The organism is Pelosinus sp. IPA-1 (assembly GCF_030269905.1).
In the GTDB taxonomy this organism is placed as follows: domain Bacteria; phylum Bacillota; class Negativicutes; order DSM-13327; family DSM-13327; genus Pelosinus.
In genome coordinates, this window is sequence record NZ_BSVC01000016.1 from 1 (window position 1) to 57,671 (window position 57,671).

General features: G+C 38.2%; 43 protein-coding genes and 1 pseudogene (1 of these 44 running past the window's edge). 37 read left to right on the forward strand and 7 right to left on the reverse strand.

Annotated elements, in window-relative coordinates; genetic code table 11:
• Positions 1 to 420 precede the first annotated feature (420 nt).
• The 9 genes from QSJ81_RS24640 (at position 421) to QSJ81_RS24680 (ending at position 12,827) form a co-directional block, all read left to right on the forward strand.
• Positions 421 to 1,461, forward strand: a complete 1,041-nt coding sequence (locus tag QSJ81_RS24640; RefSeq protein WP_285719972.1) for an ABC transporter substrate-binding protein — start codon at positions 421 to 423, stop codon at positions 1,459 to 1,461.
• Between the two features lie 90 nt (positions 1,462 to 1,551).
• Positions 1,552 to 2,667 carry an ABC transporter ATP-binding protein gene (locus QSJ81_RS24645; protein WP_285719973.1) on the forward strand — a complete coding sequence of 372 codons (1,116 nt, stop codon included), beginning with the start codon at positions 1,552 to 1,554 and terminating at the stop codon, positions 2,665 to 2,667.
• Positions 2,660 to 4,315, forward strand: coding sequence for an ABC transporter permease (locus QSJ81_RS24650; RefSeq protein WP_285719974.1), 1,656 nt, complete (start codon positions 2,660 to 2,662; stop codon positions 4,313 to 4,315). The genes QSJ81_RS24645 and QSJ81_RS24650 overlap by 8 nt, the downstream gene beginning before the upstream one ends.
• Positions 4,316 to 4,366: 51 nt before the next feature.
• Positions 4,367 to 6,067: a sensor histidine kinase gene (locus QSJ81_RS24655; RefSeq protein ID WP_285719975.1), complete on the forward strand. Its 1,701-nt coding sequence runs from the start codon at positions 4,367 to 4,369 to the stop codon at positions 6,065 to 6,067.
• Positions 6,068 to 6,082: 15 nt separating this feature from the next.
• The gene (locus QSJ81_RS24660) at positions 6,083 to 6,889 is read left to right on the forward strand and encodes a response regulator transcription factor (protein WP_285719976.1); all 807 of its coding nucleotides are present in this window, start codon (positions 6,083 to 6,085) and stop codon (positions 6,887 to 6,889) included.
• A gap of 17 nt (positions 6,890 to 6,906) precedes the next feature.
• The gene (locus QSJ81_RS24665; protein ID WP_285719977.1) at positions 6,907 to 7,725 is read left to right on the forward strand and encodes an HAD-IIB family hydrolase; all 819 of its coding nucleotides are present in this window, start codon (positions 6,907 to 6,909) and stop codon (positions 7,723 to 7,725) included.
• A gap of 222 nt (positions 7,726 to 7,947) precedes the next feature.
• Entirely contained in the window at positions 7,948 to 9,501 is a 1,554-nt protein-coding gene (locus QSJ81_RS24670; protein WP_352230935.1) for a sigma 54-interacting transcriptional regulator, read from the forward strand.
• Positions 9,502 to 9,747: 246 nt separating this feature from the next.
• Positions 9,748 to 11,127, forward strand: a complete 1,380-nt coding sequence (locus tag QSJ81_RS24675) for a tyrosine phenol-lyase (protein WP_285719979.1) — start codon at positions 9,748 to 9,750, stop codon at positions 11,125 to 11,127.
• Between the two features lie 449 nt (positions 11,128 to 11,576).
• Complete coding sequence (locus QSJ81_RS24680; RefSeq protein ID WP_285719980.1) at positions 11,577 to 12,827, forward strand: purple acid phosphatase family protein; 1,251 nt, start codon at positions 11,577 to 11,579, stop codon at positions 12,825 to 12,827.
• Positions 12,828 to 12,972: 145 nt separating this feature from the next.
• Here QSJ81_RS24680 and QSJ81_RS24685 read toward each other — a convergent pair whose 3' ends face one another.
• Together QSJ81_RS24685 and QSJ81_RS24690 are read right to left on the reverse strand one after the other, a co-directional pair.
• Positions 12,973 to 13,113, reverse strand: a complete 141-nt coding sequence (locus QSJ81_RS24685; protein ID WP_285719981.1) for a hypothetical protein — start codon at positions 13,111 to 13,113, stop codon at positions 12,973 to 12,975.
• 125 nt (positions 13,114 to 13,238) lie between these two features.
• On the reverse strand, positions 13,239 to 14,120 hold the full coding sequence (locus tag QSJ81_RS24690) for a LysR family transcriptional regulator (RefSeq protein ID WP_285719982.1): 882 nt from the start codon (positions 14,118 to 14,120) through the stop codon (positions 13,239 to 13,241).
• A gap of 185 nt (positions 14,121 to 14,305) precedes the next feature.
• Between QSJ81_RS24690 and QSJ81_RS24695 the strand changes: the two genes are divergently transcribed.
• From QSJ81_RS24695 to QSJ81_RS24710, 4 genes are all read left to right on the forward strand, one after another.
• Positions 14,306 to 15,643 carry an aspartate aminotransferase family protein gene (locus QSJ81_RS24695; RefSeq protein ID WP_285719983.1) on the forward strand — a complete coding sequence of 446 codons (1,338 nt, stop codon included), beginning with the start codon at positions 14,306 to 14,308 and terminating at the stop codon, positions 15,641 to 15,643.
• A gap of 12 nt (positions 15,644 to 15,655) precedes the next feature.
• Positions 15,656 to 16,468 (forward strand): beta-keto acid cleavage family enzyme, encoded by an 813-nt coding sequence (locus QSJ81_RS24700; protein WP_285719984.1) that lies wholly within the window; start codon positions 15,656 to 15,658, stop codon positions 16,466 to 16,468.
• 186 nt (positions 16,469 to 16,654) lie between these two features.
• Positions 16,655 to 18,043 carry a TldD/PmbA family protein gene (locus tag QSJ81_RS24705; RefSeq protein WP_285719985.1) on the forward strand — a complete coding sequence of 463 codons (1,389 nt, stop codon included), beginning with the start codon at positions 16,655 to 16,657 and terminating at the stop codon, positions 18,041 to 18,043.
• Between the two features lie 3 nt (positions 18,044 to 18,046).
• Positions 18,047 to 19,390, forward strand: a complete 1,344-nt coding sequence (locus tag QSJ81_RS24710; protein WP_285719986.1) for a TldD/PmbA family protein — start codon at positions 18,047 to 18,049, stop codon at positions 19,388 to 19,390.
• An 80-nt stretch (positions 19,391 to 19,470) separates the two neighbouring features.
• On the opposite strand, the gene QSJ81_RS24715 is transcribed toward QSJ81_RS24710, so the two are convergent.
• Complete coding sequence (locus tag QSJ81_RS24715) at positions 19,471 to 20,364, reverse strand: EamA family transporter (RefSeq protein ID WP_285719987.1); 894 nt, start codon at positions 20,362 to 20,364, stop codon at positions 19,471 to 19,473.
• Between the two features lie 261 nt (positions 20,365 to 20,625).
• On the opposite strand from QSJ81_RS24715, the gene QSJ81_RS24720 reads away from it, so the two are divergent.
• From QSJ81_RS24720 to QSJ81_RS24735, 4 genes are all read left to right on the forward strand, one after another.
• Positions 20,626 to 22,884 (forward strand): HelD family protein, encoded by a 2,259-nt coding sequence (locus QSJ81_RS24720; RefSeq protein WP_285719988.1) that lies wholly within the window; start codon positions 20,626 to 20,628, stop codon positions 22,882 to 22,884.
• A gap of 185 nt (positions 22,885 to 23,069) precedes the next feature.
• Positions 23,070 to 24,422, forward strand: coding sequence for a tetratricopeptide repeat protein (locus tag QSJ81_RS24725; RefSeq protein WP_285719989.1), 1,353 nt, complete (start codon positions 23,070 to 23,072; stop codon positions 24,420 to 24,422).
• The gene (locus QSJ81_RS24730; protein ID WP_285719990.1) at positions 24,412 to 25,245 is read left to right on the forward strand and encodes a Cof-type HAD-IIB family hydrolase; all 834 of its coding nucleotides are present in this window, start codon (positions 24,412 to 24,414) and stop codon (positions 25,243 to 25,245) included. The genes QSJ81_RS24725 and QSJ81_RS24730 overlap by 11 nt, the downstream gene beginning before the upstream one ends.
• Positions 25,246 to 25,401: 156 nt before the next feature.
• Positions 25,402 to 25,557: a hypothetical protein gene (locus QSJ81_RS24735; protein ID WP_285719991.1), complete on the forward strand. Its 156-nt coding sequence runs from the start codon at positions 25,402 to 25,404 to the stop codon at positions 25,555 to 25,557.
• Between the two features lie 300 nt (positions 25,558 to 25,857).
• Here QSJ81_RS24735 and QSJ81_RS24740 read toward each other — a convergent pair whose 3' ends face one another.
• Entirely contained in the window at positions 25,858 to 26,976 is a 1,119-nt protein-coding gene (locus QSJ81_RS24740; protein ID WP_285719992.1) for a DUF362 domain-containing protein, read from the reverse strand.
• Between the two features lie 266 nt (positions 26,977 to 27,242).
• Between QSJ81_RS24740 and gatC the strand changes: the two genes are divergently transcribed.
• From gatC to QSJ81_RS24800, 12 genes are all read left to right on the forward strand, one after another.
• A complete protein-coding gene (gene gatC / locus QSJ81_RS24745) occupies positions 27,243 to 27,533 on the forward strand; it encodes an Asp-tRNA(Asn)/Glu-tRNA(Gln) amidotransferase subunit GatC (RefSeq protein ID WP_038669693.1) in 291 nt (96 codons plus the stop codon).
• Positions 27,534 to 27,546: 13 nt separating this feature from the next.
• Entirely contained in the window at positions 27,547 to 29,013 is a 1,467-nt protein-coding gene (gene gatA / locus QSJ81_RS24750; RefSeq protein WP_285719993.1) for an Asp-tRNA(Asn)/Glu-tRNA(Gln) amidotransferase subunit GatA, read from the forward strand.
• Positions 29,014 to 30,450, forward strand: coding sequence for an Asp-tRNA(Asn)/Glu-tRNA(Gln) amidotransferase subunit GatB (gene gatB / locus QSJ81_RS24755; RefSeq protein ID WP_285719994.1), 1,437 nt, complete (start codon positions 29,014 to 29,016; stop codon positions 30,448 to 30,450). It abuts the gene before it with no gap.
• A 265-nt stretch (positions 30,451 to 30,715) separates the two neighbouring features.
• Entirely contained in the window at positions 30,716 to 31,396 is a 681-nt protein-coding gene (locus QSJ81_RS24760; protein WP_285719995.1) for a CPBP family intramembrane glutamic endopeptidase, read from the forward strand.
• A 16-nt stretch (positions 31,397 to 31,412) separates the two neighbouring features.
• The gene (locus QSJ81_RS24765; protein WP_038669700.1) at positions 31,413 to 31,664 is read left to right on the forward strand and encodes a hypothetical protein; all 252 of its coding nucleotides are present in this window, start codon (positions 31,413 to 31,415) and stop codon (positions 31,662 to 31,664) included.
• Between the two features lie 93 nt (positions 31,665 to 31,757).
• Positions 31,758 to 34,181, forward strand: coding sequence for a Lon protease family protein (locus QSJ81_RS24770; protein WP_285719996.1), 2,424 nt, complete (start codon positions 31,758 to 31,760; stop codon positions 34,179 to 34,181).
• A 98-nt stretch (positions 34,182 to 34,279) separates the two neighbouring features.
• The gene (rlmD, locus tag QSJ81_RS24775) at positions 34,280 to 35,653 is read left to right on the forward strand and encodes a 23S rRNA (uracil(1939)-C(5))-methyltransferase RlmD (RefSeq protein WP_285719997.1); all 1,374 of its coding nucleotides are present in this window, start codon (positions 34,280 to 34,282) and stop codon (positions 35,651 to 35,653) included.
• Between the two features lie 308 nt (positions 35,654 to 35,961).
• Positions 35,962 to 37,086, forward strand: a complete 1,125-nt coding sequence (locus QSJ81_RS24780; RefSeq protein WP_285719998.1) for a radical SAM protein — start codon at positions 35,962 to 35,964, stop codon at positions 37,084 to 37,086.
• Positions 37,087 to 37,223: 137 nt separating this feature from the next.
• Positions 37,224 to 37,493, forward strand: coding sequence for a thioredoxin domain-containing protein (locus tag QSJ81_RS24785; RefSeq protein ID WP_285719999.1), 270 nt, complete (start codon positions 37,224 to 37,226; stop codon positions 37,491 to 37,493).
• Between the two features lie 555 nt (positions 37,494 to 38,048).
• Positions 38,049 to 39,107, forward strand: a complete 1,059-nt coding sequence (locus QSJ81_RS24790) for a DNA/RNA non-specific endonuclease (RefSeq protein ID WP_285720000.1) — start codon at positions 38,049 to 38,051, stop codon at positions 39,105 to 39,107.
• 675 nt (positions 39,108 to 39,782) lie between these two features.
• Positions 39,783 to 41,705, forward strand: coding sequence for an OPT family oligopeptide transporter (locus QSJ81_RS24795; RefSeq protein ID WP_285720001.1), 1,923 nt, complete (start codon positions 39,783 to 39,785; stop codon positions 41,703 to 41,705).
• Complete coding sequence (locus tag QSJ81_RS24800; protein WP_285720002.1) at positions 41,692 to 42,042, forward strand: PqqD family protein; 351 nt, start codon at positions 41,692 to 41,694, stop codon at positions 42,040 to 42,042. Before QSJ81_RS24795 ends, QSJ81_RS24800 begins: the two co-directional genes overlap by 14 nt.
• Before the next feature lie 172 nt (positions 42,043 to 42,214).
• Here QSJ81_RS24800 and QSJ81_RS24805 read toward each other — a convergent pair whose 3' ends face one another.
• On the reverse strand, positions 42,215 to 43,063 hold the full coding sequence (locus QSJ81_RS24805) for a pyridoxamine kinase (RefSeq protein ID WP_285720003.1): 849 nt from the start codon (positions 43,061 to 43,063) through the stop codon (positions 42,215 to 42,217).
• Between the two features lie 297 nt (positions 43,064 to 43,360).
• Between QSJ81_RS24805 and QSJ81_RS24810 the strand changes: the two genes are divergently transcribed.
• From QSJ81_RS24810 to QSJ81_RS24835, 6 genes and pseudogenes are all read left to right on the forward strand, one after another.
• Positions 43,361 to 43,894, forward strand: a complete 534-nt coding sequence (locus QSJ81_RS24810; RefSeq protein ID WP_285720004.1) for an ECF transporter S component — start codon at positions 43,361 to 43,363, stop codon at positions 43,892 to 43,894.
• 201 nt (positions 43,895 to 44,095) lie between these two features.
• Positions 44,096 to 46,462 (forward strand): PepSY-associated transmembrane domain-containing protein, encoded by a 2,367-nt coding sequence (locus tag QSJ81_RS24815; RefSeq protein ID WP_285720005.1) that lies wholly within the window; start codon positions 44,096 to 44,098, stop codon positions 46,460 to 46,462.
• A gap of 12 nt (positions 46,463 to 46,474) precedes the next feature.
• A complete protein-coding gene (locus tag QSJ81_RS24820) occupies positions 46,475 to 47,254 on the forward strand; it encodes an amino acid ABC transporter ATP-binding protein (protein ID WP_285720006.1) in 780 nt (259 codons plus the stop codon).
• A gap of 245 nt (positions 47,255 to 47,499) precedes the next feature.
• Positions 47,500 to 49,220: pseudogene (locus QSJ81_RS24825) on the forward strand (ABC transporter ATP-binding protein).
• 428 nt (positions 49,221 to 49,648) lie between these two features.
• Positions 49,649 to 50,842: a pyridoxal phosphate-dependent aminotransferase gene (locus QSJ81_RS24830; protein ID WP_285720007.1), complete on the forward strand. Its 1,194-nt coding sequence runs from the start codon at positions 49,649 to 49,651 to the stop codon at positions 50,840 to 50,842.
• 308 nt (positions 50,843 to 51,150) lie between these two features.
• Complete coding sequence (locus QSJ81_RS24835) at positions 51,151 to 52,380, forward strand: purple acid phosphatase family protein (protein WP_285720008.1); 1,230 nt, start codon at positions 51,151 to 51,153, stop codon at positions 52,378 to 52,380.
• A 212-nt stretch (positions 52,381 to 52,592) separates the two neighbouring features.
• Here QSJ81_RS24835 and QSJ81_RS24840 read toward each other — a convergent pair whose 3' ends face one another.
• Positions 52,593 to 54,476, reverse strand: coding sequence for an LTA synthase family protein (locus QSJ81_RS24840; protein WP_285720009.1), 1,884 nt, complete (start codon positions 54,474 to 54,476; stop codon positions 52,593 to 52,595).
• 525 nt (positions 54,477 to 55,001) lie between these two features.
• A complete protein-coding gene (locus QSJ81_RS24845) occupies positions 55,002 to 55,190 on the reverse strand; it encodes a hypothetical protein (RefSeq protein ID WP_285720010.1) in 189 nt (62 codons plus the stop codon).
• A gap of 261 nt (positions 55,191 to 55,451) precedes the next feature.
• Between QSJ81_RS24845 and ggt the strand changes: the two genes are divergently transcribed.
• Together ggt and QSJ81_RS24855 are read left to right on the forward strand one after the other, a co-directional pair.
• Positions 55,452 to 57,158, forward strand: coding sequence for a gamma-glutamyltransferase (gene ggt, locus QSJ81_RS24850; RefSeq protein ID WP_285720011.1), 1,707 nt, complete (start codon positions 55,452 to 55,454; stop codon positions 57,156 to 57,158).
• 397 nt (positions 57,159 to 57,555) lie between these two features.
• On the forward strand, positions 57,556 to 57,671 hold the start of the coding sequence (locus QSJ81_RS24855) for an FAD-dependent oxidoreductase (protein WP_285720012.1). It continues 1,165 nt past the right edge of the window; the window shows 116 of its 1,281 coding nt (coding positions 1-116); the start codon lies at positions 57,556 to 57,558; its stop codon lies beyond the right edge, outside the window.

A 57,671-nucleotide genomic window follows, 5' to 3' on the forward strand; every position in this document is an offset into this window, starting at 1 on the left:
GCCGACCAATACCGAACCCTATTAAGATCCGGCACCAGTCTTGGCTCAACCATTACGAACCCTCTACAATAAATAGTATGGCTTAAAACAGAAAACGAATACCTGGAAATGATCACCTTAAAAAAAGACAATCAGGACTTCGCTGAAGTATTGACTGTCTTTTTTTAGCTCTAAGTTTAACTAGAATGGATTTTATTTGTTACAGGTTACATTATAATTATTTTCAGTAACCTATTCTTTTCCGCTGATTTAACTGTTCTTTCGTTCTTGCTGAAAAAATGATTTATGTTTAATCAGAAAATTGCGATAAATTAATCACAAAGTTCATTTTTCACGATAGTTATAGATGTTTTTGGGATTGTTCAATAGAAACGGTTTAGATATAATTTGAGTAAATAAAGCTTGAATGGAGGTAATCTAATGAGAAAACTGGTGTCTTTGGTATTTATTGTACTTCTTTCCTGTCTAATTCTTGTTGGTTGCGGTGGTGGCAATACGAAAGCAACTACGGAAAAATCTGCGGCAGAAAAAACAGATAAACTCGTTATTTATTGTCCTCATCCGTTAACGTTTATCAATCCATTAGTAAGTGAGTTTGAAAAACAAAGCGGCATAAAAGTAGAAGTTGTGGCGGCTGGTAGTGGTGAATTATTAAAACGGGTAGAATCGGAAAAAGCAAATCCGTTAGGTGATATTTTCTGGGGTGGATCTCTTGGTACAATGAAACCGAAAGCAAATTTATTTGAGACATATACTTCCGCTAATGAAGATAAGGTACAACAGGCATTTAAGAATACGGAAGGTACTTTAACTCGGTTTACGGATATTCCAAGTGTGATTATGGTAAATACAAATTTAATTGGCGATATAAAGGTTGAAGGTTATGAGGACTTACTAAATCCGAAATTGAAAGGGAAAATTGCATTTTGTGATCCAGCGAAATCATCCTCATCCTATGAACATTTAATCAATATGCTCTATGCGATGGGGAAAGGTGACCCTGAAAAAGGCTGGGATTATGTAAAAGCACTTTGTGCAAATCTAAATGGTAAATTACTTAGTGGTTCTTCGGCTGTTTATAAAGGAGTAGCTGATGGTGAATATGCTGTCGGTTGTACCTTTGAGGAAGGTGGTGCACAATATGTTGCCGATGGTGCTCCAGTAAAGCTGGTTTATATGAAAGAAGGCGTTATTTCTAAACCAGATGGTGTTTACATCATAAAAAATGCTAAAAATATGGAAAATGCAAAGAAATTTATTGATTTTATTACAAGTAAAGATGCGCAGACCATTATCGTACAACAGTTACATAGACGTTCGGTCCGTACTGATGTTGAACCTCCAAAAGGCTTAATTGAAAAAACTAAAATCAATATTATAAATGATGATGAAAAAGTTGTTGTAGCAAATCAAAGACAATGGCTGGATAAATTTAAAGACATATTTACCAGCGTTAACTGATCTTTTCATTATTTAATACAGCCCACACAATTAATTTGATGTGGGCTGTATTTATACAAAATTGTTAGAAGTTTGAACGGAGGTTTACATATGAGTGTCGCAATTCACATCGACCATGTAATCAAAAGATATGACCAAGTAACGATTATCCCCGATTTATCAGCACATATAAAAAATGGTGAGTTCTTCACTTTACTGGGGCCATCGGGTTGTGGTAAGACGACTTTACTGAGAATGATTGCAGGTTTTAATAGTATTGAAGGCGGAAAAATTAAGTTTGATGATTTGCTGATCAACGATATTCCAACACATAAGCGCAATATTGGAATGGTATTTCAAAGTTATGCAATATTTCCTCATTTAACTGTACGAGAAAATGTAGAATATGGTTTGAAGTTACGCGGATTAGAAAAGGAAAAAATGAAAAAGAAAGTTGATAATATTTTAAAGGTAGTAAAAATAGAAGAATATCAAGACCGCTTACCGGAACGACTTTCTGGGGGGCAACAACAGCGTGTTGCATTAGCAAGAGCAATCGTAATTCATCCAAGTGTACTCTTAATGGATGAACCCCTTTCCAATTTAGATGCAAAACTTCGAGTGGAAATGCGGAGTGCAATTCGCGATGTACAAAACCAAGTGGGAATTACCACTGTCTATGTAACTCATGATCAAGAAGAAGCATTAGCGATTTCAGATAGAATCGCAGTTATGCAAACCGGTGTAATCCAGCAAATTGGCAAACCCCAATCAATTTATACACGACCTTATAATGTATTTGTATCTACATTTATCGGACATTCTAATTTATTTATAGGCAAAATAAAAGTGGATGCAATAAAAACATTTGTTGTATTTGGAGATGGTTATCAAATACAAATGGATAACCTAGGCTCGGTAGAAGATGGGCAAGATGTTATTATTGCTGTTAGGCCAGAAGAATTTTCTGTACAGGAAGATGGCATACAATGTAATATTAGTTCTCGGGTATTTCTGGGGAAATACGTAAATTATACTCTTACGTTTCCTCCTGAAATGTTAATTCCCAATCAATCATCAATTGAATTTTCGCAAGATTTAGGGCATGCGGAAAGGATCTTTGAGGTTGGTGATAGCATTACTCTTCGCCCGAATAAAGCAAAAATTAATGTTTTTACAGCAGATCAAACGATGAATTTAATTGAGGATGTGAAGCAGTATGAATAAAAAACTGCTTAGATGGGATTTTTGGACATCGGTAACTATTTTATCTGTTGTTATATTTGCACTATTTTTAATTTATCCTTTATTCTCTTTGTTTATTAGTAGTTTTCAAGATCCAGTTACAGGGTCTTTTACAATGGAGAATTTCGCTAAATTTTTCAGAAAAAAATATTACTATCAGTCATTGATCAACAGTATGTGGGTTACTACTTGTGTTACCATACTTTCCATTATAATTGGAATGACCCTTGCCTATTTTATGACGGCGTTCAAGGTGAAAGGTAAGTGGCTCGTTGAAGTATTTGTGATTATTTCCATGTTGTCACCACCCTTTATAGGTGCTTATTCTTGGGTTTTATTAGGTGGGCGAAGCGGAATACTTACTCAGTTTTTCTCCGAATTATTTCAAATGGAATGGCCATCTATTTATGGGTTTAGTGGTATACTCTTGGTACTTACATTAAAACTTTACCCTTTTATTTATTTGTATGTTTCGGGTGCGCTAAAAAAGATTGATGCATCCCTAATTGAGGCGGCAGAAAGTCTAGGATGTAGTGGCATAAAAAAAATAGCAACCGTCATTATGCCGCTGTTGTTACCCACAATGCTTGCTGGTGCGTTGATGGTTTTCATGAATGCATTAGCCGATTTTGGTACACCAATGCTTATTGGTGAGGGATTTAATGTTATGCCTGTTATGATTTATTCTGAGTTTATTAATGAAGTAGGCGGACAGGCCAATTTTGCTGCAGCCATGGCAACATTAATGGTTATTCTTACTTCAATCATTTTCTTATTGCAAAAATACGTTGTCAATCGAAAATCGTTTACAATGAGCTCTCTTAGACCTATGCAGGCGAAACAATTGCCAGGATTAAAAAATATTGTTATGCATATAGGCATTTATTTATTAGTGTTTGTATCGATGATTCCACAATTTACTGTCATGTATACGTCATTTTTAAAAACAAACGGACAAATTTTTGTGCCAGGTTTTTCTTTAAATAGTTATGTTACCGTTTTTAAGAATTTGACTTTAGCAATTACCAATACTTATGTTTATTCCTTTATTGCAATTTTGATCATTGTCATACTTGGTATGCTTGTAGCTTATATTACGACACGGAGAAAAAGCTGGCTTACAGATATTATTGATACAATGACCATGTTTCCTTACATTATTCCTGGGTCAGTGCTTGGGATAACCTTACTTCTGGCATTTAATGAAGATCCGTTGATCTTATCTGGTACAGCAATGATTATTATTGTTTCTTTAGTAATTCGGCGTTTACCATATACCTTGCGTTCAAGCTCAGCAATTTTGTATCAAATCAGCCCCAGTGTTGAAGAGGCATCGATTAGCCTTGGTGCGTCACCACTGCGGACTTTCTTTAAAATAACGGCGGTAATGATGATACCGGGTGTATTATCGGGAGCCATCCTAAGTTGGATTACTTGTATTAATGAATTGAGTTCATCGGTAATTTTGTACACTGGTGGAACAAAAACAATGTCAGTTGCCATTTATACAGAAGTAATTCGTGCAAGCTATGGTACTGCGGCGGCACTTTCTACAATATTGACGCTGACAACAGTTTTTGCATTGCTTTTATTTTTTAAGGTTTCCGGCAGTAAGGATATTAGTTTATAATGGAGTAAGAGACACTGTCATTGCAGTAGTTAGCAAAATCGGGGTGAGAATATGAGTGTAAAAGTTAACCAATTAAAGGATGAGCTACGGAGAACTTTTACCCTATATGCACTTATCCCGACTTTTATTATTGCCATTTTTGTTTTTGTACTTGGCTTTGCTTATTGGAATATCAATGTACTTGAACGCAATCAAAGTAAGCTCAATGTTGCTTGCGAAATGATGAGTACAATTATTTCTGGTTATATGGAAAAAGCTAACGACATTGCAGCAACTTGTGATATTAATAAGTTGCATGATAATAAAAATGCAAGGGTAGAAATGTATGAAAAGTTTTATCAATCAACGAATAACATAGGTGTACATACCGACTTTTATCTTTATGATGAGGGGATGAATCGGTTAATCTCTAATCAAAAACAGGATCCGGAATTTGTTGAACTTGCAAGAAGTGCAAATTGGGGGATTATAGGGCAAATCCAAAGAAGGCCGTCAGTTCCAATTTTTACTTTCGTTCGTTCTATTGCTAGTTTCGGTCCGCAAATGGATCTCGTTATTGGCAAAGCAATACTCGAAAAAGGTAAAATCTCTGGTTATGTACTGTTTGTTGTGCCGGCAGCACAACTAGTAAGCGCCGTGGCAAACCCCTATGTCCATATTATTGTAAAAGACGGTTATGATTATATGCCAATTTGTACAGATGAGTTTTTTTATACTGCAATGAATAAAATGAAAATAGAGTTTAAAAATGCAGATGGTTATTTTTCATTGGCAGATAGGAAGTATTATATTAGCAGAAGAGAAATTCTAAATGGTGAGTTAACAGTATTTTCATTGACTTCTGTTGGTGGTATTATCAATCAATTGACGAATGCATTGATGATTCTTATTGGCGTATTATTCATATTATCCCTGTCCATCGTAATCAGTGTGAAAAAGCAAGCTGAGGAAAAGACAAAAATGATCGATCAACTTGTCGAGGCATTTTCAGCTGTGAAAGATGGTAATCTTGATATGCGTCTAACTATTAATACGAATAACGAGTTTCAAATTATCGGTGAAGCTTATAATATAATGCTTTCCAGCTTAAAAGAGCTCATGCAAACCAACCATGAAAAGGCCAGGGCAACGGTTATTTCAGAGATTAAACAGCTTGAGTCCCAATTTAATCCTCACTTTTTATTTAATACCTTAGAAAATGTAAAATTCATGATTAAATTAGATCCTGTTGCAGCCAATAAAATGATTGTATCCTTATCTAATTTACTGCGCTACAGCATCAATAACAATAGCAGTGAAGTTACAATCAAAGAGGATATGGAATACACGCAAAATTATCTCGATATTCAGAAATATCGATTTGGTCAGCGTCTAAATTATATTCTTGATATACCAGAAGAAATTAATAATTGTATTATTCCTAAGCTAATTATTCAACCCATTATTGAAAATGCTGTAAAATATGGTTTTCGTGCCTGTCATCATATGCTTGTAGAAATTAAAATTAGCATTACCCTGAATCAGCTTGCAATTATTATTGCTAATAATGGTACGGAAATTGATGAGCAATCTCTTTATGAAATTCGCGAAATGCTATCATCTACGTCAAATTGCTCACAACATACAGGACTTTATAATGTCAATCGACGGATTCAGTTGATGTATGGTGAGTCTTATGGATTGGAAATTATGAGTAAGCGTCATGAAGGGACTACTGTAAAAATTATTTTGCCAATTCATAAGAAACAGTAAAAGGAGTAAAACGATATGCTCAAAGTCTTGATTGTTGAAGATGAAGAAATTATACGCAGAGGACTCGTTTACACCATTGACTGGCTGAGTATGAATTGTACGGTGGTGGGGGCAGCAGAGAATGGCAAAGAAGGACTTGCGATGCTAAAGCGATATGAAACAGATCTAGTTATTGCAGATATTATTATGCCGGAAATGAATGGTATTGAGATGCTTGAAGCAGCACAAAGTCTAGAGATTAAGCCATTTAGAAGTATCATTTTAACGAGCTACTCTAATTTCGACTATGCACGTAAGGCATTGCATCTGCAGGTAGCAGATTATTTGCTTAAACCTGTAGATGAAGACGAACTTAAAAATACAATTAATAGAATAAGGGGAAGTCTGGAAGAAAATAAAGCATACTCGAATATTGTTGCCCTTACCAAAAAGAGAGACATTGGTAAGCTTGTAGATTGGGATGTATATTTGAACAAAGATACCCTGAAAAATAGCTATGTTGCGCAAACCTTATACAAAATTCGGGATCAGTATAATGAAAAAATTAGTATTGAATCGATTGCTGAGGAGTTTGATGTGAGCGCAAGCTATCTAAGTCGTAAGTTTAAAGAAGCAACGGGACAAACTTTTTTAGAATTATTGACACGTTACCGTATTCAGAAAGCTATTGGTTTATTGAAAAAGGGGACTTATCGGGTGTATGAGGTTTCTGATTTGATCGGTTTTAGTGATTATAAGCATTTTTGCGTAGTATTTAAGAAATATACAAAAACATCTCCTACGGAATTTGTTAAACATATCGGCTGTATTATACATAAATAATGAAAGGAGCTTGAGTTGTGAAACCATATCAGGACTTTATCCTTATTACAGATTTAGATGGGACACTTGCAAATAGTGAACATAAAGTTTCACTTAAAAATATGGAGGCAATTGCTCATTTTGTCGCACAAGGCGGATATTTTGCGGTAGCTACTGGACGTACACAAAAAAATGTTGTGCCTTATATAACTGGGCTTGAAATTAATGCACCGTGTATTCTTTATAATGGCGGCGCACTGTTTTCCTGGCAGGAGCAATGCTTTCTTCAAACAAAGCATATTGAAAGCATTGATTTAGCTGATTACCTGAGACAATTAATGGTATTATTTCCACAAATGTGTATTGAAGTTTTTACCGAAGAGCAACTATATGTAATTACTGATCCTAATAATATTGATGAGCATATGGAACGAGAAAAACAAGAGTTCGTTTATGCTAAAATTAGTGATATATTAGAAAAAACTTGGATTAAAGTTATTCTTTGTGACAGTCACGAAAATTTACTTGCTAGCCGAAATTTATTAGCAGTATTTCACCTAGAGAATAAAACAAATAACTTTTTTTCTGCAGTTACCTATTTAGAAATAGTAGGCAAGCATGTTTCTAAAGGAAATATGCTGGGTGAATTGCTGAATATGGAAGAGTTCCGCCTTAAGAAAGTGATTGCAGCAGGTGACTTTCAAAATGATATTGAAATGTTACGGCTTGCTCATTGTGGAGTTGCACCAGCTAATGCACAAGAAGATGTAAAAAGGGTTGCAGATGTTATTGCAGTAAGTAATGATGATGATTTAATGCATGATATCATATATCGTATCGTACCAACACTGTTGTAGAAATGAGACAAATACTGTACCCGAACTCCTGCAGGGCATCCAGCCTTGCAGGAGTTTGTATATAGATGGTAAATTAAGTATAATAACAGATTTTTTTTATCAAAAGGGAATGCGTACTAATTCAAACTTAGAAAAGGATTGTAAAAATGTTGTAGATATATACCTGAAAATATAGAGCTCTAATCAAATCGGTTTTTGATCTGCAAAGAAGGAGTGGTAAATTTGCGTTTACGTATGCCTTGTATTGATCGTGTGGGGTTAGTTCGCGACATTAGTATGATTCTAGAGCAACGTAATATTAATATTGTTACCATCGAAGTAGAGCAGGAAGCTATATTTCTAGAGTGTCAGGCTGTGTCACAAAATAAGGAAGGGGAATTAATTCAGGCATTATGTGGCGTAGCGGGCGTACATAGAGTGGAGAAAACTAGATTTATGCCCTCAAAGGAACGGGCCGAGCAGCTTGATGCGGTATTGACCTCAGTCAACGATGGAATTTTGGTTGTCAATTGTGACGGTGTTATTATCCAATGTAATACCGCAGCAGTCCGAATTTTGAACATGCCAATGGAGCAGATGCTAGGACAAACCTTAGGGGACAATCTCTCATGGAATTTGCTAGTGTCGGAGACATTAGCAACTGGGTGCTCTTATCGGGATCGGGAAATATTTGTTGAATGCATTGGCAGCTATTGCGTAATTAGTACCATTCCTCTGCAAGGGAATAGCAATGAGGTTATTGGGGTTGTAACAGTGCTGCGAGACATTAGAGATGTAAGGAATTTAGTGCAAAAGATGACTGCTTCTCTCCCTGTAGATTTTGGAGATATTGCGTGTATTAGTTCGGTAATGCAAGAATTGATAGCTCAATCTCGCAGGTACGCGTTAAGTGACTCTACCGTGTTAATTCGTGGAGAGACGGGGACAGGCAAGGAACTTTTCGCTAGGGCACTGCATAATGGATCCATGCGAGCTCATGGTACTTTCTTACCGATTAACTGCGCAGCGATTCCGGAGACGTTAATGGAAAGCGAACTCTTTGGGTATGAGGAAGGAGCTTTTACGGGAGCAGTCAAAGGAGGAAAGCCAGGGCTGTTCGAGCTGTCCAATGGTGGCACGCTTTTTCTTGATGAGATAGGAGAAATGTCGGTGCACTTACAGGTTAAACTTCTGCGAGTTCTCCAGGAGCGGCGCGTTAGACGGTTAGGTAGCTCACGAGAACTGGTGGTAGACGTACGGGTTATTACTGCTACCAACCGCAACTTAGAAGATATGGTGGCGCGAGGAACATTTCGGGAAGATTTATATTATCGTTTAAATGTCATTCCCCTTCTCTTGCCGCCACTGCGAGAACGACCAGAGGATATTACGATCCTTGCGGAGTATTTTTTAGGGCGATTTGCGGATAAAATGCGTCGTCCGGTTAATGCCTTTACTACTGGAGCCATGCAATGTTTACAAAGGTACGATTGGCCTGGTAACGTCCGTGAGCTAGAAAATGTTATCGAACGAGCTGTGAATTTGGTAGATGGTCCCCAAATTCGAGCTGAGCATATCTTTTTAGGACGGCGAACGCCAATGAGTGTAAAAAACTCTTCAACAGCACAGTGTGAAAACTATCAGACGATGAAAGAACGTTTGGCTGAGACGGAACGACTTATTTTGAAAGAAACGTTGGAGCGTTATCATTCTTCCAGGCGAGTAGGTACAGTTTTAGATTTATCTCATACGGCAGTATTGAAAAAAATGCGTAAATATGGATTGTTACCAGAATGAAAAATAAAACCATAATTTCTGGAAACTTTTAATGCTACTGGAATCTTTTTTGCAATAAAAAGTTACAGCTGTATACATAAGAGGGAAAAAAGGTGTGCTAATTCAAGCAAAATTACGATTTTGCGAATTGGCACATTTTTTGCATTTATACAAGGTAAGGGGCGAAAGGTAGCTGGCGCCTAAAAGGTGATCTAGATAGTAACAGGTCACTAAAACTATATAATAGTAAGAGGAGAGATCATTATTATGGAGCGTAAGTATATGGCCGAGCCTTTTAAGATTAAAATGGTGGAAACAATTAAAATGACAACACAGGAAGAAAGAGAAGTTGCGATTGAACGTGCAGGCTATAATACCTTTTTACTTAATTCTAAAGAGTGTTATATTGATTTGTTAACAGATAGTGGCACAAATGCGATGAGTGATAATCAATGGGCTGGTATGATGCTCGGTGATGAGGCTTATGCTGGAAGTGTTAACTTTTTTGAATTAGAAAAAACAGTTCAAGAGCTTTATGGATTCAAACATGTTGTTCCTACTCATCAGGGACGTGGTGCGGAAAATATTTTATCTCGAATTGCTATTAAGCCAGGAGATTATGTACCTGGCAATATGTACTTTACTACAACTCGGGCTCACCAAGAAATGAATGGCGCTACATTCGTAGATATTATTGTAGATGCTGCTCATGATTCGGAAAATGAAGAGCCTTTTAAAGGAAATGTTGATCTGAAAAAGCTGCAAGATTTAATTGATCGTGTTGGTGCTGATAAAATTCCGTATATCTGCATAGCAGTGACTGTAAACTTGGCTGGTGGTCAGCCTGTCAGTATGGAAAATGCTCGTGCAGTTAGTAAAATTGCAAGACAACATGGTATTAAAGTTATGTTTGACGCCACTCGCTGTATCGAAAATTCATATTTTATTAAAGAACGAGAAGAAGCCTATAAAGATAAATCGATTGCTGAAATTGTAAAGGAACTATTCAGCTATGGTGATGGCGCTACCATGAGTGGCAAGAAAGATTGTTTGGTAAATATTGGTGGTTTCTTAGCCTTGAATGATGAAGATTTATTTCAAAAGGCAAAACAAATGGTGGTATTATTTGAAGGAATGCCAAGTTATGGCGGATTAGCGGGTCGTGATATGGAAGCTATGGCCCGTGGTATGCGGGAATCTGTTGATTACTACTATATTAAGCATCGTATTGAACAAGTTCGCTATCTTGGCAGTAAGTTAGATGCCGCAGGTGTCCCTATTGTAAAACCAATCGGTGGTCATGCTGTTTTCTTAGATGCCAAACGCTTTTTACCTAATATTCCTCAAGATCAATTTCCTGCTCAAGCACTAGCAGCATCCCTTTATACGATTTCAGGTGTTCGCTCCATGGAGCGTGGTATCGTATCCGCAGGTCGAGATGGAAAAACAGGTAAACATCACTATCCAAAATTAGAATTAGTACGTTTGACGATTCCTCGTCGCGTGTATACTTACGCTCATATGGATGTGGTTGCTGAAGCAGTTATTGATCTATATGAAAATCGGGATAAAATTTGTGGTTTGGAAATGGTTTATGAACCACCAGTATTACGCTTTTTCACTGCACGCTTCAAACCACTTAAGTAAAGAAGGCAGGTCCGAAGACCAAATTTCTCGATAACCGTTTTTAAGCTAACTTAAAAAGTAGCTTAAACATCTTAAAGTAAAATATTAAAGAAGGAATTAGTTAACTGAAAAGATGATTTCTGTGTTAAACAGAAATCATCTTTTTACTTTCTTTGTCTCTTTTGAATACTATAATAAATTTTGCTCGGTTAGCCAAATTTGAAGATAATCAATAAATTTTTTGCCGCAGGCGAAATTGTTTTCAAAGAAGATGCTGCAATTCCAATCCTGCGGAAATGATTTTTTTCTAAATTTATGGCACGAATACTTTGTGAGATATTACATAATAATAGCAAAAAAGTATAGATATTATTACTAGAGCTATCGAGAAATAGTATAATAAGGTATGGGAACTATAAGAAAGGAATACGGACTCTTTTAGATCTGTTTTAAGAGAAAAGGGGTACAGGATGATACGAAAGGCACTAAAGTTATTTACTACACGAAAGGCTATAGTGGGAGCCGCTATTTTGGCTGTAATATTGGCCTTCTGGTTTTTGCCGCCTAGCTTGGTGGTTTTGCCACGAAATGTGGCCCTTACTTTTATGGAGGAACCATCCACAACACAGACGATTACTTGGCAGACAGGGCAATATAGCATTGGTAGTCAGGTAGAGTATGCAAAGGTAGCAGATAATTTACACTCAGTCAGGACGGGTACAACGCAGCAGGTGGCGACTGATCGCGGCTTGATTACGGTTCATTCGGTACAGTTGACTGAACTTGAACCAGCCACTCGTTATCAGTATCGAGTTGGTGATGGATTATTTTGGAGCCCATATCATACCTTTACCACAGCGCCAGCTAAGGTAGAATCCTTTCGTTTTTTGCTGCTTGGCGATTCCCAGGGAGATTCTTATGAGTTATGGAAACGTACTCTAAAGACTGCCTATGAAAGAAATTCGGATGTTGCCTTCATGATGAATGTCGGAGACTTAGTTGATATTGGCCTTTCTTATGATCAATGGAACGATTGGTTCCAAGCTGGTCAAGGTGTGATCGATACCATTCCAATTATGCCAGTGATGGGCAATCATGAAACCTATACAACAGAGTGGAAAATTGACAAACCCCTTCTTTATACAGGACTATTTCGACTTCCTAGTAATGGGCCAAATAATTTAAAAGGTAAAGTATATTCTTTTGATTACGGCGATGTTCACTTCAGTATCCTCGATAGTCAATTGCAGGAAGAGGCGGAGTGGATACCAGACATGTTGGCTTCTCAACAAGAGTGGTTAAAAAAAGATTTAGCTGCAACAAAAAAACGCTGGAAGCTAGTTTTTATTCATCGCCCAGTACACCATAATCGCCCTTCCGATGGGGATGAAGATCTACGTGATGCCTTCACACCGCTGTTTGAACGCTATCATGTAGATGTAGTATTCTCTGGACATGACCACGTATATGCTCGTTCTTATCCCATGGCAGGTGATAAATGGACGGATGAAAAGGGGGATGGCCCAGTGTATATTACGACTGGGCGAAGCGGTAAAAAAACCTTTGGCCGCGCCCTGCGAAAGAATTGGAATGCGGTATATTATAATCCTATGGAACAACCAAACTATTTGACAGTAGCGGTAAGTAACCACAGTCTGAAGATAGAAGCCTTCGAGCTCAATGGAGAACTTATTGATACATGGGAGAAAACGGCTGATTAAATAAGTAGGAGTAAATGAGAAGAAGTACTGGCTAAAGTAGTGGGTATGAAGATCTTGAGAAAGATAAAGAAAAGTAGGAGGGCACCCTTAGGTGCCCTCCTACTTTTCTTTATTGTAATTTACAAAGGGTAATCAGTATGTGAATTTATTTATTTTTATAATTGGTTTGAATCAAATCTTTAGTCCAGAACGCCGACTTGGTTTCCGTAGTTCCGCGCCATGAAAACACTCTTAGAATTACATATGCAATTAGAAGAGTGAGTGAAAACAATAATTCTATGCCCATTACTTAGACCACCTTTCCATAAATCTGTTGTTGGTTTAAGTATAGCACGTGGAAAATATACATAAAAATGATTGGTTTATATAAGATTAATCATTTTTAGTGATTAGTCTTAGTGAACTTTTTTATCATTTTGTCATAGAGCTACAAAGCTCCCGAAAAGCCTTCAAGGCAGGTGTTAGCCATTTTTCATGATGATAGATTAATTGAGTTTTTACATCGAACTTGGGTCCTGTCCAATCCAGTTCGATTAGTTTTCCTCTTTCCAATTCATCTTTAACAGAGATTTTCGGTAAAATAGCAACTCCCAATCCACAAATCGTACATTCTTTTATTGCTCCTACACTGGTGAGTTCCATCATCGATTCTGGTTTTACCTCATGCTTTTTAAAGACAGAGAGAATGAGAGGCCGATATCCGCAACCTGGGGATGTAAGGATTAGGCATTCATCAGAAAAATCACTGGGATTGATGCTTTTCTTTTTCGTTAGTCTATGAAGGGGGCTTGCTACAAGTGTCATGCATTCATCATGGAGTGTTTGTACTGCCATATCATGGGGTTTAATCCTATCAGTGAGTACCATGGCGATATCAATATGATTACCTTTGATTAATTCATAAAGATTTTCGCAACTTTCTGTTTTGACGCGGATTTCAACAAGGGGGTATCGTTTACGGTATTCAGTCAATATTTGAGGAAGACGATATACACAAAGTGTCTCAGCAGCTCCAATATTGATTGTTCCGCGGAAAACTTGCGGTGATAATTCTTCTTTCGCTTTTTCACATAATGCTAATATGTTTGTTGCATTTTGTAAGAAGATTTTCCCTTCGTTCGTTAGTTGAATCCCTCGCCCCAAACGTTCGAATAACTTTACTTGCAATTCTTCCTCTAACTGGCGAATTTGCCCTGTTATATTGGATTGAGCATAGCCTAATTTTAAACCGGCTTTTGTAAAGTTTAATGTTTGGGCGGCAGCACAAAAAATCTGCAGTTGGCGTAATTCCACGGAGATACCTCCTTAATCATCATTATAAATGATTAATGTCATATAAAATAATCATTTCTAGTAAGAATAATAAAATGATACACTAAGCCTAAATGAAAGTCTATATAGTTTTTTTTAGTGCAGTGATGTTAATTTCTTCTAAATTATTAGGGAAAATTTACGTAGTGAAAGGGTGAAGTAGTAAGATGAGTCATGTATTTTATCGTAATGTAAATAAAACGTATCTTGAGGTGGACCGCGGAGAAGGGATTTATCTGTATGACAAAGAGGGCAAGAAGTATATTGATGCTTGCTCAGGTGCGGCTGTATCCAACTTAGGTCACGCTCATCCACGGATTATCGATGCCATGGTAAAACAGGCTCAGAAAGTGGCTTTTAGTCATTTATCCCGCTGGACATCTACGCCGATACAGGAATTGGCGAACTTGATCGCAGATTTAGCACCTGGTTCCTTGAGTAAGTTATATTTGGTATCTGGTGGTTCAGAAGCGACAGAATCAGCACTAAAGATGGCACGACAGTATTATATGGAGCGAGATGGCAAAACAGGGAAATATCGCATTATTTCTCGTTGGAAGAGTTTTCATGGCAATACCATTGGATCCTTGTCTATGACGGGTGATAAAAGGCGTGGAAAATATACACCACTACTCTTGAATTTTCCTCATATTGCGCCGGCATACTGTTATCGTTGCCCTTTTGGTAAATGCCAAGAGACTTGCAATGTGGATTGTGCTCTTGATTTGGAACGGACGCTTAAAATGGAAGGAGCGGATCATGTTGCTGCCTTTATTGCAGAATCTGTAGGTGGCGCAGCCTGTGGTGCTATTGTTCCCCATAAGGATTATTTTAAAATCATTCGAGAAATTTGTGATCATTATGATATTTTGTTTATTGCTGATGAAGTAATGGCTGGTTTTGGACGGACAGGCTCTATGTTTAGTATTGAAGATTGGGGAGTTGTACCGGATCTGATTTGTGCCGCAAAGGGTATGAGTGCTGGATATTCTCCCTTAGGTGCTGTCATTGCAAAAGTAGAAATTTACAATGCTTTTAAGCAAGGTTCAGGTGTATTTGTTCATGGACATACCTATGGTGGAAATCCTTTATCAGCAGCGGTTGCGTTAGCAGTAGTTCAAACTTTGGTAGAAAATAAATTGGTAGAAAACTCCCGTATTGTTGGAGAATATTTACTGTCACAATTAAAGGAAAAATTATTGCCCTTCTCTTATGTGGGAGATGTGCGGGGTAAGGGATTGATGCTTGGTGTGGAAATTGTAAGGGATAAAGCAAGAAAAGAACCTTTCCCCGTTAAAATGGGTATGGCAGAAAAACTAACAAATACATTACTGAAGCATGGGGTAATTGTATATCCTGGTAATGGTAATGCCGATGGAGTAAATGGGGATCAGTTCCTTCTTGCGCCACCGCTGATTATCACGAAAGACCAAGCAGACGAATTAATCGAAGGCATGGTGGCTGGATTTATAGAATTTGATAAAAATATCGAAACAGTGAAATAAGAGGTGAGTAGAATGGAAAAACTTATTATCACAATCGCACCGACGGGCAATGTACCAACGAAGGAAATGACTCCTCATGTTCCTCTGACGCCAGAAGAAATTGTTAAGGATATAATTGCTTGTTATGAAAAGGGGGCTGCTGTAGCCCATATTCATGGGAGGGATGAAGAGGGAATCCCAACTTGTGATGTAAAATATTTTGAGAAAACTGTTCGGTTGCTTGATGAGGCTGGATGTCCCATTGTAAAACAAATTTCTACTGGCGCAAGGGCTGGGAAATCAGGGGAAGCGAGAGCAGAAGCCCTAGGATTAAATCCACTTTCTGCTAGTCTGTCATCTGGGTCATCTAATTTTCCTACAAGCATTAATGCGAATGAGCCAAAGCTTGTAGAGTATCTGGCAAAAACTATGCTTGAAAAAAATATTAAACCAGAAATAGAAGTATTCGATGTAGCTATGATTCACAATGCTGTTCGTTTGCAAACGGAAGGCTTGATCAAAGGACCTTTACTATTTAATTTCGTATTAGGAGTAAAAGGCTCTTTACCAGCGACCCCCAAGAATTTATTTTTTCTTTTTGAAAGTTTACCGCCCAATGCAGTTTGGAGTGTTTCCATCATTGGCCCTCAGCATGTAAATCTATCCGTTATGGCTATGGCATTAGGAGGCCATGTGCGTGTAGGCATTGAAGATAACGTATATTATAGTAAGGGTATTAAAGCAACAAACGTGGCGTTGGTAGGGAGAATTGCTGGCATTGCACAAAGTATGGGAAGAGAACTAGCTACTCCTCAAGATGTTAAAAAGATATGGGGGATAGAGTAAAATATAATATTCATAAAAAGGGTCTGAACTTCAAAATGTGAAGATTCAGGCCTTTTTTATAGGTATTATACAAAGGAAAGTTGTACTGCAATGTCCAATCATTTAATTAAGGGGAAGTAATAGAAATAACTTCTATAGAATATGCAGAATATAAGGTTATAAGATACAGGTAAGAGGAGTGATATATTGTTATCTCAAGGAGTAATTGAAAAAGTGCTGAATGCTGCTGGCGAAACGGGCGGGGATTTTGCTGAAATCTTTGTAGAGGACAAAACCAGTAGTTCGTTAACCATGATTGGTGGTATCTTGGAAAAAGCAGTATCAGGGCGTGATTTTGGCGTAGGTATTCGTATCTTTAAAGGTTGTTTTTCAGTTTATGCCTATACAAATGATGCAAGTGAAGCTAACTTAATCAAGGTTGCTCAGAGTGCGGCGCAAGCAATGAATGGGCAACGACAAAATAGCATAATCGATTTACGTAAAAATATTATCAAAAATGTCCATGAAATAAAAATAATGCCCAATAGTATTAGCAAAAAACAAAAAATTACTTGGATGCGTAGGGCTCATGAAGGAGCAATGGGCTATGATCCAGTGATTACCCAGACGAACATTTCTTTTTCCGATTATGTACAAAATGTATTAATCGCCAATACGGAGGGCACTTATGTGGAAGATATTCGCAGCCGCAATCGTTTGGGAATTAGTGCGATGGCAACAGCTGCCTCGGAAAAGGAAACGGGGTTTGTAGGACCTGGCTATTTTGGTGGTTTAGAATATATGGAACAGCTAGATATAGAGGCATATGCCCGCGAAGCTGCCCGCAGCGCTAAGACTATAATTAACGCTGGCTTTGCTCCATCTGGAAAGTTTCCTGTTATTATTAATAATGGTTTTGGTGGTGTTCTCTTCCATGAAGCATGTGGTCATGGTTTGGAAGCAACGAGTGTTGCTTATAAGACTTCTGTCTTTGCCGAAAAATTAGGACAACTGGTTGCATCTCCCCTTGTCACGGCTTATGACGACGGGACGATACCAAATGTCTGGGGTTCTTTAAATATAGATGATGAGGGCATGCCTACAAAGAGAAACCTATTGATTGAAAATGGAGTTTTAAAGGGTTATCTTATTGATAAGCTAGGTAGCCGTAAAATGTCAATGGCGCCAACAGGGTCTGGACGTCGAGAATCGTACCGTTATGCCCCCACATCTAGAATGAATAATACCTACATTGCAGCAGGGGAATCCACTCCAGAAGAGATTATTCAAAGTACCGAGTTTGGGATCTTTGCAAAATATATGGGGGGCGGTTCCGTCAATACTGCCACTGGTGATTATAATTTTAACGTACGGGAAGGATATATGATTCGGCAAGGGAAAATTGCCGAGGCGATAAAAGGAGCTACATTAATTGGTAATGGAATGAGTACCTTACAAAAAATCGATCGAGTAGGTAATAACCTAAAACATGAAATTGGCATGTGCGGGGCAAGTAGTGGTACCGTTCCTGTCACAGTAGGGCAACCAATGGTAAGGATATCAGAGCTAACTGTAGGTGGAAGAAAGGAGGAATAAGTGTTGGATATACATAACTTTCAAAAAACATTATTTGAAAAAGGACAGAAAAGTGGCTTTAATGATATGGAGATTTTTTACTCTGCTAAGAAATCCACTACTGTAAAGGTCTTAGAGCAAGAGATTAAAGATTATGTGATAACAGAACAAGGAGGGATTTCTTTTCGCGGGATCTATCAAAACAAGATGGGATATTCCTACACAGAGAAGCTGGATGAAAAATCCGTTGCTTTTTTAATTGATGAAGCAATGAATAATGCAGGGATTATGGAAAGTGATGATCAAGAAGAATTATTTGCAGGTGCTGATTTTTATGAGAAGCTCAATCGATATTCAAAATCGGTAGCCAACGTTACGCCCCAAGAACTTATTGGGATCGCTTTTGATATGGAAAAGGCAGCATTAGCAGCAGATTCATTAGTAAAAAAGGTAATACAATGTGCTACAGCAAAAACAGAGGGCGAAACTCTGATTGCCAATACCAAAGGGCTGCATTGTCAATCAAAATATACCAATCTTTCTGCAGGCATTTATCTTATGGCAAGTGATGGGCAGCAAACAGCAACAGGTGGGGAATATGACTTCACATGGAATGATGTTACCAAAATAAATGGTAAAGAAATTGCAGAGAAGGCTGCTCAAGAAGCCGTCGCTAAATTAGGAGCAGATTCTATTATGACAGGAAATTATCCAATTATTTTTCGTTATGATACGGCCACCCAATTGCTTGACTCTTTTATTGGGAATTTTTCTGGTGAAGCAGTAGAAAAGGGATTTTCACGATTGCAAGGTAAGTTAGGGGAAAAAGTCGCTGGTGATAATATCACAATCATTGATGATCCTTTAGAAGAAGATGCACCTGGTGCAGCAAGCTTTGATGCTGAGGGGTATCCAACAAAAAGACTTGAATTGATTAAAGCAGGTACACTACGAAGTTTTTTACATAATCGGAAAACAGGAAAAAAAGCGGGAGCCGAGTCTACAGGACATGCAGCAAAAGATGGGTATAGTGGCGTGGTATCGGTAGGACCTCATAATGTATATTTGCAGCCAGGAGGGGCATCCTTTGGTGATCTCATAGAAAAAATAGACAATGGTATTCTCATAGTAGAACTGCAAGGCACGAATGCAGGCATTAATGCCATATCGGGTGATTTTTCCCTCTCCGCAATTGGCTTTATTATTGAAAACGGCAGATTAGGCCGTCCGATTAATCAGATAACCGTGTCAGGTAATTTTTATGAACTGTTAAACAATATAGAAGACATTGCAGATGATTTACAGATTAAAAGTACCGTATCATCTCCATCTATTAAAGTGAAGTCATTAACAGTAGCAGGAAAGTAAAAAAATAAGAATCACTATTTCTCGTAAGAGCGATAGTGATTCTTTCTTTTAGTTAATCTAAGAAGATCCTTTTTCAGTTACTATTTCAGAACGGGTTTCTTACAGTTCCAACGCTGTCCAAGCACATGAACTGCCAGGCCAAGCATAACGAGTAGTGCACCTACACTTTGCATAATCGATAGGGATTCACCTAAAAACAGTGCAGAACTACTCATCCCTACTAATGGCACTAAGAGGGCTAGGGGGGAGACAAGAGCTGCTGGATAACGTGATAATAACTTACCCCAGAAACCATAGCCGACTAACGTTGCAAGAAAAGATAGGTATACCAGTGAACCAATTGTAGTTAGGGTAGGAGATCGGAAGGCGATTAACCAAGCGTCATAGCCTTCTAAGAACCACGAAAGCAGCGCTAAGGGTATAATAGCCACTGCACCAGCCCAGACAACTAAGGACAACATAGAAAAAGGTGGAACACCTTGGGTAGCACGGCGCATTATGACATTACCAGTCCCCCAACAGGCTGCCGCCGCCAAGGTCAAAGCAAAGCCAGCAAGAGTCATAGTGCCTCCTTGCTGCAGGCCAATAACAGCCATACCACAAGCGGAAAGTATAAGGCCGACTAAGTGATTCCATTGCCACCTTTCACCAATCCAGGTAACCGCTACAAATAAAGTGAAGAAGGCTTGGGATTGTAATACTAAGGATGCTAAGCCAGCTGGCATACCAACCTTCATACCTAAAAAGAGAAAAGCAAACTGTCCTACATTAATCGATAGACCTAAGGCGATGAGCCAAGACCAAGACACGGGTGGTTTTGGCAGGAAAAAAATAGCAGGAATGCAGGCTAAAAGGAACCGTAAAGCACCCAGTAAAAAAGGCGGTGTATCCTGCAAACCTAATTTGATAGCAATGAAGTTAAGCCCCCAAACAGTAATGACAATCAAGCCAATCATTAAATCTCGTCTCTGCATGAAATGCTCCTTTGTGAATAAATTTCATTGATGAATGTTTTCCGACTGATATTTATAATAATATAACATGCCGTTATAAAAAGTGATAGTACAAGGTTATCAGCATGATTTGGTGTGTGCTCAATGGCTTTGTTAAAAAAACGTATTGTGAGCACAATAGCCAGAGGAAATGTATTATGATACAATCCTTATTATGATCTTTACAGGAATATAGGAAAAATGGAATCTGTATTGTATTAATTTTCTATCATGGAGGCCAAGATGAACGACCAAGAAAGGCAAGAAGAAATTCTAAGATTAGAGGAAACCCTTGAAGAAATAAAAAAACAACTTGCGTTAAGCGAGGACAATTGTATAGTGAAACAGTCTGAGCTAAAGGAGACGCTAGAAAACTATTGGGAGAAATGCGGCAGTGATGAAGCCCAGTTGGTTGAAACAGCAAATCGTCAAAGGGCAATCTCTTCCTTGACTCACAGTACTCCTCGTACATTAAGAAAGATGCTTTACTCTCCTTATTTTGGACGTATTGATTTTATTGAAGAAGATGGAAGTGCTACGCCCCAGGAAGAGCAAGTATATGTTGGTATCTCTACTCTAATGAATGAGGAAACTGGTGAATTTCTTATTTATGATTGGCGTGCACCCGTATCCAGTATGTTTTATGATTTCGGATTAGGTAAGGCGTCCTATGAATGTTCCGAGGGGACGATAGAAGGGAAAATAACCTTAAAACGTCAATATAAAATAACCAACGGTTCTATGCAGTATATGTTTAATTCTGATTTAAAAATAGATGATGAAGTTTTACAGGAAATACTGGGTAAAAGTGTTGATGATAAGATGCATACCATTATCAATAGCATTCAGCGTGAACAAAATCAAATCATCCGCGATGCAAACCATCGAGCACTTTTCGTGGAAGGTCCGGCAGGTAGCGGAAAAACTTCTGTAGCCTTACATCGTATTGCTTTCTTGCTCTATCGTGATCGGAATATTCTCAATGAAAAAAATGTTTTAATCCTTTCTCCTAACCACTTATTTAGTGATTATATTTCAAATGTGTTACCAGAAATGGGAGAAGAAAATGTACTGCGCAAGACCTTTTATGACTGTGCCTTAGAATCCATAGCTCAGCTGCCTATAAAACTTGAAACTCGCACTTTTCATTTAGAAACCGTATTATCAAATGGGAGCGGTCCAGAACAAGCGCTGCGTGCAGACAACATCCGTTTTAAGTCGTCACGTAATTTTGAGCGGATCATTGAGGAGTATATAGAATGGATGCAGTCCAACCTAGTGAATGATTATCCAGCCATTGAGTTCGGCGGGCAAACCATCTTTGCCAAGGAAGAGTGGAAACACTATTACTTGGGAAATCTTGCGAGTATGCCAGTAATTGTTCGCCTAGAAAAGATAAAACAAGTCATCGAAGATAGAATGCGCCCATTTTTCAAGAAAGTCCGTAAGGAAAAAGAAGCACAGATCGTAGCTAAGGCAGAAGAAGTTGACGAAAATACAATCAAAGCCCTTGCAAGGATAGCTGCTAGGGAAGAATTTAATTCCTTTTATGAGAAACTTAATAGATTGACTAAAATAATCCCTTTATCCGAGTATCGTCGTCTATTTAAAGGTAGCTGGCTTTTTGCTCGGTCCGAATCCAAGGCTGATTTTCCTAGAGAATGGCAAGCCATTCAAAAACAAACCCTTACTTATATCAACAACGGTACTCTTCCTTACGAAGACATTCCTGGGTTTATATACTTTCAAGGCGCATTGCAAGGTTTCCCTGTAAATCGAGATATAAAGCACTTGATCATCGATGAGGCACAAGATTATACTAGGCTCCAATTCAAAATATTGGTGACTCTCTTTCCTAACTCTACATGGACAGTGGTTGGAGATCCTGCTCAATCTGTGCATCCATTCTTAAATACGGCAAGTTTTAAAGATATGAGCGAAATCATTGGTACGGACAAATCCATTGCCTTTCGGCTGACTCGCAGTTATCGTTCGACGAAAGAAATTCAAGCTTTTTGTCAGGCCATCCTCTCTGATCCAGTAACCGTAGAAGCCATCAATCGTTCAGGAAAATTACCCTCTATCACTCAGATTGAGAAACTTCAAGAATTGGTTCCGAATCTAGTGCATGCGATAGATAATATCCAACAGGAAGGTTTGCGTTCAATCGCGATTATTTGTAAAAATACCTATCAATCTAAAAAAATCTTTTCTGATCTTAAGGAACATGTAGATCTTACTCTTGTCATTGATGAAGATGACGCTTTCCATCAAGGAATCGTTGTCATTCCTTCTTATTTAGCCAAAGGGTTAGAATTTGATGCGGTATTGGTTACTAATGTTGATGCTATTAACTACAGTCATAAGGAAGAACGTAATATTCTATATACAATTTGTACACGAACACTGCATCATCTAAGCCTTTTTTACTTAGGTAATCCTTCTCCATTCCTTAGAGAAATGGATGAGAATCTATATGAAATTTTACCAAGTCATAAATAAAAAAGACTTAGCTTGTGCCAAGTCCTCGGATGCAGGCGGAAGCCTTAGTCGTTCTTACTTGGAATCAAGAAAGTGTTATACTTTCTGATTCCGTAAAAAAAGGGGAATCAAATCCCCTTTTTCAGAAGTATTGCGAAATTTTCAATTTATGCGATAATTATAGAATAACAAAAGGAGGGCTGATTTTGGGTATCTTTTCAAGTCTGTTTTCAAAGAATACAGAAAGCAGTTCAAATGTTCGTAAATGGGTAGCAAGAGAAATAGAGACGGTTGATAGAGTGAATCCCGATGTTTATGCATTATTTGTAGGACTTATACATAACAGTATTCAGTGTGGTAAACATAATACTCAAGAAGAGGACAAGCAATTACACCAAGTGGCAATGCAGTATTTAGGAGATGCGACCATCTTTGAAATTGCCTGTTATACTTACTATCGGGTAGAGGATTGGTTAGCCCAAAACCAACCAAACTATAAGCCTGAGGAAGTGGCTCTACCCATCAAAAACTGGATAGTAGAAAAATTTTATACGACGTTTTATTTAGAGGAAGATTGGGTTCGTCACTTGTTAGAGGAACAGTTAAAACGATATAAGGATATCGCAGGTACTGAAAAAAACATTGAAAGATTGCATCTTGAGTTGGAGAAACGTATTCTAGCGACAAGAGGAGATAAATTTAATAAAGATAATTCTCCTAAAGACCCAGCAAGGGCAGCTGTTGACTCTCAGTATATTAAAAGCAGCTTGGCGAATTATGAAGAAAATTACATACCAGTAACAATAGAGAGTATAGCGGACTATTGTAAGAAAAACACTAACGAACAATTGATTCAACAACAGAATCAAGCAAAAAAACTTAGAGAAGGCCAAGGAGACAAAGATTACTTATATGGCATGGCATTATTGGCGCAGAAAGATTGGGTAAGAGCATGTAATGCCTTTACGAAAGTATTACTTACGAATCCTGATCACTATGATGCCTTAGTGCAGCGAGGTTTATTATACATTATTCAGTACCAACATGTAGATGCACTGCGTGATTTCACACGAGCAGTTGAGGTAAACCCAAATGAACCTGCCGCCTATCTTCATCGAGGTAAATGCTATCATCGAAATCTTCGGCTAAAAGATAAGTCATTGGCTGACTACTCACAAGCAATTGCCTTGGCACCCAAAGATGCAAAAGGGTATTTGGGACGTGGTGAACTATATGATGACGTAGCAATGCAGGATGAAAGACAAGCTGCAGCTGATAATGATCAAGAAAAACTTGCTTTTATTTCCAAAGAATTTTTAGCAGCGATTCATGATTATAGTCAAGTCATTACTTTAGAACCTGAACATGATGATGCATATGCCAAAAGAGCATTACTTTATGCTAGAAAGGCTCGTGTGAGTAAAAACATTGAGTTTATTGAAAATGCGATCAACGATTTTGAAAGGGCCATAAGTTTGAATTGGGAGCATGGATATTTATATAAGCAGCAAGATGAAATGAAAGAATTATTAGAAGAGCATGCCAGTTATGGCGTATAAGCTTGTCTGTATTGATGTGGATGGGACACTTCTAAATAGCAAGCATAAAATTACAGAAAGAACAAAAGAAGTTATACTAAAAGCGCATAAATTAGGTGTCCATATCGTGATAAGTACGGGGCGAATGTATACTGACGCTGAATATTATTCTAATTTAATTGGTGTAAAATCTCCGGTTATTGCATCAAATGGAGCCTTTATAAAAGAAAAAGATAATGATGCAGTGATTTACAAAGATATTCTCGGTGAGAGTTTATCACTAGACTTACTGGAAATGTTTCGTAGGCATGACATTACGCCTTATTATTGTACGCCACATAAGTTTTACTATGGAAACTTTATGTTTAAGCTTTTTTATTTAGCAAGTAAAATATTAGGCACACGCAGCAACAAGTTAGATGTGCAGTATGTTTACTCTTGGGAGCAGTGGAAAAGGGTATTACATAATGAAAAAGAGAACATTGTAAAAAGTGAGATTATATACAGAGATCCAACTTCAATTTATGAACTACGGGATGAATTAAAGAAAATGGACGAGCTGGAAATTGTGGATTCTTCCAAATATAACATTGAGATTACCCGTAAAGGCGTCTCCAAAGGAAAAGCAGTTGAAAGACTAGCTTTACTGTATGATGTAAAGCGTGAAGAGATAATGGCAATAGGCGACAGTGAAAATGATGTATCAATGATCGAATATGCAGGCATTGGCATTGCGATGGGGAATGCCGAGGATGCAGTAAAGCAAAAAGCCAATTACATAACGGATTCAAATGACAATGAAGGAGTAGCCAATGCAATAAATAAGTTTGTTTTGGGTAATTGATTTTAAACAAAAATTAAATTGAAAAAATTACGGGAAGGTTATGGTCTCATATTCTTAATCATGATAGTAGAATCAAATGAGGTAATTCGAGGCACCTTTTTGATTCAAAGACATATAATGGAATTATCATGAGAATAAATTTGAGGAGGGGTGATCATGACTGACCGTGAATTATTGGAAGTCATTTTGGAAAAGATTACTTCTAGTGAAGCCAGAATCATCACAGTTGAATCAAAACTCGATGGATTTATAACAGACTATAAAAACATAGTATATGGATTTGGCCGAGATGAAAAGGATGAATCTAAATAGGTTTATAGGGTTATGAACTAAATTGTTAATGTCAGCAGTTCCATGTTGGCTGAAACGAACTCTTGCATGATTTCAATGATAAATCTTGCAAGAGTTTATTTATTGAAAGAATAAGAAAAGACTTGGCTTGTGCCAAGTCCTCGGACGCAGGCAGAAGCCTTAGTCGTTCTTACTTGGAATCAAGAAAGTGTTATACTTTCTGATTCCGTAAAAAAGAAGTGCTAGAATTAGCACTTCTTTTTTACAATTGAAAAGGGGTTAATGCATATCATTGCAGTAAAAAATGTTTTTTAAAAAGGCTTAGACCTCAATAAGTTCATAATTTTTTGTACCAATCCCAATTTTCTCAGCATGATCAACGCAGCTCATCCAATTTGTCTCAGGATGAGTTGCCACGAAGTGATCCTGCGCGTCTTTGGAGGCTTGTTTTTTAACCTGTTCTGCTAGATAGCTTCCAGAAATAATGGGAGCTTGGTTAGCCATATCAGCACAAGCTACATCAAGTGCGACGGGGTCAAAAGAGGCAAACATACCAATGTCAGGAATAATTGGCAGATCATTTTCTGCATGACAATCACAGAAGGGGGCTACATCGATGACTAGGCTAATATGGAAATGGGGTCTATCTTTTAATACAGCCAAAGAATATTCGGCAATTTTCTTGTTGAGGACATCGTTTGATTCATCCCAGGCAGCGCCAATTGCATTAAAATGACAAGTGCCGATACATCTTCCACAGCCAACACATTTAGCATAGTCAATCTTAGCCTTTTTATCGGTTATGGTTATGGCGCTGTGAGCACAAATTTTGGCACAGGCACCACAGGCAACGCAGGCTTTATTTATTCGTGGTTTACCATCGCTGTGCATTTCCATTTTTCCTGCTCTTGATCCACAGCCCATTCCAATGTTTTTGAGTGCACCGCCGAAGCCAGTGAGTTCGTGACCTTTGAAGTGTGTCAGGCTGATTATAATATCCGCGTCCATAATGGCCTGCCCAATTTTGGCTTCTTTCACATATTCGCCACCTGGCACGGGAACATAAGCCTCATCCGTTCCTTTTAAACCATCGCCAATAATAATTTGACAGCCTGTAGTGAAAGGATTATAGCCGTTTTCATAGGCTGCATCCATATGCTCAAGAGCATCTTTGCGTCTACCTACATAGAGAGTATTGCAGTCGGTAAGGAATACCTTTCCGCCCAAGCTTTTTACCACATCGGCAATCACTTTCGAATAATTAGGTCTAAGGTAAGCAAGATTGCCTGGTTCACCAAAATGTATTTTAATTGCAGTATATTTACCCGTAAAATCAATTTGTTCGATTCCAGCTTTTCTAACCAGTTTTTCTAATTTTTGGAGTAAATTCATATTGGCTGTTGCCCGTAGATTGGTAAAATAAACTTTTGATTTCTCCATAATAGCCTCCTCTTATTTTAGCGGCACAATAAGTGCATAATTATCTTCCTATTTCTAAATTTTAACTATTAATTGCATTCTTTACAATCAAATTTTTTATAGGCACATACATTATACACCTTAGGGTAAATAGTTCGTCAAGATTATGGGAAGTTTGTACCTATTTTACCAAAATAGAACTTTTATTTTTGAATTTTGAGCAAACATGATATAATATACTTTATTATGAAATTTCCTGATCAATATTAAGTTTGGATGGTGAAATTGTGAAGATTACATGTAAAGATGTAGCAAATGTCGCGTTATTGTCGCGATTGGAATTTTCCGAAAGTGAACTTGAAACATTTACTGGACAAATGGACGCTATTTTGGAATATGCTGACGTTTTAAATAAGTTGAATGTTGATAATGTACAACCTACAGCTCACGTATTGCCTTTAAAAAATGTGATGCGGGCAGATGAAGCAAAACCCTCATTGCCTAGGGAATTAGCCTTATCAAATGCTCCTGAGCAGGAAGATGGTTATTTTAAAGTACCTAAGGTTATGGAAGGATAAGAGGAGGATAAGCATGGAGTTATTTAAACATACGGCTGGTGAATTACATACAAAATTAGTAACAAAAGAAATCTCAGCTGTAGAATTGACAAAAGCTGTACTAGGCCGGATTGATGCTGTTGAAAAAGATGTTCAGGCCTTTATTACCCAGACTCGTGAGAACGCCTTAGCCCAGGCTCAGGCAGTTGATGATAAAATTGGTCGTGGTGAGAAAATTTCTGTGTTGGCTGGTATTCCCGGCGCATTGAAAGATAATATTTGCACAAAAGGTACAAAAACCACTTGCGCCTCTAAAATTTTAGCAACCTTTGTACCTCCCTATAATGCAACAGTTACCGAAAAGCTAGCAGCAGAGGATGCTGTGGTTGTCGGCAAAGCCAATATGGATGAATTTGCCATGGGCGGGTCAACAGAAAATTCAGGTTTTTTCCCTACTCACAATCCTTGGGATTTAAGTACTGTACCAGGCGGATCAAGTGGTGGATCAGCAGCAGCTGTTGCTGCAGGACAAGCCATTTGGGCTTTAGGTTCTGATACAGGCGGATCCATTCGTCAGCCAGCAGCATATTGTGGTGTCGTAGGTCTAAAACCTACTTATGGTCGCGTCTCCCGTTATGGATTGGTAGCCTATGCTTCCTCCCTTGACCAAATTGGACCGATAACTCGTAATGTTACGGATAGCGCTCATGTGATGAACGTGATTGCTGGCTATGATGAGAAAGATTCTACTTCCATTAACACTGGAGTGCCTGACTATACGAAATCCTTAGTGAACAATATTAAGGGTTTGAAAATCGGCCTACCAAAAGAATATTTTGTTTCAGGAATGGATGCAGAAGTAGAAAGAGCAATTAATAAAGCCATTGAGCAATTGGTAGCATTAGGAGCTGAATACAAAGAAATTTCAATGCCTCATACTGAATATGCCTTATCAGCCTACTATATGATTGCACCAGCAGAAGCTAGTTCTAACTTAGCTCGTTATGACGGTGTAAGTTTTGGACATCGAGTAGAAGGTAATGATATTGTTGAAATGTATAAGAACACTCGTAGTGAGGCTTTTGGTGCAGAAGTAAAACGACGTATCATGCTCGGTACCTACGCCTTAAGTTCCGGCTATTATGATGCCTATTATTTAAAAGCATTGAAAGTTCGTACCTTAGTAAAACAGGACTTTGATAAGGCCTTTGAACAGGTCGATGTTTTAATTACGCCAACAGCACCAACAACGGCCTTTAAATTAGGCGAAAAGGCAAATGACCCTCTAGCTATGTATTTGCAGGATGTTTGCACCATTCCTGTTAACTTGTCTGGAGTACCGGCGATTTCAATCCCTTGTGGCTTTGCTGGCGGCATGCCTATTGGTATGCAGATCATTGGTAAACCACTTGGTGAAGAAACATTGCTCCGTACGGCTTATACTTTTGAACAAAATAACGACTACCACAAGGGCTTTGCAACCCTAGGGGAGGTTAAATAGATGGATTATGAAGTAGTAATCGGTTTAGAAATTCATACAGAGTTAAAGACAAATTCAAAAATTTTCTGCGGATGTAGTACAAAATTTGGTTCTGACCAAAATACCAATGTTTGTCCAGTCTGTTTAGGATTACCTGGCGTACTGCCAGTTATTAACGAAAAAGTCGTAGAATTTGCCATTCGGGCAGGGTTGGCTTTGAACTGTGAAATTTTACCTTTCAGTAAGTTTGATCGTAAAAACTATTATTATCCTGACTTGCCGAAGAACTTCCAGACTTCTCAATATGATCTGCCCATTGCAGTAAATGGTCATTTGGATATTGAGGTCAATGGGGAAACCAAACGTATTGGCATTACCCGTATTCATATGGAAGAAGATGCTGGAAAGTTAGTACATTCTGGTGCTACGATTAATACTTCTGACTATGCTTTAGTAGATTATAATCGTACAGGTGTACCTCTACTTGAGATTGTTTCGGAACCAGACCTTCGTTCTGCGGAAGAGGCCAAAGCCTATTTAGAAAAAGTAAAGGCTATATTAGAATACTTAGATGTGTCTGATTGCAAAATGGAAGAAGGCAGTTTGCGTTGTGATGCTAATATATCACTTCGTCCAAGAGGACAAACCACTCTTGGTACCAAGGCAGAAATCAAGAACTTAAATTCCTTCCGATCTGTGCAACGGGGCCTAGAATATGAAATTGCTCGTCAAGAAGATCTTCTTGATGATGGTGGAAAAGTAATTCAAGAGACACGTACTTGGGATGAGAACAAGGGAATGACAGCTTCTATGAGAAGTAAAGAACAGGCTCATGATTATCGTTACTTGCCAGAGCCAGATCTAGTACCTATCGTTGTAGATCCTGTAAGAGTGGAAGAAATTCGCACAAATCTGCCTGAATTGCCAGATGCGCGTAAACAACGTCTCATGGATGCCTATGGTTTATCAGAGTATGATGCCAATGTGATTACTGCGAGTAAGTCCATGGCTGATTATTTTGATCAAAGTGTACAGGCTAATGGCGATGCAAAAACAGTAGCCAATTGGTTGATGGGTGAAGTATCAAAGCATTTAAATAATGAAGGCATTAGCATTTTAGAATGTCCTGTTTCGCCAGAACAATTGACAGAATTACTGGCTTTAATCGAGAAAGGTACTATTTCTAATAAAATAGCAAAAGCTGTATTTGAAGAAATGTGGGTCAGTCGTAAAGCTCCAGAAGTTATTGTCAAGGAAAAAGGTTTGGTACAGATTTCAGATACTAGCGAAATTGTTGCTATCGTTGATAGTGTAATTGCTGCAAATCCTCAGTCTGTAGCTGACTTTAAAGCAGGTAAGGATAAAGCAATCGGGTTCTTAGTCGGACAAATTATGAAACAAACTAAAGGCCGGGCTAATCCAGACATGGTAAATAATTTATTACGAGAAAGATTATAAAGAAGACTTGATTCAGATGGAGTTTTAACTCCATCTGAATCTTAGCCCTTCTTATCCAGGGACTTAGCCGCTCTTAACTCCCACTTATATAAGATGGGAGTCTTAGAGCGGTTTAGTCATCGGATAAAATGAGAGAGAAAGTAGCTTTCGTGTCAAAACCAAGACACGGAAGCTACTTTTTTGTGTTTAAAAATTTCCAAGGATGAAAGATAAGTTGGACGTGCATAATGGTATTAATATGTCTTGTCTATAAAGAGGTAAAAATATGATATATGATAAAGTTCCTTGGAATCTTAAGGCAGTTTTGTCAATTCATATATTACGATTGTTGGTTGGCTTGCTATTAGTAAGAGTACTTTACCCTCTAATTTTTGTCGTTACACCTTTTGTAGTGGAAGTAACAGACCGAATAGTAGTATTAATACTAGTTTATTTGACGGTACGCAGTTGTAATGGAAATTTCCGTAGTTTAGGTTTTTCATTGGAACATCTTACAGCAAATGTAGTACAAGGTTTATTGGTTGGTTTTTTATTGTTAGGAGTCAGCATATTTAGTGAGAAACTATATACAACTGTTCTTTTTGTAACACCTAGTCCACATCCATTACTGGTACAAGTAGAAAACGCTGCTTCCTGGCGAGATTTAGCGATACCGTTATTCTTAGCGGGTGTTTTGGCGCCTTTAACGGAAGAAATACTGTATCGATTATTTACCTTTTTACCGATGAAAGAACGTTGGGGTTTCTGGGGTGGAGCCATAGTTAGTTCCTTAATATTTGCACTCATGCACTTTAATCTCTATTGGCTGGGTGAAATGATTGTTGTGGGAGTCGGTTTATCATTTGTTTATTACTGGACAGGATCATTGATTAGCGCAATCATTGCTCATTCTGTAATTAATACATCAAAAATTTTACTGTTGTTTTGGGGTATATCATTTATATGAAAGGGAGATGAAAGGTATGCCGAAGTGTCAATTTTGTGGTAATATGAAAAGTTTTGGTGCAAGTAAGATCCCGCCGTCAGCTACCTGTGCCAATGGCCCTATTTCAGGAATCATAGGGGAATTTAATCAAGAAAAGGAACTGATCTTTATGCATAGTTCAGGTGCTACAAAAGCCATTATCAATGCAGTAAGTCAGAATCCGCAAGAATTTTTTGATGTGTGTGTTCGCTGCGGAGAAACTTCTATAGCTTGGGATGATTATGCATAATCGCCGATAGAAGAACTTGGTAAAGGTAAAAGGGGTTTTGACCAAACAAGTCGAAGTGATTACTATTAAAATGTGAAAAAGGGGAGCGGTACGATGACCAAATATCCTGAACTGCCAGTAGATAAGCTCCGTTTTACCTGTGATGAAACTTTATTTAATTTTGAAACTACAGCCAGTATATCTCCTCTTGATGTAATGATTGGCCAAAAACGTGCAGTGAAGGCTGTTGAATTTGGTTTGTTTGCCAAAAACCAAGGATACAATATATTTATCTCTGGATTGGTGGGTACTGGGAAAATCACTTATGCCAAGTCGGCTGTTGCTAAAGTTGCTCAAGAACAACAGACACCAGGTGATTGGTGTTATGTAAATAATTTTAAGAACAGTAGCCAACCCATTGCCTTACTATTGCCGCCAGGTTTGGGACATGTCTTTTGCAAAGATATAGAAGATTTGATTGAGGACATTAAAACAGAAGTAGGGAAAGTTTTTAGTAGTGATGACTATGAAAGCGCAAAAAATGAAACAATCAAATCATTTCAAGAACGACGCACTGTTATCATCGATTCCTTTAATCAAAAGGCTAGCGAATACGGTATATTGCCTCAGTGGTCAACGACAGGCTTCGTTGGCATGCCAATGAAAGATGGTAAAACTCTTTCCCCTGAAGAATTTCAGTCATTAGACAAAGAAGAAAGAGAAGCTACTGAAAAAAAATTGCTCTCTGTTCATGAAAAAGCTATGGAAGTAATTCGGCGTATGCAAGATCTAGAACGGGAAATGCGCGAGGAAATCCGCAAACTGGATGGAAAAGTAGGTTTGTATGCCGCAGGTAACATGATTGATGAAGTCAGGCAAAAATACCAAGAACATAGTACAGTTGTAGAATATTTAGAAGCTATCAAAGCAGATGTTGTAAAAAACATTAGTGATTTTAAAGCCAATAGTGGCGAGGATGACCAAAGCAATCCTTTTGCTTTTCTCAAAAAGAATACCCAGGATTCTATCCGGGATAAATATAAAGTCAATTTGTTAGTGGATAATCGAGAGCTTAAAGGTGCTCCTGTCATTGTAGAATCAAATCCAACCTATTATAACTTAGTAGGCAGAGTTGAGTACGAAACTCGTATGGGGATGGTAAGTACTGATTATACGATGATCAAAGCAGGGGCACTGCATAAAGCTAATGGTGGTTATCTTATTTTAAATGCCCGAGATGTGTTAACCAACATGGGGGCATGGGAAGCTTTAAAGCGGATTATAAAAACACAAAAATTATATGTAGAAAATCTTAGTGAACAATATGGTATGGTTGCTATGGCTACTCTTAAACCACAAGCTGTACCAATCAATGTCAAAGTAATTTTGATTGGTAACCCCTATTTATATTATTTAATGTATAATCATGATGAAGATTTTGGCAAACTATTTAAAATCCATGCTGATTTTGATACGCAAATGGACAGAAACGAAGATAATGTTAAAAAAATGGCAGGTTTCATTAGCTCAGCTATTGAAACGAAAGAGTTAAAGCATTTTGACCGTTCTGCTGTGGCTAGAATGGTAGAGTATTCTTGCCGTTTGGCCGGAAGTCAAAAAAAATTAACAACTCGGTTCAGCGAAGTCGTCAAAATTTTATGTGAAGCTGATATTTGGGCTACTATGGACAAGAGTGATATTGTAACAGGGAAACATGTGAAACAAGCCATCGAAGAAAAAAGATATCGATCAAATAAATACGAAGAGCACTTGCAGGAAATGATAGCTGATGGTAAACTCATGATTGACACAGAAGACCGAAAGGTTGGTCAAGTGAATGGTTTGGCTGTCATGGCAGTTGGAGAGTACATGTTTGGTAAACCTTCTCGAATCACCGCCAATACTTATATGGGAAAAGGCGGTATTGTAAATATTGAACGGGAAACCAAAATGAGCGGTACAAGCCATAGCAAAGGTGTGCTAATTTTAAGTGGTTATATCGGGCAAAAATATGCTCAGGAGTATCCTTTAGCTCTTACAGCAAGCTTAACATTTGAACAATTGTATGGCGGAGTAGATGGGGATAGTGCTTCTAGTACTGAATTATATGCGCTGCTATCAAGTTTATCAGGTGTTCCTATAAAACAATCGATTGCCATTACTGGATCTGTAAATCAAAAAGGGGAAGTGCAGCCTATTGGCGGCGTTACAGAAAAAATCGAAGGATTCTTTAGTGTATGTAAGATTAAAGGCTTAACTGGTGAACAAGGTGTTATGATTCCTCATCAGAATGTGGATGAATTGGCTTTAAATGATGAAGTAATTGAAGCAGTAAGTCAAGGGAAGTTTCATATCTGGGCGGTCAAGACAATTGATCAAGGGATAGAAATTTTGACAGACGTACCAGCAGGCGAAATGCAAGAGGATGGCACCTATCCTTCTGGTAGTATACATTACTTAGTCAATCAGCAATTGAAAGAATATACAGATCGCCTTATTAAATTAAGTAAAGCGGCAGAAGAAAGCAAAGCTCAATAATCCCTGCTATAAATAGAAGGGTGCCTTAGTTGGCACCCTTTGTTTCTATGATGAAGGGCATCTATTTTGTAAAGTTATAAGTAGAAAGGTGATAATAAGTGGAAAAACAAATACAACCTGTAACAAGAAATAATACATATACATTTGATATTGTCAGTTTAGGTCATAGTGGTGAAGGTGTAGGAAAATATGAAGGTTTTACTGTCTTTGTGCCCTATGGTTTACCAGGAGAAACAGTAGAAGTTGTAATTACAGAAGTGAAAAAGAGCTATGCCAAAGGTAAATTAAAAAGGGTAGTAAAAGCGGCAGACATGCGATGTCAACCTAAATGCCCTATTTATTATCAGTGTGGCGGTTGCCAATTACAACATGTTGATTATAAAGAACAGCTTGCTTTAAAACGACAAACTGTAGTAGATGCTGTTACTCGTATTGGGAAACTGGCAGAGGTGGTAATTCATCCTACCATCGGTGCAGAAGATTCTTGGTATTATCGTAATAAGATGCAATTTCCTATTGGTACGGTTCAGGGGAAAATTGCCGTAGGCTGTTTTGCTCAAGGAACTCATAATATTATTAATACAGAGCATTGCTTTATTCAGCATGAGGCTAATAATCTTGTTGCTCAGACTGTGCAGCAAATCATAACTGAACTAGGAATTAGTACGTACGATGAGCGTACAGGGCGCGGAACTATGCGTCATGTATTAGGGCGGGTGGGAACGGCTACTGATGAAGTAATGGTAGTGTTGGTAACGGCAACCTATGAATTGCCGCACCAAGAGAAGATTATCGCAGCCTTACGCCAAAGAATCCCTAATCTAGTAAGCATTGTACAAAATATAAACACCAATCGCACCAATGTGATTCTAGGGAATCGTACAAAAACCTTATGGGGAGAAAATTCGATAACGGATAGACTCGGCGAATTCATTTTTCACATTTCACCTCGATCCTTCTTCCAGGTCAATACGAAACAAGCAGAAGTGCTGTATAATAAAGCCGTAGAATATGCCGGATTATCAGGACATGAAACGGTTATTGATGCATATTGCGGCACTGGTACCATCACTCTGTTTTTAGCGAAACATGCGAAAAAAGTATATGGTATTGAAATCGTGGAACCAGCGACTCGTGATGCACGTCATAATGCAGAGATCAATCAGGTAGATAATGTAGAATTTATTACAGGGGATATGGTTAATGTAATGCCACAAATGTCTAAGGACGGGATTCGTCCTCATACCATTGTTGTCGATCCACCAAGGGCGGGTTGTGACAAGAATGTATTAGAAGCCTTTGCATCGATGAACCCTGAACGTATTGTCTATGTCTCTTGTAATCCTTCTTCCTTATCAAGAGATCTGGCTATCTTAGAGGAATACGGGTACAAAACAAAAGAGATTCAGCCAGTTGATATGTTTTCACATACGTATCATGTGGAGTGCGTGGCGTTGATAGAGCGGAAGTAGGTAGTAATGCGGACTGTCACAGTTTTAGTTAATTTTACAAGTGTGTAATTATGTTCGCTCAGACTCCGGTTTGAGCGATTTTTTGTTTAGGGGTGTTGCCCAGTAGAGGGGATTCGTGTAAAGGTATTGAATATTATAGTGAAATGATACTCATGCAGTTTTTCCTGCTATTGAAGTAAGAGATATGATCGCATATAAGGGTATTCAGTTGCTGAATGTATTATTTATAATATAGTATTAGCCCAAATAAGACCATGCAACGGTTTCAAAAATTTAACACTAACGGATTAATTAGAGGAGGATACATTATGAAAATTTCAAAGAAAGATGCGTTGATATGGTTTGATTTTTTTTCGCAATTGCCTGAGGAAGAGGAACTTATGATAAAACAACAAGAAATCATTTACGCTACCTTTGCACAAATTGAGGCAGCGATCGAACATAGAAATGATATGTTAATGTCGGAAATTAAAAGTTTAAAAACGTTGGAGAATAGAACTTTTTTTGTGGGAAATGAAAGTAAATTCGCAAAAGGCTGTCGTTCTTGCTTGTTAGGCACTGGACTCAGTGCTATTAGAAAAACGAACAAATGTAACATAGAGTGTAAGTTCTGTTATAATTATGGAGAACTAGACGATATTCCTCCAGTTGGCGAAGGTATGTGGGAAATTGGAGGCACAAAATTTTATGAGAAGGATATTGATTTACTTCTTTCCATCCACCAGAAACCCACTGGCATTTCCTACGTTTATTTAGAACCATTCATAGAAATTGAAAAATACTATCCTGTAATAAAGAAATTTAGAGATGCTCAAATTCATCAACATCTATATACAAATGGCATCTTAGCTACGGAAGAGACGCTGAAGGCATTGGGTGAAGCTGGTCTTAACGAGATACGTTTTAACCTGGGTGCTTCTAAGTGTTCAGATAAAGTTATTGAGAATATTGGAATAGCAAAAAAATATATTAAAAATGTAGGTATTGAAACGCCAATGACTCCTGAGTTTTTCGAGGCTTTTTTAAAGAAAAAGCAAGCAATCTTTGAAACAAAACTCGATTTTATCAATTGTGCAGAATTACATTTAAATGAGAATAACATAGACAATTATTATGGGGAAAATATGTATATTTCCAGACATGGCTATATATCTCCAATTTGGAGTAGGGAATTAACTCTGAAATTCATGAAAATAGCCGATGAAGATAAGTGGGATTTAGTAGTACATGATTGCTCAAATAATACAAAATTTGCTAGAGATTTAAATTTGAGCAGCAAAGAGGGTAAATGGTTCGGAGCCAGTAATTATGCCGGTGAGTTTTCCAGGATTCCATATGAAGTATTTTTACCAATACTGCGTGATGACAAATTCGAATTTTTAAGTGAAGAAGAATTGCCTGACGGCTATAAACCAGGAGAGATGATTTTTTAGAAAGTCTTGTCAATTGATACTGGGGTGGTTGTGGGAGACCTTTCGAGAAACACCATGAATAACTATTAAAGGAATTTATCACTCTAATATAATGACAACAGTATTAATAATGCAATTATAAGAAAGGTGGTAGACTTATGAAAGATATTACTGTACTTATAACGGATTGGTGCCCTCATTGTAAAAGGGCAATTAATTGGATTGATGAAGTAAAGCAAGAGAAACCGGAATATAAAGACATTAAAGTAGAAATCATTGATGAAGAGAAGACTCCTGCAATTGCAAAGCAATACGATTATTATTATGTTCCAACTTATTATGTAGAAAAGCGTAAAATTTTTGAAGGTGGCACTACTAAAGATATTGTACGTAAAGTGTTTGAAGAAGCCATTAAAACAGATATTTAACTTTATGATATTCATTACTATGGCATTCTGGATCGGACTAGGGGAACCCATGGGGATGTTGCTTTTTTGACTTCTAATACCGCTCTCACTGACTCTTAAAAATAGAGGTGTCGTGGGGGTGTCAAACCTCCTAATTTATCGTATATTAGTATCAAGCTCCTATTACAACACATGTTGAGTGTGTGGCGTTGATAGAGAGGGAGTGGCTGAATTTAAAAGGTTTGCTGGTTTTAGAGTAATTTTATATGTGTGTTATGTTCGCCTATACTTTGGTTTAGGCGAATTTTTTTATTAAAACGACACCACTAGAAATTTAGCAGAGTCAGTTTAATAAACGAAACGTCAAGCAAAAGCTTGGTTTTGATAGTTTGGAAACTACTGAGAAAATAACTTGTGAAATCGGCAAATTATTTGAAATGCTGTATATGCGTTTTCGGTTTTATTTATTTAGGGAAAAGCATAGTGTAGTACGAGAATAGAGGTGAGGTCGATTATATATACTGTTATGTTAATTGCCACCTGTTCCCGTGGCATTTGAGGAGGTTAACATTAACTATGTCAATCATACTATGTGACAATTTACCAAAATCCAATATGGATCTTGTAAATATGCAACAGGAAAATGCATTAAAGCGGACCAGTGAAAGCGAGGACATTGCCCATACACTAGAAAGCAAGAACCCCCTTGAAGTAGAAACCGATGATCTAGTTACCGGAATTTCAAAAGAATCAGAATTAGCCGGCTATAGGCCTGAGGAAATGTTGGTGGCAGAGCTACGTAATGAATGGTATGAAGACTTAGCTGGCTATGATCCAACTTTTCTTGATAACAGTGTTACAGTGCCTCTGCCGAAGTTGCGATCTGATCTTGAACAAGACATCGCTCTCCTGAAGAACGGTCATACAGTGCTAAATTATACGCATTTTTCCATCCTCATGAGCAAATCACGCCGTTTAGCGTATTATACGGCGGTTAATATTCATGGAGATCTACTCGTTAAGGTCAAGCGCACCAAAGACGAGTGGTACTTCGATCCGCGTATCGAACGAGAATATCAATGTGGACCGGAATTATATAAAAAAAGCGATTTTACCCGGGGACATCTTGTACGCAGGCGTGACCCGGCATGGGGCGAATCGGCAAAAAAGGCCAACAAAGATACTTTTCATTTCACAAACTGCTCTCCGCAACATCAAAACTTGAACCAAAAAACATGGCTAGACTTAGAGGATTATATACTAAATAATGCTGATACATTCAATCTTAAGGTCACAGTATTTACCGGCCCAGTATTCCGCATAGATGATATGTTTTACCGTGGTTTTCAAATTCCAGCCGAGTTTTGGAAAGTAGTTGTAATGGTTAAGACTGATGGCACCCTGTCTGCAACAGCCTATTTACAGACACAAAAAAATCTTCTCCGGGACTATGAATTTGCTTATGGAAGTTATAAGACCTACCAAGTGCCAATCTCCAATATTGAAAATTTGACGGGGCTGAATTTTGGCGATTTACGAAGCTATGATCTGCTTGGTCGTATTAAAGCAACTACGGATCATCTTGAACCCACAATTGTTCACGTTATAGAGAATCCCGAAGATATTAAGCTCTGATGTGATTCAATATTTAGTAGTGAATTTGAGTTCTTTAATAAAAGTTAGAAATATTACGGGGTATTAAGTACTGCGTGTGTTCAACCCATGAAGAAATAAATTATAATCCTATTAGAAACATTGGTTGTTGTGGAGTATAATTCCATTAACGACTAATGTTTTTTTGTAAAAAAAGCCTTAAATATAAAAACATTTAATTAGGCTATAAAAGGGGTCTAAATAGGTGCTTATTAGATCCTATTTAACCTATTATTGTGCATTTAATAACTAAATTATCCTAATTTCCCTTATTTTAATAGTATCCAAATATTAGATTGGGGAGTTGTTATTAAAAAAAAAGACCTAGAACTAAGAAAGAATAAGGAGTTAAGCTAAATGAAATAAAAAATATTCTGAAATCTTTTGATTATAAGAAATATGGCATAATAATTGCAAATAATAAAATATGTCATATTTATGGAATATTTAAAAATATTTCATAAAAGATAAAAGTAGACTCATTGATCTAAAAAAAGGGGGCTATTAATCTAGGAAATATAATAGTTATTTGTTAATCCAAAGTTGATGAATAAATTTCTTTATTTGTAAAATCGGAAAAATTTACTAAAAAAAATAATTGTGTTATAATCTAATGCGGTGTGACTAAATATATCAAATAAGAAGGTGGTAAATTTTATGGATCATAAATTATCGAAAGAGGCATATGGTGGCGTAGCTGGTAAAGACTACGTTCCTTACGTTTCAAGTGGTTCTAACTCTGGTGGAAATGTTGCTGTATTAATAATTGGTATTATTTTAGCTGTTTTATTCGCAGCATCTACTGCCTATTCAGGCATGAAATCAGGTCTTACAGTTGCAGCCGGTATACCTGGATCTATAATAGGTTCAGGATTTATAGCTGCATTTGCTAAGCAAAAAGGTATTCTTGGAAAAAACTTACTTCAAGGTATGTCAAGCGGTGGAGAATCTGTTGCCAGTGGTGTTATATTCGTTTTACCAGCAATCCTTTTAATAGGTTCTCAAGTTAGTTTCTTAGAAGGTTTTGTTGTTGGTGTAGGTGGCGTTTTATTTGGTGTAGGAGCTGCTTCACTGGTTTATAATTATTTAATTGTTGAAGAACATGGTAAATTAATGTACCCAGAGTCAATGGCCATATCTGAAACACTTGTTGCTTCAGAAGGTGCTGGAGAATCTATGAAGTACATGGGAATCGGTTTCGGAATTGGCGGTCTCCTAACAGTTGTAACGGAGTCATTTTTGAATGTCGCAAACAACGTGATCAGCTTTGTAAATGAGAGCTTCTACAAATGGAAATTTCAAGTTGAAGTAAGCCCAATGCTATTAGGTATTGGATTTATAGTTGGTTTGGAAGTCTCTTTAACTATGTTTGCGGGCTCAATATTATCAAATTTTTGTATTATGCCTTTAATCGGTTATTTTGCTGAACTTGGTAGAGAAGGTGCAACTGTATGGAATAACCCTAGTGTTGGGATAAGCTCTATGCAGGTTAAGCACATTGCTGGCAGTTATGTAAAATATATCGGTGCAGGCATTATGCTTTCTGGTGGTTTGATAGGTGCTATAAAACTTATACCTACTATCGTATCATCGATAAAGGAAACTCTAAATGCTAAAGCTGGAAATGGTGCTGATAGTTCATCTGTTGGAAACATGATATTGTTTGGTGGTATAATTCTAGCTTTCATAGGAGGCTTTGTAGTATCCGGTGGTAATATCTCGATGGCAATAACAGCTGCTATTTTATCATTATTTTTATCATTATTATTTGTTATCGTTGCAGGCCGTTTAACAGGTACTATAGGAACTTCAAATCTTCCTGTATCTGGTATGACTATCGCTTCTATCGTTCTTGTAACTTTATTATTCGTTATAATGAGATGGGTAAATCTTGAAAGCAACAAATCGTTACTGCTATTTGGTACATTTATAGTTACTGCTATATCAATGGCTGGTGGTTACTCACAATCACAAAAAGTTACATATATAATCGGTGGTAACAAAAACGAAATGCAGAAATACTTTACGATTGCTAGTATTTTTGGTGTTGCAGTAGTAGTTGGTACTATATTATTACTTTCCAACCAGCTTTCAATGACTGGTGATAATGTTCCATTTGCACTGCCTCAGGCTAATTTAATGTCAACATTAACTGATGGTATTATGTCAGGTAAATTACCTTGGGTTATGGTTATTGTGGGTGCTGTTATGGGAGTCGTTTTATTCTTATTAAACCTTCCTATTATGACAGTGGCAATTGGATTCTATCTGCCAATCTCTACAACTTCTATTATCTTATTAGGTGCATTAGTTAAAGTGTTAGTAGAAAAAACTTGTAAATCTGAAAAAGAAAAAGAAACGAAAGTTTCAAATGGTATTAGTTTATCTTCTGGACTTGTTGCCGGTGGTTCTATTATAGGACTGATCGGTATCATCCTTCAAGTAACAGGTGTTATAAAGGAAGCCAGTCCAAGTGGATTTGCTGCTTCGAATGGAATGGCATTTATAATGTTAATAGCTCTGGTAGTGTTAACTATAATACCCATCATTACGGGTAAGGTAAAAAATGCACAGAAATAACCAAGATATTTTAAGTATAATATTTAAAATTTCTGATGGCTTAGAATACGAAGTAAGTATAGACAATATTGTTATTATGCTTGAAAAACAAGATCATAAGATCCAAAAGTTCTTTAGAAAACTTAAATTTAGAATTCCAGAATATAAAAAAACTTATCTGGATGAATATGGAAGCTATGTATTTCTACTGATAGATGGCATGAAAACAGTAAAAGAGATTGGAGAAAATCTAGAAGCCAAGTATGGTGATAAAGCTCACCCGCTTTATGAAAGATTATTATTATTCTTAAACCATATCCATGTTAATTGTCACTATATAGAAAAAACGAATTTCTAGTCAATAAAGATGGCACTACGCTGTAGTTGCCATCTTTATTATATATACGTATACGTTGTAACAAAAAAGTCTGCAACGTTAAAACGTTACAGACGTTACTATCAGTTATGAACATACTAAGAGACACGAAGGCGAGTTTTGCATAATCCCATCGCTTTTGAAAAGTTTATTTTTAAGCTAAATTCTTATTGTAAAGACCGCCGCGTAATTTGTAGACAATAGGTTCAAATGCGACTCCGCGTTCAAAAGCATCTTCTATGTCATTGCTGACAATCATTGCATCCCGTACGAAATGTGCTGCACTTTCTACGCTTTCTTTTAGAGTGTAACCATTGACGACACCTGCTGTAAGTACGCTGGTGAAAAGATCTCCTGTACCATGCATGTGGTATGGGAGTAGATTAACTGCTACTTCAAAGTAGGAATGATCTTCGCTCATTGCGCAGTTATACAAGGAGTTTCCTCGAACGACACCTGTTAATACCACATTTTTAGCACCCATTTCAATAATTTCAGCGCAGAGTTTGCGAGAAGTGTCACAATCAACTTCTCCGTCTACATAATCCCTTCCTGTAAGGATATAAGCTTCTGTAAGGTTCGGAGTGACGATATCAGCAATTGAAGCAAGATCCCGCATCGTATTGCACATTTCTGGTGTATAAGTTTTAATAATTACGCCATTATCGCCCATTACAGGGTCGACTATTTTTAATGAGCAGTTGAAATCCAACATGAAGTTTTTAACGATTTGGATTTGCTCTGCCGAACCCAAGAATCCACTATAAGCACAATCAGTCTTAAAACCAATTTCTTTCCAATGATTGATAATTTCATCCATTTGCGGAGTAAAGTCAAAGAATTTGAACCCAGGCAAAAGAGTATTTGTAGATAATATTGCAGTGGGAAGAGGGCAAACCTCGATTCCAGCCGCTGATATTACTGGAATGGCAACTGTCAGTGAGCATTTACCATACCCGGACATATCGTGGATTGCCACAACCCTTGCAAGTTTTTGTTTCATATTAAAATCATCCTCCATTATTTATTTTATTACGTTAAGATAGTGAGAAGAGATCATTATGTAATTTAGGGGTTCCAAAAATCATAATTATATTATACAATAAATTTGGTGCTTTTGAAATGTACAGAAAGTGCAATTTTAATAGGTACAGTTCAAAGGAGTTATCTTGTCATATTGATTTTTATAAGTAGTAGGACAATATGAGGACAGGAGAGTTGCCCCACTAAATTCCTGTACCGTTAGAGATGATAAGCAGAACTTTATCATGCAAAAAAAATAGAAGGTAGGAGAATTAGTATGAAACAACAATCTCTCAATCAAACAAAACAACTGGTCTATGCAGCATTGGGCATTGCCCTCGTTTTTGTTTGCACGGTATTTGTAAATCTTCGTCTTCCCATTGCCGCTAATGGCGGTTTAGTTCATTTGGGGAATGTGCCCCTCTTTATTATCGCCATTGTTTACGGACGCCGGTTTGGCGCTTTGGCGGGAGGAATCGGCATGGCTCTTTTTGATGTGGTGGGCGGCTGGTTTTTATGGGCTCCCTTTACGCTGGTCATTGTTGGTCTCATGGGGTATACGATCGGCGCTATCTGCGAAAAGCACCGGACTCTGTCAGCTTATGTCCTGGCCTTGACGGCGGCTTGTCTCATTAAAGTGGTTGGTTATTATGGTGCCGAAGGAATTATTTACGGCAATTGGCTAGCACCGATGGCATCGATTCCCGGCAATCTTGTCCAGATCGGCGTAGCGGCAGTTATCGTGTTGCCTGTTCTGGCCAAGTTGAGAAAGAATGTGCCTGTTTCTTCATGGGCAAGAGGTCACAAATAAAAAAGGATTCTAGTGCAAAAAAACACAAAGCCAAAGATGCTCTAACTTTCAGTAGAATATTAGGATGAAGGTACACACTCAGTGCAAGAAGAAAGATCCATTCTGGAAGCTTGGGTTAATCGGGTGAGTAAAATAAACGGTACTGCAAATACTTATAAGTAATTGCAGTACCGTTTATTTGTTTTGGGAGGATTAGGATTTATGCCGAAAGTTTTGATATTATTACAAAAACAGATAGCTCGTACCTTTTTTTGTAACTCTTTTAACCGTGATGTGGTAATACTCCTGATAGCCAGCATTGCTATTGGGGGGGCGATGGCCGGAGCATTGGCCATGACGGCGAATACCTACTTTTCGGAAACCATAACTTCACTAGTGGGTGAATATGGGGAATTTGATTTCCTGATTAATGTACGAGAGGAAGCAAAAGAAGACGGACGAGCGCAGATTGAAAATGTTATAAATCAAGTGTTTCCCGGTGCGAGTCTAAAAGAAGGCCCAACCTTAACGGGGCTGACAAGTTTTTTAGTTGGTGTACCTGCCGAATACAAAACAAAGCAGATATATGAGACGGTTGATCAAATATTTGGCAGTGTTCCAGGGCGGTCAGGAATCAGCATTATGACCGAACCAAGGATAACATTAAAAGCGGTACCCGATGGAGCTAAAGATTTAGTCATTGATCAGGTGATGCAAGTCAATGGAGTGTTGTTTGCTTTCCGAGACGGGGGATCGGTTACGGTCTTGGTACAATCATTGGCACAAGCTTCAACGGTAAATGCTGACATAGAACGCCTTTTAGGTCAATATCAATTAATCGATATAGCTTTTCCTGTTGGCAGTGAACCCGAAAATCCGATTCGCTTAGGTGAACAGCTTGCTGATGCGCTTCGGGCCGATAGGGCGGTTGGTTTTGCCGAAAGCGTATCTGCTGATACTAAGCGCAATGACATGACTTATTTTGTTAGCACTATGATAGAACTCAGAAAGTTCTTAACCGCCTACGCAACAAAAACTATCATTCGTTTGGCTGCAGGTGTGACCTTGCGTCCAGGTGATGTAATTGCATTTCAAGGAGCATCACCCAATATTGTTGCCCCAGGAACTGCTGTTGATCCAACTAATGTTTTGGCACAAGTAACAGCTATAAAGGGCAACGGTATAGCCGAAGGCATGGTCATTCAAGGCGATGCCAAGCAGTTACATGAAGGCCAGGGTTTTTTAGTTAGCGGCTCTACGATTACTTCACCTATTGGAACCGCAACTTTTAATAATCCCCGGAGTGAACTTGGCAATGCGTTAGGAGAGACATCCAAGCTAGTCACTCAAATACCTGGATTTGCTCAAGATGCACAGAGCATGATCGGAATCGCCAATAAATCTCTTGATAACTATAACATCAGTTTGGGAGCCGTTGAACAGACATTAACCAGTTTAGGTAATGCCGGAGCTACTCTCCAAGCAGCTACTAGCGGGTTAGCAGGTTTAGACACGAGTGCGATACAATTGCAGCTAGGCAATTCGGCCCAGGCAATGGGGAACCTTGTGAATACGCTGCAAGTGATTCGTCTGATAAATTCGGATGTTGCGTCATCTATTAATGAAATGACTGCGATGCAGCAAAATCTCACGAATCTTCAAACGCGGCTGCGTACGCTGGACAGTGTCGCAGCTGACGCTCGACGGGCTCAGGCTGCCATCAACAATATCAAGGACAACGGTAGCAGTACAATTGCCAGTTTACGAAATTTTGATACAGAGGGGGCACGTCAGACCCTCAATACAACCGGGGGACGTCTTGGGCAATTGCAACAATTTAACACACCACTAGTGGCGGCACAGTTGCAGTACCTTGAGGCTGCCGTGCCAAATTTAAGCGATGAAGAGATTAGCCGGTCTGTCAAGCTTATGGATCAGTTCATTGCCGGTCAGGTTATACCCAGCCAGCATCTGCAAATTCTGACAAAAAGCAATGTTGCCACGGAGCTGGCAACGCCTACGGTCTATAAAGTAGTCGGGCATACAAACGTATCGCTGTATAAATCATCATTAGGAGTCATAGAACCAGATCCCCGTGCCGAAGTAATGATGATTTTGACCCAGGTAAAAGCTGTCTTAGCTGGACTAGTCTCGCTGGTTGCAACCATTGCGTTCTTAACCTTAGATCACACTGCTGTCATGACCGTAATTAGGAGAGAGCGTACTGTTATTCGAAAGCCGCCAGCCAAAGGCTGGAGAAGGCTATGGGGAGGGATTGAAAATGTCTTTACAGCTCCCGAATGCCTATACGGTATGGGGATTGGCGCATTGCTTCTCACTATTATGTTTGCTTTATCAGGTGGCGGTATTCCATATATGCCATGGATAGGAGTACCTATTTTGGGAGCTGCCTTGGGTTTATTCATAGCAAATAATGCAGAAAAAATCAACCCTGTTGCGAGTGATGAAATTAGTGCTGGCGAAGCGCTGGGATTATCATTTGACGAGATTATGCGTGAGATTGTAATTCCTAATGCCCGTCCAGGCTTACTACAAAAGCTAAATCGACGAAAAATGAAATTTAAATAAGCGGGTGCTATCATGCTTGTCATTGAAGAATTACATAAACGATTTGGTAATTTAAAAGCAATAGATGGTTTAAGCTTGTCAGTTAATATCGGAGAAATTCTTGTCCTGATGGGGCCGTCGGGTTGCGGCAAGTCCACGACGATTCGAACGGTTAATCGTCTAATTGAACCCGATCAAGGCACTATTCTGTTTCATGATACAAATATCCTTACGCTGGAACCTGATGAGCTGCAAAAAATTCGCAAGCGTATAGGATTTGTTTTTCAGCATTTTAATTTGCTTGGTCGATTAACTACTTTGGAAAATGTAATGTTTGGCTTAGTAATGAGTGGAATGGATCGTGATACTGCGCAAGGTAAGGCGACCGAAGCATTAACTAAGGTTGGAATGGAAGGGCATTTATATCATAAACCAACCCAATTGTCTGGCGGTCAACAGCAGCGTGTGGGCATTGCCAGAGCATTGGCTTATGAGCCGGAGTTGATGATGTGGGATGAACCAACAGCATCCCTGGACCCCATCTTGGTGCGAGAGGTATTGGTCGTCATGGAAGAGCTGGCACGGTATCGAGCCAGTACTATGATAGTCGTGACTCATGAACTATCTTTTGCTTTGCGGGTTGCGGATAGAATTGTACTCATGGATAAGGGCAAATTCGTAGAAGAAGGAAAGCCTTCACAGGTATTTGTTAATCCCACTTCGGACATCGGACAGAAATATAAGGAACTAATTGAATATCAGATGAATACGAGTGCCCAGAGTCTTTCAGGTAAAAGTAAAGCGCACCAGTAATTTGCATTTATAAAGAGAAAATTTGAGTAAAGGACGATATGATATGTGTAAGAAAATGATTTTAGCAGGTGAATCATCAGGGATAAGGGAGCAAAGATTATCCTTAAAGCCGCAGGAAAAAACTTGGGGAAGTTAATCGTCGGGCTGACCTTCATAGTGCCATTGTGCTTACAGTTGAATTCAATCAACTTTTTATGATTATATCTTAATTTAGGATAATGTTTATGAATAAGAAAGGTGATATCATGGGGATATATGTTCGGTTATTCCGTTACATAAAGCCATATAGATTGACAATAGTAGTTGCCCTAGTTTGCACGATTTTAGCCTCAGCGGTTAATCTCTATTTACCGAAAATTATTGGAGATGTTATTGATAATGTGTTGGCGACAAAAGATACTGATATGCTTAACTTAATTGCAATCAGTGTTATTGTCTTAATTGTACTCCAAGGTATCTTTATGTATGGCCAAACATATCTTATGGCTTACTCTAGCCAAAAGATCGTTATAGATATTCGCAGAGCTTTGTATCAACACCTACAAAGATTATCGATGTTATTTTTTGAAAAACGTCCGATAGGCACAATCATGAGTTACATTACTAATGATGTGGCTGCGCTACAAACAGCTTTAGTTAGTAATGTAATTGATTTCGTTAGTCACTCAGTAACATTGATTGGGTCAATCATATTGTTGATCTATATAAACTGGAAACTTTCTTTGTTGATGTTTATTAGCTTCCCGCTTATCTTATATACGTTAAATGTGTCCGGCCATAGAATGCGAGTAAAGAGTCGGACTTTACAGGAGCGCACTGCCGACATTTCTGCATTCCTTCAGGAAAATATCTTAGCGATTAGGGTTATTAAGTCATTTTCCCGAGAAAACTACGAATTAGAGCAATTTGATAAGGAAAATAACCGTAATTTTCAAGCGCAAATGAAGATTGTTCAAGTGATGGCTATTATTACACCTATTATTAATATACTCTCAACCATTGGCATTACAGCTATCATTTGGTTCGGTGGACGCGAAGTGATAAACGGCAACTTAACTTCTGGCTCTCTTATATCCTTTCTCGTATATGTGATCAACCTACCCACTCCTGTCAAGCGCCTAAGTAATGTATATGCAGATATCCAACGTGCATTAGCAGCTGCGCAACGAATATTTGAAGTGATTGATATCGATCCGGAAGTTAAAGATGTAAGGGGTGCTAAGGAGTTACCATCTGTAGACGGATACTTAACCTTCACCAATGTTTCATTTGAGTATGAGGAAGGTAAGCCAGTTTTAGCTAATGTCTCATTTGAAGCCAGACCGGGAGAGCTAATTGCTTTAGTGGGACCTAGCGGTGCAGGCAAAACAACGGTAGTAAATCTGATCCCTAGGTTTTATGACCCTATAGACGGTTCAATTAGTATTGATAACATCAATATCAATACAGTTACATTGCAGTCCCTTCGTGAGCAAATTGGTATTGTGCCCCAGGAAACGATCTTGTTTAATGGAACAATTTATCAAAACATTTTATACGGAAATTTGGGGGCTTCAAAGGAAGATGTTATTGCTGCGGCAAGGTAGCAAATGCTGACAACTTTATTATGGAAATGCCTAATGAATATGAAACTCCGATTGGGGAACGAGGAACACAACTATCTGGTGGGCAACGACAGCGTATTGCGATAGCCAGGGCGGTTTTAAAGAACCCACGCATACTTATTCTTGATGAAGCTACTTCAGCTTTGGATACTGAAAGTGAACAGTTAGTTCAGCAAGCGCTTGATAGACTTATGAATGGACGAACATCTTTTGTTATTGCTCATCGGTTATCTACTGTGCAACGTGCCAATCTGATAATTGTCATGGACAAAGGCAAGATTGTTGAGCAAGGAGATCATGACACACTAATCAAAGCAGGTGGATTATACAGCAGATTGTACCGTATTCAATTTAATACCTAAAATAAATTTGCGAGAGTATAACACCCAAACTAACTTTCTATTTCGTGTTTTAGTATCATCTGTCTATCAATCAAACACATGTTGAGTGTGCTGCGTTGATGAGAGGAGGTAGGCTGATGTAGCTGGGGTATTAGGTTTATAAAAAAAACATGTATGTTTATGTTCGCTCAGGCTTAGGATTGAGCGATTTTTTTGTTGGGGGCGACGACACCCTTACAGTTTTAAGGCTGAGACACTAGTTACGTGCAGGGGAAGATCGAATTAAAAACCGGGGAACTAAGAGAGAGGCAGTGTCATAATGACCATAAATTTATTAAAAATGTGCAAATTTACTAAATTGCGGAGGTGAAATGTTGAACAATGCCGAATAATAATGCCAAATAATATTAAAATTTTGGGAATCGGTAAATTACAGGAGGTATCCTTTTATGTTGAATCAAACTGTTCTGGCGCTTGGAAAAAAGCGCTCGACAATTCGTGAAATCTTTGAATTTGGTAACCAGCGTGCAAAGATTGTTGGTCGGGAAAATGTCTTTGATTTTTCGATTGGCAATCCCAATGTACCTGCACCAAATTCAGTGCAGCAGGCAATTTGTGACATAATTAATACCCAGAACCCAGCAACTGTTCATGGCTATACTTCGGCGCAGGGGACCGAAGATAGTCGTGCAGCAATTGCGGAGTCCTTAAATGCACGTTTTGGAACCGATTATTCGGCAAAGAATCTGTATCTCACTGTTGGTGCTGCCGCATCTATTTCAATATGCTTTAAAGCACTAACAGCTTCGCCAGAGGATGAGTTCATTGTTTTTGCCCCCTATTTTCCAGAGTATCAGGTGTTTATCGAGCACGGATCTGGTGCTAAGTGTGTATTAATCCCAGCGCAGGAGCAAGACTTTCAGATTAACTTCGAAGAATTCGAGAGAAAGCTAAGTCCTCATACGAAGGGGGTTGTGATTAATTCACCTAACAATCCATCCGGCGTAGTTTATTCGGATGAGACTGTCTGTCGACTGTCTGCACTTCTCAATAAAAAGGCCGAGGAATATGGTCATCCGATTTATTTAATTTCTGATGAACCTTACCGTGAGATTATTTATGATGGAATAGAAGTTCCGTTTATCGCACCGAAATACAAGAATACTTTGGTTTGTTATTCTTATTCTAAGTCTTTATCTCTTCCCGGTGAACGCATTGGTTATGTTCTGGTGCCTAACGCGGTAGATAATTTTGAAGACGTATATGCTGCTGTGTGCGGTGCAGGACGAGTTCTGGGCTATGTTTGTGCACCAGCGCTATTTCAGCAGGTTATTGCTCGTTGTGCAGCGGATACGGCCGATCTTTCTATTTACGAAGAAAATCGTAAACTTCTATTTGAAGGTTTGACTTCTATGGGTTACAACTGTATAAAACCAGAAGGTGCATTCTATCTGTTCCCGCAAACGCTGGAAGCGGATGATTATGCATTCTGTGAACGCGCCAAAAAGTATGATCTATTGCTCGTGCCAGGTGCGGATTTCGGTGCTCCAGGACATATGCGAATTTCATACTGTGTGCAAACCGAAACTGTTCTGCGAGCTCTGCCTTTGTTTAAAAAATTAGCAAAAGAGTATGGACTATAAAAAAACAAGAGCTTATCTTTCGAATTTTATATGTATGCTTCGCCTAGAATTACATTGAACTGCACCTCAAATATTAGACTACAAATCTAATATTTGAGGTGTAGTTTTTATATGATAAAAATGGGACTTACACTGGTGATTTTAAGGCATCTGTAATAGAATATATGGATAAAAGAGGTTTGTCCGCCAGAGCCAATATAATGTTATTTTTATAGTCAGGGAATTGATTCATATGGCAGAGGGGATAAAATAAGGCACTAATGAGGATAATAAAGGACATTGATATAGTTAATAACGAGGTGATGTAAATGAAAAAATATATCTTGAGTTTTACGCTTATTTGCGTCATAGTTACTATATGCTTTTTATCTGTGACGAAATCGGTGCATATAGGTTATGACACTGATGTGGGGCAAATCATGCATGTGGTCACAGCCGATATGAAGCACGAGCGCACAATTTCATGGAAGACGTTAAATTTTGGTGAGCCAGGAAATCTGGAGATTCGACCCAAGCAGTCGCAAAATATCACAGAGGTCAAGGCAGAAGCAGTAGAGCTACCTACGTATAATGGAGGCAAACACTTTGGGATTTATACGGCCCATGTTACCAATCTTACGCCTGGAACTGACTATGAATATCGTATTTCCGTTGGCAAACGGGAATCTGCATGGATGGATTTCAAGACGGAGGCGGAGGTAACATCATTTAAGGCACTTATTTTTGGTGATTCACAGTCATTAGATTATAAGGATTGGGCGAAAACAGCTCAGACTGCATGGGAAAAAAACGGAGATGCGGCGTTTTTTGTTAATATGGGGGATCTCGTTGATAATGGTCAGGACGAATGGCAGTGGAATGCCTGGTTTGATGGAGGAGCGAAGCTTTTGAAGGCAATACCTGTAGTTCCGGTCATGGGAAATCACGAGGCATATAGTCTCGATTGGAAGATGGCCAAACCCGATTACTATCTTTCGTTTTTCGCCTTGCCACCGAATGCTCCCGCAGGCCTGGAACGATACGCTTATTCCTATGATTATGGCGACGTACATTTTATCGTACTCAATACGCAGTTAAATGAGTTACAGGAATGGTATCCTGATTTGTTAGAGCAGCAACAGAAATGGCTAGCAAAAGACCTTTCCCAAACGCAGAAGAAGTGGAAGGTGGTTCTTATGCATCGTGGTATTTGGACGCAGCCTTTCAATGGGCCTCTTGATGTGATTGGTCAAAACTTTGTGCCAGTGTTTGATAAATATCATGTTGATCTCGTATTTACCGGACATGTACATTCCTACGCACGCACCAAGGCTCTGAGAAACGGCAAGCCCGACCCTGCCGGGACTAACTATATTACGACAGGACGTAGCGGCGACAAGGTATGGGATAAGTCCCCACAAAAACCGATGGATGAGAGTTATTATAACCCACTGGATATGCCCAATTACCTTGTATTTGAAGCCTCGAATGATGCTCTTAAAGTTGCTGCTTTTAAGCAAAGCGGTGAGCTTATTGATCAAACAGAAATAAAAAAATAGCAATAGGCTACTAGAAACAAGAGTTAATCAAGCATTTAGGTGGAAATCTTACGGTTCACGAAGATGAAAAAACGGACAATGGCAAAGCCCCCATTTGTAGAAATTTCAATGAAACTACAAATGGGGGCTTTTGCCATATCTTAAATGATTTATTCTAGCTTGGCGTTTTCCTGCAAAGTAGTAAGAATGACTTTATAAGTCAAAATCTGACCCTACTGCTGCTTATTGCCAGAGTTACCGTGAAAGTACTTGACATATGAATCTTGGACCCAATGTATCAGTGCTTTTTCAGAATCATTTTGATTTTTCCCGCTATACATGTCTGTTGTTATTTGGTGATCTTTTGACCAGTAATAAATTGTTTCTCCCACACAACCAATTGCATAACCATGATCTTCAGGAATAGTAATTATATTTCTGCCCGAAAACTCTGGCGGTGAAGGAATTCCTAATATCCCTAAAAGTGTCGGTGCGAAATCAATCTGACTTGCGAATGTTTTACTGCTAAAATCATCAAAAGGCTGCAAATTTTTGCTAACAAAGATGAGCGGGATGGGAGCTGGGCTTAAACGCAAATCGTCTTGCCCAAGGCGCGTATAATTATCGTTCTGACTTGGATGAGGATTATGATCACTCGTAATAACAATAAGAGTCTTATCGTCCATCAAATTTCGCTTTTCAAGATCGTGGAAAAATTTTTTTAAGGTAATATTCTCCCAGTATATTCCTTTAAGGTAAATGTTTTTATCTTGCTCCTTAATATTTGCTGGAATATCATCTTCAGAAAGTCCGCAATATGGAAATGGTTGATGGGAATCTATCGTCTTAGTTGCTATAAAAATTTTATTATTTCGGTTTTGTTCCAATATCTTAATGGTTTCTTCATACATTACGTCATTATGGAATCCCCAGCCACTGCTTCCTGTATAGCCCTGTCTTTCTAAATCTTCTTTTGCCCTGTAAGTATGCATCCCAAAACGTTTTTTATATGCTCGGAATTCATCATTATAGTATTGGCTAGTTGCCTCCAGAAACACTGTATCATAACCGTTAGTTTCAAGTGTTTTGAATAACGTTACATTATTTTCAAAAGATTGATCATCGGAATAGATCGACTGGGAGAGAAATATAGAGTTAAGCCCTTGAGTAGTAGGTTTATTCGAAGTATAATAATGATCCGAATGAGGATATTTAGCCACTAAACCATCCCAAAATTGGGTTGTTTCCATTGGAATTCGTGAATTATAGAAATGCAAATAATCTCGATGAAAGGATTCAGCGATAATGACAATTACTTTTTCATATGGAAAAGCTTTTGGCGAGGAAGTAGGTTTTTCGCTAACAGCAATTTCTAATTCCCTTAATAGCTTGCTTTCCTGTGCAGAAAATGCCACGCGGTAAAGCTGATTGGAGGCGGTCACATGACTATCGTCATTTCGCAAAAATTCTCGCATAAAGTTGACAGTAACTGACTCGGTAAGCAAATAGCGGGATAGGTTTCTGGATGTTTCTATTTCTGCTTCCTCATCAAAACCTTCTTCTTTCAATGCTTTTGGATATACGTGGGCTGTGGCGAAATTAACAAGATTAGCTAAAATACACATTGTTATAATAAGGATACCAGCATTTTTTGTGTGAAAATTATGCATCCTTTCCGGTGCGCGAAATAATAACATAAGAAAGAGAAAACTTATAAGTATGCCAAATAAAATAGTTTTATCTGTAGTATAAAGTACACCTGTTATTGAATAATTATTTAAATTATCAAATAACACCTTTTCAATATGTGTTGATGTAACGAAAAAGTATATGGTATCACTATAAAAAATCAAAATAGTAAAAAAATATGATAAAAAGTATACGGTTTTGGATAGTAGATTATTACGTTTAGTATATAGGTAGCCAGCTAATAGTACGAATATAATATTATTAATCACACCTGTAAGAGCTGACATGATAGTTATTACACTAAAGTTTAAATTTAATGAATTAATAATAACCATCGAAATGCCTAACCAAAGAACTGCTAGAATTACTATTGGGCAGTATGCTTTTGCAGTTTCCTTAATCCAAGTAATGTGTTTTCGGAAAAACATAAATATACTTGCCAATAACAAATCACGAAAAAGAGCATTGCATACATCGATAGCGAGTATTCCTATCGGAATTTCCGGTTCTCCGCTGTAGAATCGAAACGCAAAAAAAACCTCTAGACAAAAAATAATGGCTATTCCGGTAATTTTATTTTTATGACGGAGAAATGTTTCTTTGAAAATTGCCTTTTTAATTGTAAAACTCCCCTTTAAAATGTCTCTGAGATATAGTTTTGACTAGTTATCATTTAATTGTATATTCAATATATTTCTACAAATACCTCTACACAATTTCAATATTACAGCAATATTATCCTTTCGTGAAACAGTATCAACCAGCTGACATGTTGAGTTTGTGGCGTTGATAGTAAAGAAGTAGGCTGGTTCTAAAAGGTTTGCTTTCTAACTTTTTAGATAATTCTTTTAATAAAGAAAAAAGAGGTTTATCTTGATAAGAAAGATAAACCTCTTTTTTCTTACTTTTATGGAAATTTTATTGCTATAACCCAAGGGAAAATTATTGAGTGTTTAAATCTTTGTTTTTTTCTTAGTAGCAGTATCTCTAACAGCGGTCTCAATCTGATTAATAATCTCTTCTGTACTAGGTTCCGAATCAAAATACCCATAGTACTCAGCTTTCTTCATTGGAATTTCTCCGACAACTCTATTTTTATCAGGTATGCCGGGAGTTGCTTTCAAATCTCTGTTTTCAGCCATTATAACATCTCCTTTGTAATATAGGATGCCAAAAGTAAATGAAAAAGTTGCATACCACCTGCTATTAGAGTGTCATTTTTTTATATAAGATAACAATTTTGAGTATCTACATGGGAAAGTTATAGAAGCTTGATATCTTCGCAGTAAAGTCCAATTGAACACAGTGGATAAAACAAGATCGGATAAAAATAGCCAGGTGGAAGGATTTGACAAATGGGCGGCGAAAATATTCTCAATAGATTAAAAAGGGGGCTTGTGTTTATGAGATTTGTTTCTAAATCGGTAGCGGTCATTTGCGTATTATCCTTGCTGATTACATTAATGACTCCGTTAAATGGTATAGTTCAGGCAGCATCGGCTCGGCCAGATAAGAGTAGTGTTGGTATGGTCATGTCTACCCAAAAAATTGCCAACGATATCGGCATGCAGGTGTTAAAAGACGGTGGAAACGCCATTGATGCAGCTGTGGCGGTAGGCTATGCATTGGCAGTTGTCCATCCGGTAGCTGGTAATATCGGCGGGGGCGGATTTGCTGTCATCCACACGGTGGCAGGGGACAATGTTACTTTGGATTTCCGGGAAGTTGCTCCAGGAAAAGCAACTCGGGATATGTATCTTGATAAGGATGGTAATGTCATTCCCAACGCCAGTGTAGAAGGGTATCTAGCAGCTGGGGTTCCCGGAACGGTTGCTGGCTTAAGTGCTATGTTGAATCGTTATGGCAGCAAAAGCTTAGCTACGTTGATTCAGCCGGCCATCAATTATGCGGAAAATGGATTTAACGTTACTGCCCGTCAGGCAGAAACCTTTAATGAGTATGCTCCTCGACTGACGAAATTTGCTTCCTCCAAGCAGTACTTTTTAAAATCTGACGGGTCTAACTATAAAGAAGGGGAAGTCTTAATACAAAAAGATTTGGCAAAAACCCTACGATTGATTGCGCAGAAGGGACCTGATGCATTCTATAAAGGTGAGATTGCTGAACTTATTGCAAAAGATATGGCAGCCAACAGAGGTATTATTACAAAAGAAGATTTAGCTAAGTACAAACCAATATGGCGGGAGCCGGTAAAAGGAACCTATCGTGGATATGATATCATATCGATGAGTCCCCCTAGTTCCGGTGGTACTCACATCGTACAGATTTTAAATGTATTGGAAGGTTTTGATTTAAAATCCATGGGTTATGGATCCTCCCAGGCTGTTCATGTTTTGGCGGAGGCTATGCGGTATGCTTACGCCGACCGTTCCGAGTTCATGGGTGATCCCGACTTCACTAAGATTCCACTAAAAGGTTTAACATCTAAAGACTATGCGGCAGAAATTCGCAGTAAAATTGACATGAATAAGGCGACTCCTAGCGCAGACGTGAAGCCTGGGCAGCCAGCAATGCATGAAGGAACCAATACCACTCATTATTCCATTGTGGACAAATGGGGCAACGCTGTATCTATTACCTATACGATTAATGATTACTACGGCTCAGGAGCAGCAGTGAAAGGTGCAGGATTCCTGTTAAATAATGAAATGGATGATTTTTCGATTAAACCAGGTGTTGCAAATATTTACGGGTTGGTAGGCGGTGATGCTAACGCCATTGAGCCCTATAAGCGTCCACTGAGCTCGATGTCGCCAACCATTATTCTGAAGGACGGCAAGTTGTTTATGGTCGTCGGCAGCCCAGGTGGTTCCCGGATCATCACTACGGTACAACAGGTCATTTCCAATGTTATTGATTATGACATGAACATTCGTGAGGCGGTAGATGCTCCTCGGGTACATATGCAGTGGCAGCCAGATGAACTACGGATTGAAAAGAACGGTTTGGTAAAAGATGTTGTTGATAATTTGACCGTTATGGGCTACAAGGTGGTTACTAGAGGTAATATGGGTGATGTCAACGCAATCCTAATTGACCCATCCAGTGGTATTATGTATGGTTCTGGTGACCCACGCAATGAATTCTAGTTCTAAATACAAGGGCAAAACCTCGAAGGTTAGCCTTTTCCTTTCGATCACCGATATATTTTAATTTGATAAATATGTTTTATTTTCGTCTAGACTTTGGTCTAGACGAAATTTTTACGGAATCAGAAAGTATAACACTTTCTTGATTCCAAGTAAGAACGACTAAGGCTTCTGCCTGCGTCCGAGGACTTGGCACAAGCCGAGTCTTTTCTTATGTGGGGTCCACACAGTTAAAAAAATAGCATCCTTTTTTGCATATTTCTTCAGAGATCTTAGTCAACCACTTGGAAATTTCATTAGTAGAGTAAGAGTTATGATAAAGGTGTGATAAGACAAATTAATATTTAATAAAGTGATATATATAGCACAACGCATAGATAGGATAGGAGGAAAGTAAATGAAGGATATTATAGTTATTGGTGGTGGATGGGCTGGATGTGCAGCCGCCATCAGTGCAAAAAAAGCTGGAGCAAAAGTAACTTTATTAGAAAGAACAGACCTATTATTAGGGCT

Coding starts and splice junctions, on each gene's coding strand:
- QSJ81_RS24640 (WP_285719972.1), top strand. CDS start 421: ATGAGAAAACTGGTGTCTTTGGTATTTATTGTACTTCTTTCCTGTCTA.
- QSJ81_RS24645 (WP_285719973.1), top strand. CDS start 1,552: ATGAGTGTCGCAATTCACATCGACCATGTAATCAAAAGATATGACCAA.
- QSJ81_RS24650 (WP_285719974.1), top strand. CDS start 2,660: ATGAATAAAAAACTGCTTAGATGGGATTTTTGGACATCGGTAACTATT.
- QSJ81_RS24655 (WP_285719975.1), top strand. CDS start 4,367: ATGAGTGTAAAAGTTAACCAATTAAAGGATGAGCTACGGAGAACTTTT.
- QSJ81_RS24660 (WP_285719976.1), top strand. CDS start 6,083: ATGCTCAAAGTCTTGATTGTTGAAGATGAAGAAATTATACGCAGAGGA.
- QSJ81_RS24675 (WP_285719979.1), top strand. CDS start 9,748: ATGGAGCGTAAGTATATGGCCGAGCCTTTTAAGATTAAAATGGTGGAA.
- QSJ81_RS24680 (WP_285719980.1), top strand. CDS start 11,577: ATGATACGAAAGGCACTAAAGTTATTTACTACACGAAAGGCTATAGTG.
- QSJ81_RS24685 (WP_285719981.1), bottom strand. CDS start 13,113: ATGGGCATAGAATTATTGTTTTCACTCACTCTTCTAATTGCATATGTA.
- QSJ81_RS24695 (WP_285719983.1), top strand. CDS start 14,306: ATGAGTCATGTATTTTATCGTAATGTAAATAAAACGTATCTTGAGGTG.
- QSJ81_RS24700 (WP_285719984.1), top strand. CDS start 15,656: ATGGAAAAACTTATTATCACAATCGCACCGACGGGCAATGTACCAACG.
- QSJ81_RS24715 (WP_285719987.1), bottom strand. CDS start 20,364: ATGCAGAGACGAGATTTAATGATTGGCTTGATTGTCATTACTGTTTGG.
- QSJ81_RS24720 (WP_285719988.1), top strand. CDS start 20,626: ATGAACGACCAAGAAAGGCAAGAAGAAATTCTAAGATTAGAGGAAACC.
- QSJ81_RS24730 (WP_285719990.1), top strand. CDS start 24,412: ATGGCGTATAAGCTTGTCTGTATTGATGTGGATGGGACACTTCTAAAT.
- QSJ81_RS24735 (WP_285719991.1), top strand. CDS start 25,402: ATGACTGACCGTGAATTATTGGAAGTCATTTTGGAAAAGATTACTTCT.
- QSJ81_RS24740 (WP_285719992.1), bottom strand. CDS start 26,976: ATGGAGAAATCAAAAGTTTATTTTACCAATCTACGGGCAACAGCCAAT.
- gatA (WP_285719993.1), top strand. CDS start 27,547: ATGGAGTTATTTAAACATACGGCTGGTGAATTACATACAAAATTAGTA.
- gatB (WP_285719994.1), top strand. CDS start 29,014: ATGGATTATGAAGTAGTAATCGGTTTAGAAATTCATACAGAGTTAAAG.
- QSJ81_RS24760 (WP_285719995.1), top strand. CDS start 30,716: ATGATATATGATAAAGTTCCTTGGAATCTTAAGGCAGTTTTGTCAATT.
- QSJ81_RS24765 (WP_038669700.1), top strand. CDS start 31,413: ATGCCGAAGTGTCAATTTTGTGGTAATATGAAAAGTTTTGGTGCAAGT.
- QSJ81_RS24770 (WP_285719996.1), top strand. CDS start 31,758: ATGACCAAATATCCTGAACTGCCAGTAGATAAGCTCCGTTTTACCTGT.
- QSJ81_RS24780 (WP_285719998.1), top strand. CDS start 35,962: ATGAAAATTTCAAAGAAAGATGCGTTGATATGGTTTGATTTTTTTTCG.
- QSJ81_RS24785 (WP_285719999.1), top strand. CDS start 37,224: ATGAAAGATATTACTGTACTTATAACGGATTGGTGCCCTCATTGTAAA.
- QSJ81_RS24790 (WP_285720000.1), top strand. CDS start 38,049: ATGTCAATCATACTATGTGACAATTTACCAAAATCCAATATGGATCTT.
- QSJ81_RS24795 (WP_285720001.1), top strand. CDS start 39,783: ATGGATCATAAATTATCGAAAGAGGCATATGGTGGCGTAGCTGGTAAA.
- QSJ81_RS24800 (WP_285720002.1), top strand. CDS start 41,692: ATGCACAGAAATAACCAAGATATTTTAAGTATAATATTTAAAATTTCT.
- QSJ81_RS24805 (WP_285720003.1), bottom strand. CDS start 43,063: ATGAAACAAAAACTTGCAAGGGTTGTGGCAATCCACGATATGTCCGGG.
- QSJ81_RS24810 (WP_285720004.1), top strand. CDS start 43,361: ATGAAACAACAATCTCTCAATCAAACAAAACAACTGGTCTATGCAGCA.
- QSJ81_RS24815 (WP_285720005.1), top strand. CDS start 44,096: ATGCCGAAAGTTTTGATATTATTACAAAAACAGATAGCTCGTACCTTT.
- QSJ81_RS24820 (WP_285720006.1), top strand. CDS start 46,475: ATGCTTGTCATTGAAGAATTACATAAACGATTTGGTAATTTAAAAGCA.
- QSJ81_RS24830 (WP_285720007.1), top strand. CDS start 49,649: ATGTTGAATCAAACTGTTCTGGCGCTTGGAAAAAAGCGCTCGACAATT.
- QSJ81_RS24835 (WP_285720008.1), top strand. CDS start 51,151: ATGAAAAAATATATCTTGAGTTTTACGCTTATTTGCGTCATAGTTACT.
- QSJ81_RS24840 (WP_285720009.1), bottom strand. CDS start 54,476: ATGTTTTTCCGAAAACACATTACTTGGATTAAGGAAACTGCAAAAGCA.
- QSJ81_RS24845 (WP_285720010.1), bottom strand. CDS start 55,190: ATGGCTGAAAACAGAGATTTGAAAGCAACTCCCGGCATACCTGATAAA.
- ggt (WP_285720011.1), top strand. CDS start 55,452: ATGAGATTTGTTTCTAAATCGGTAGCGGTCATTTGCGTATTATCCTTG.